Below are 52,066 nucleotides of genomic sequence, written 5' to 3' on the forward strand. Positions count from 1 at the left end.
TCTACATCATGCACATGTAATACCAATATCAGGAAAATCATACAGGTTAAAAGATCACTTAAAACAGACAGACTAATTGTACATTTTTATATCATATTTTTTGTACATTAGGTCTTGACATTTTATAAATGCCGTCCAGTGTGGCTTCAATGGCTCTTGCCTGCCGGGAGAGGGAAACCGCCTGTTTGAAAAGCCGGGTGGGGATATGCTTCCGGCCTGTCCTGCTGGCGCTCTCCCCACGCTCCAAGTCAGGATATTTCTCCACCATATAGGCGTGAAAATCGTCCTGCCACTTCGTCAGGTTTGCCCGGTTGCCGATAATCTCCTTTGCACACAGGCGGTTGTCCTTTGTCAGCGGAACAAAGGTCAAATGCAGGTGGGGCGTTTTCTCGTCCATGTGTACCACCGCCGACACGATATTTTCCCGTCCTACCCGGCCAATGAGGAAGTCCGCCGCCCTCTGGAAAAACGCCTGTATCTCCTTTGGGGATTTCCCCTTGAAAAACTCCGGGCTGGCAGTTACCAGCGTATCGACAAACCGTGTGCTGTCCTTGCGGGTTCGGCACCCGGCCTGTTCAATGCGGTTTTGAATGAAATGATAGTACCTGCCCTCTGGCTTGACGATATGAAAGTTGTACTTGCTCCGGCTTGTGTCAATGTCGGGGTTGCTGGCGTATTGTTCTTTCTGTCTTTCGTGATGGGCTTCCAGCGGCCTTGCCGGGTTGCCCTTGTGCTTCTCAAACCGCAAAATTGCGTGTTGTGCCATTCTGCTCCTTTCCCCATTCCTTTCCTATCCGGGGTTTTCCACAGGGAAAATCCCGCAGAAATTAGCTCGGATAGGATTGGAATGGATAGAATATAAATAAATCTTTTTAATCTTTGTATTTCTATATACCGTCCGGTTTTCGTACTTCCGGGGAGTGATTTCCTCACTTCATAAGTACGGTTTTCAGCCCTCCGGCGTACCAGAACCGGATTTCTTGAAGTCGGTGTTTGGAACCGCTTCATAGGATTTTGGGAAAATGCGGTTGGGTTTTCCACAGCCCTGCTTCTGGATCTCCACCAGCCCGGCGTATTGCAGTTCCCGCAGGGTGTTTACCGCTTTCTGCCGCCCACAGTGGAGCAGGTCAACCACCTCGCAGATGGGATAGTACAGATAAATCCGTCCGCAATCATCCGCCCACCCATTCTTGCGGGATAACTCTGTCCGGCGCAGGATAAAGGCGTACAGAACCTTTGCCTCGTTGGACAAGGGCTTGAATGTGGGGGCTTCAAAGAGGAAATTCGGGAGCCGGGTGAAGCTGAACGCCTTTTCCGGCTGATGGATATAGATGGTATTTGTCATAGTGCGTTTTGTGGACGGTTAGAAGCCCGTTTTCCGGGGCGGGCGATACTTTATACCACCAGCCCCGGTTTGGGGCTTGCGAAGCCTGATAAATCAAGGCTTTTTTCGCTCCTAACTGTCCACAGCAGACCTCCTTTTCCGTTCACTTTCTGTTTTCTGCCGCCTGTGAACTCTGGCGGCACAGCCGGGGCAGTATTTTGCCCGGTTGGATTTGGGGACGAACACACCGCCGCAGACCTCACAGCGTTTCAAGTCCTTATCCCGGAAAATCTCCGCTTCCAGCGTCCCGTCCAGCGGCAAGACCGCCCAGCGGAACCACTTACAGCAGACCGAGAAAGAAATCGTCTGCGGACAGGTGCAGGTGTCCCCATCGTCAAGGACAATGCAGTTGCCGTCCTCACAGCAACAGCACTCCCGGCGTATCAGGCTGGCCGCCTGTTTTCTCTGCGCCGGGGTCATGCGGTAAAGGGAACCGTCCGGCCTGCGTTCCAGCGGCGGCAAGTCTTTATAGGGGTTATCTCTCATGCGTTCCCTCCATTTTGCTTTCCGTTGCCGTTCTCCCCGAAAAGGTTTCCTGCCCCATTCCTGCGGCGTGTTCCGGCGTTGGCACGCTCCTCGCAACTTCGGGACATTTTGTCCCGAAGTCCGACTCCTTGCGGTGCTTCCCCAGCCGGGGTATTCCTTTTCGGACGGTCATTCTGTTTTCAAGGTGCCGTCCATCGATGAACTACCCTAAGTCTACACGAAAAAAATGCAATTCCCGGAATATTGCGAGAATTGCATTTTGATGAAGTTTACACTTTGGAAATTGCATTTTTGCAATCATTCTGTATAATGGAAGTATGCGGAGGAGGTGCGTATCTATGGCTTTACCCGGAACGCCCGGACAGCGGATTTCCGATTTATGCAACGGGAACCACATCACACAAAAGGAACTTGCGGAGAAGATAGGCGTTTCCGCTTCCCAGTTGAGCCGCATTGTCAGCGGCGAAACAAGAACGGTCAGCAGTGATATTCTCATAGGTGTGGCAAAGGAATTTAAGGTATCGACAGACTACATACTGGGCTTGTCTACCGTGAGCGTTCGTAAAAGCTACGATATTTCTGAATTAGGCTTGTCCGAGGGAGCCGTGAGGGGGCTTGTGACGGGTGCTGTTGATGTGCAAATCCTCAACCGCCTGTTGGAACACAGGAATTTTCCTAAGCTGATAGATTTGATACGGATTTATTTTCAGGATACGGCGGCAAAGGGCATAACAGCAAGAAACCAGCTTATCGAGATGGCAACGGCTTCCCTGTCCGACCTGATGAAAGAACACCCGGAACACCGGGCAGAAGCGAAGCAGGATTTACAGCTTTTGAACGCCCAAAAGATAGGGGAACATGAAGCGGAGATTGAAAAAATCAAAAATGTGTTCCTGGCTATCCTGCGGGACATTAAGAAAGACATTGACAACGGGGAACAGCCGGGAGAAGCTGTGACCGCCGCTATGTTCCAAGCCATGCGGGACGCACTGGCGGAACAGAAACAAAAACCACTTTCCATTGACGATGTAACGGCGATGATAGCTGGACAGATCGGACAGCTTACACCGATGGATAAAGAAACTGTTGAAATGTTCCAGCAGTTTGCGAAGAAGATGATTGAGCAGGCAGGAACAAAGTGATAAATTTGAATTGTGAGGGAAAATACAGATGAATCAAGGAAGAATTATTGTGATTACAGGCTCACCGGGGACAGGAAAAACAACAACTGCGTCAATTGTCGCAAAGGAATCAGATATGGATAAATCAGTGCATATGCACACCGATGACTTTTTTCATTACTTAAGCAAAGGCGCAATACCACCACATTTGCCAGAATCCAACGAGCAAAATCTGGTTGTCATTGAAGCCTTTTTAGAAGCTGCAAAGCGATATGCTCGTGGCGGATATGATGTAATTGTAGATGGGATTGTCGGGCCATGGTTTTTGGAGCCATGGAAAGCTCTTGCCCAAGAAGATTACGAGGTACACTATATTGTATTAAGAGCGAGTAAAAAAGAAACTATGAAGCGAGCTGTGGAACGCTCAAAATTAGATAGAAAAACAAATATTGAATTAGTGGAAACAATGTGGGAGCAATTTTCCGGTTTGGGAGTATATGAATCAAATGTCATAGACACAACTACATTCACAATTAAAGATACGGTTTCCGCAATAAAAGAAAGAGTTGCATGTGGGACGTCTTTACTATCTTAGACATTCCCATTTGTCAGGAAGATAGCAAAGCCAGCCGAGCCAGTCAACGGTCAAGATGAACGGCGCATTTCATGCGCCGCCGTTGACAGTCCCGCCCGTCTTTGCTAAAGGGTAATCAAGGCGGGAAAGCCCTAAAATGGCTTCACACCTATTTCAATAATTGGAGGAGATAAAAATGAGATCAGAAAAGGAAGTTTATGATATTGTTTTGAATTTTGCAAAAACAGACAAACGCATTCGCATGGTTACTTTGGAAGGATCTAGAACAAATACAAATATTCCGCCTGATGATTTTCAGGATTTTGATATTACTTTTTTTGTTACGGATATGGACAGCTTCACAAGTGATGATAAATGGCTAGATATATTTGGTGAAAGGTTGATTCTGCAAAAGCCGGAAGATATGGAATTATTTCCAGCTGTAGAAAAGGGATTTTCATATTTAATGCTGTTTACTGATGATGTTAAGATAGATTTAACTTTGCTGCCGCTGGAACTGATAGACGAGTATTTTACATGGGATAAACTGGTAAAGTTACTGTTGGATAAAGACAACCGTATCGTAAAGCCGCCAATACCAACGGATATAGACTACCACTTGCAGAAGCCTACTCAAAGAATGTTTGACGATTGCTGTAATGAATTTTGGAATACTACAACATATGTAGTAAAGGGCTTATGCCGCAAAGAAATTCTTTTTGCTATTGACCATATGAATGATATAGTACGAAAAGAATTGCTTCGCATGATTTCCTGGCTGATTGGTATCAAACAGGGATTTCATTTCAGTTTGGGAAAAAACTATAAATTTATGAAGCAATATGTCCCAGAGGAATTGTGGGAACGACTTATGTCCACTTATAATATGGATTCCTATCCCCATATGTGGGAATCCTTTGAACAATGTATGGCATTGTTCCGGGAGGTTTCGTCAGAAGTGGCATGCCAGTTGGATTACCAGTATCCACTATATGATGAAAAAATCAGTAATTATGTGATTCGGCAAAAGAAAAAATATGGCATTGAAGATGATAACAAATAAAATTTTTTCAATCGAAAAAATTTATTTTGATTATTCAATTTTGAAAAACTGAATACCTCAAAATCAGAAAGAGAGCGGCCAAGCACTTTGAGGGATTGGCCGCCTTGTCCACCCATCCAGCGGGACAGCGGGCGGAGGTCAAGGCCGGGTGTAAACCCGTTCATTTCAGCCTTGACGGTTGCCCGTTGTCCTGCTACTTTTCCGGGAGTGTGGCCACAACTTCGGGACACTTTGTCCACAAGTTGGAGCGTAGGACGAGGAACTGGGGCTTTCATATACGCCCTGTCTGCTGATGAGTCCAGACCTGCGCTTGCGGCTCCACGCCACGCAAGCACAGCCCTGTTTTCCTGCCGCTTCAAATGCCCTTGCCCTCCCCGGCGGCAACGGCATTTTCACGGCAACGCCGGCAGAGCGTATAACACACTACACTTTGCTTCGCAAAGTCGTGTGCCAAATGGGGGCGTTGCCCCCTTTGGAAACCCCCACAAGAAAAGGCGGTACGCTACCCCTCCACGGGGCGCATACCGCCTTTTCTTGTTATCCAGCCCTCCGGCTGTATCGGTTGAGCAAAAGTCCGCGTGGGATTGATGTGGTATCTTTAACTTTGGGAAACTCCATTCTCCCACTTATTAACAGCAGGCGTGGTCACACCTAATCTATTTGCCATTTCTTCCTGAGTTATTCCTGCTTCTTTTCTGTATTTTTTAATCACTGCACCAATATTCATTTACATCATCTCCTAAATCAAATTCAAAAGCTTTTGTAAATAAATCATAACAACAATCCGTCATAAAAACAATTGAGCGGTTGTTAAATAATATTCAATTTTATTAACCTGTAGGAAATAAAAACACGCCCGGAAGTGGTATCATGCCACCCCGGACGCTTGGTATAAATACTAATAATTGTATTTATTCAATAATTCATCCCACTTCTCCTGAAAATATTCCACACTCTTATTTCCAAGAATATCATCCTCACTAATTACCTCTTTAAGCTTTGCCCAACGGAATCTTGTCTGTTCTCTCTGATATCTCACAACTGTACCTCCAACAAACTTAACATCCTTAAGTTCAATATCTCTATCTGTATATGAATGACGATCTGGTCTTTTAATAACTACATCTCCCATTTTAATATTCTTTGCATATCTTGAATCTGCCTCTACTATATTTATAAACACTGGATCTACACTAAATTGCGATACTGTCATAGATGCATACTTTTCAGAACAGCCAATCTCGATTAATGCAAAGAACTTTTCAATATCACTCATTCTATCAAGAAACAAATCAAATAATTTTTGAACATTAATGTCCATGACCTCATTTTTAAGTTCCGGACCTTCATTGTTCTTATCTTCAAACGCTTCCCCTTCAATACCATCTTCTTCCATCATCTGATCAATTGACATTCTGCCATCCAAAAAATCCAATGCAGCCTTTATATCTTTAACCGTCAACTCTTGTCTTTCTTCATGAATCATTTCCGCTGTCACGTCATAAACATCAATATGATATCTGGCTGCCAATCTATTTCTAATACCAAGAATAAGATGAAATTTCTTTTCAACATCTCTTGTAACCCCATGAATACCTGCATATGTCAGGACAAGTGCCTCTGATGAAAGATGCTTAAGAAATGTAGAAAACTGATACTGTTTCTCCTCATCCTCTAAATGCGCCGAATCATTAAAACTAAGAAGATTATCAGATATCACAATCTTAAAATTACTAATAAAGTCCTCTTCATCCTGTCCGAATTTGTGTCTCTTAAGACAATGTTTTCCTGTTGTCTTCTCCATCTCATCAATCGCCATTGTAAGTAAGTTCAATACTATAATCAATACCATCAGCTGCTGGAACATGATCTCTGATTGCTCTTAAAATAGCAATTACCCTTGTCATGTAATCTGAAAAAGACTCTAAGTTACTGTTAAATGTGAATGTTGTACGCATAATTTTTTCCTCCTGCGACTTAAAAATTTGTCTTGGGAGGAAGCGCACACATCCTCTGGTATTTAATTGGCTAAAAGAAAAATGGCCTCCCTCCCGGTTACATACCAGGAAGAAAGCCTCCGTATTCCATATTCAAAAAATAAGACGTGAAAAACGCCCAGTCTTCGCTGGTATAGTTTTTCACGCCTCTCTTGGGTCATGCCCGTGTATCGTGATGAGCACTAATTCAATTGTGTTCTTATTGCTGCCTAGATATAGAATCTATCATGAACAGCATGTTCTAATAATTTCTTTTCAGTGTACTTTTTTAACTGAAGCACTCGCTTACAGCATGTACACTTAATCGCTACGCTCGGTAAAACCGGCGCATCATCTTCTCCTGTAAGAAAATAAGACATATGCAAGCTTTTCTTACAATTCTTGCAATAAAAAACGATCTCTTGCAACAGAATTCACCTCCAAAAAGATAAAATAACGTTCATCTCATCGAGAAAAAAGGGAATTGTCATTCTCGTGCAAATGTAGCCATAGCCGTTGATCTAGCGGCTAATGAAGTGGGTTTTCCGATAACACCGAGCCCGTGTCCCCACTGCAGAGTACTCTAGCTGATCCCATATGCCTCCAAAAGCAAACATATGTTCTATTTGTATAATACCCTACATTTCGGAGATTTGCAATAGCTACATTTTAGAATTCAAAAATTAGATCCCTCTTTGTTCCTCATTGGTAACACTTACTGCAAAATAAAAAGAACTTCGAAGTCTGCTTTAGGAAATGCCTTCTTAAGCCCTTTTATAGTTTTTGCTCCAATTCCTCTTTCTCCAGAGAGAATTCTAGATAACTGAGATTTAGATATCCCTGTTCTAACTGATAACTGGCCTAAGGACATTCCATGTTCCATCATTAGTTCTTTAAGATACGAACTATTAAGCATGGCTGTATCCTCCTTCTGTTTATTTGTTACTCATTGGTAACATCTTTAATCTTATAATACCATCTTTTTCCAGCAAGTCAATATTTATGTTACCAATAAGTAAAAAAGTGTTGCCTTTAGGGAACAGTGATGATATAATCAAATCACAAAGGAGTGACACATATGAAGGTAGGAGAATTTATACAAAACAAACGGCGAGATTTAAAGCTCTCGCAAAGAGACCTCGCAATAAAATGTAATCTAAGTAATGCCGAAATATCACGAATCGAATCAGGACTTCGTAAACAACCGTCACCAGAGACATTAAAAGCTATCGCAGCTGTACTCAATGTTAACGTAAATGATTTATATGAAGCTGCAGGTTATCTAGAAAATCCATCAGAATCAAAATTTGATTCATCACAATATTTATATATTGGTGATTTATCCGAAACTGAAATTGATCAGCTCACTAAATATGTTTTATTTCTCAAATCTCAAAGATGATCATAATATATCTAAAACAGGCTACTTGCTTAATTGCAGGTAGCTTTTTCTTTATCTATCCAAAAAAAGAAAAGATTAGAAATATAGATTTGCAATTTTTCACGCACTAATACTGCTCCAATAATCTATACTCTAATCTTTTCCCATTTGCTTGAGATTTTTAAACTAAAACATCAATATTTTTCTAAAAACTATTCATCCCAATTTTTCAATTATATTTTTCGCATTCGTCTTATAAGCAAGACATTATATTTATCAATTCAAAATTTATCGCGGGACTTAACCCAATATCAACCAAAAAATAATATTAAAAATCATTTACATATTTGCTTAAACCCAAGACATATTTGATTCGCTCGTAATTTACTAAATAGATATTTGTTCATTTTTAATCACCTCTATTCACAAAACATATGTACAGTTTCCGTTTCTTAATTCTCGTTTTGCTACTCTACCATCCTTTCTATGTATTATAATCTGCTTTCTAGTAGTCTACCCCTTTTTCCCGAATACCTGGAAGCCACATAAAATGTGACTTCCCATTCCGGAAATTTGGATGCTACTAGATTAAATTAAAATCATCAAATTTTGTTGCACAAACTATCTTTTCCATCAGCATGTTATATACGGACAGATTTATTTCGTCCATAGAGTCAAATAGCAAATCAATTGCACTTCTCTCAGCTTCCGGAACTTGTGCTTTAATTTTACTTTTAATTTCCTCTAGCTGTCTCTTCGCATCCAAGAATTCTTTTGATTCCATTACGTGACTCTCAACTTCATTGATATCGTCAAGTTTATCCTGGAACCATTCTTCTTGGTATCTCTTCATCTTTAGATCCAGCCTTTCTTTTGAAATTTTACTCTATTCAATTGTCATCAACTAGCGAGATAAATTCGCTTTTTCCGTAATGATTTTCTTTAAGAATTTGCATTTTTTTTGCATCAAAATATGCAACCGATACGTTTGCCTTTACCATCTTCTCATCTACGCGCTTTAGCAATTCCTCATAAAGTTCATCATTACTTAAAATCATCGAATACTGCCTTCCTTTTTTGGCTTCAAAGGAAAGTAGCCTTCCCAAATAATAATAATATGAAACTCTTCTCGCCTGCTCTTGCATAGCCTGGCTCGATTTGTCTAAGACAACATGCCATGTAGAAACATCACCATCTGTAATCTGAACCTCAAAATCCAAATCCTCATGTTGATTAGAGGACTTGATTTGATATGTACATTGACTTTCCAATAATTTTTTAGATATTAAACCATAAGCTAAAGTATCCATTTGTTGAGCCAATATTTGTTCATAAGTAAATACGCTTTGAATCTCGTTCTCATCAGTATAACCAGCAGCCTCAAGGAAATCCCGGCTGGTCAATCCAAGTGATTTTACATACGGATCTGAACTAAACTTTAAGCATACTTTTTTTGATGGTTTGTACTTTCCAGACTTGATTCTCGAAACATGCATTGGAGATACACCGCAAGAATTAGCATACTCCGTCATGCTCCTTCCACCAATTGCCTTAGTCAGAAGCTCCTCCATAGCATTTGTTGCCATGGTATTTTCACTCACAATAAGTCCTCCTTTCCTACTTTAGTGGACATAGTTATCCCTTCAACTAGTATTATATCTGAAAAAACATCTAAGTCAAGATAATTCATAACATTTTCTCTAAAATGTTACAAAATGTTACAGCAAAAAGGACATAAGTTTTTATCCTACGCCCTTCTGCTACTATTATTCAGTTTTCAAATACATTTGCACTCCACCATATACCACGGCAAGATTTAAGCTTTCAACCTCTTCCGGTGTAACCCATACAGTAAATGCTGTTGCAATCCCATCAGGTTCTGTAATCTTATTACCAGAATTATCATATACCTCTGCAACATATACATTCTCTGCATATAACGTTAATAGCTCTGTCGCTGGATCAAGGGCATATACATCTACAATGTCACCTCGTCTAAGAGAACCATTTACACCATCGGCAAAATTCTGTGCATCAAATGATGTCACTTCGTACCCAGATAAATACTTATCCATAACTTCATCTTTAGAGGCAAGATTATCCGTTAATACCATCTGCGATTTCTTCATGGCATCCTCAATGTAAAAACCATCCTTTGAAAGCTCTCCTACTGACTTTATTGCATTTTCCGGAACCGCCTCTAGCTGAACCTTCACAGTCGTAAAATATTTATCAATATCATCCACGGAAACATAGGTATTAGCAGCAACATCTTCCTTCATACATACAACTGTGGTCTTAAGATCATCCTGAGCCTGTTTCTGCTGCATGGCAAGATAAATCGCACACACAACAATTCCAGCAAACAGTAACGGGAGCACAATCACCTTCAGTGTAGATACAATCTTTGAACTGTCACCCTCCGCCTTTCTCTCCCTCTTACTAGCCTGCTTTGCCTCTTTATTCATCTTTTTCTTCTGCTCTTCGCTTACTTTTTTCTCAAACATAACAAAAATCTCCTTTCTTAATTGTTAATTTCCAAGGTGCAATAGATATCCTTGGTTTTTGTTACCATATCTCCATTAATCACGCTCTTTATATCAAATCTGACTCTGCCATATGCCGATGTCTCTCTGACTATCTCTCCGGTCGGAGCCCTCTCACTTCCAACTCTTCCGGTTGTAACACGCTTATTTGCTGCGTTTCCCAAATACTCAGTAATGGTTATCCTACTGCCTTCTACTTCATAACACACAAAAGTATCAAAGCTGAAATTATAGTAAAAACCATCAGTTTCTCTCACTGCATCCATCATGCAGGCCCTGAATATTCTGCAAGACTCGTCCGTATTTTTAAACCTAACAATAGGAGTTCCTAATGTCTCATAGGTTTCAAAATAATACACATCATCCGCTACAAGACTTGCAAGCACTGCGTCTGCTAAAGAGTCATCCACATGATGCTGATGGGTCATAAGCTTACTTACCTGCGCCATATAAAGCGTAATAATCACAACAATCATTACAGTCATAAACATAAATAGATATCCAAAAGCTCCAGATGCTTTCTTTTTTTGTAAAGCCATACTCTTCATGACACACCCCCTACTGTTTTGCTGTGGTCTGACGATTAATCGTGATTCTGCTTGGATGTGTGGTATACTTTGATATCGCTCCTGCAAAAGAGAGGATATTATCATCATATGTACCACTAATACACAGATATATTCTCTCGCCATAATCCACTTCCCTGGTTGTTGTTCCGGAAAAACTGATATTATATAGCCCACAGCTTTCAAGTTCTGCTTTAAGAGCTGCCTGATCGGCTGGCTTTAAATATCCTTCTGTTTCCATAATAAGCATGTATTCTCTTGCTGCCTGACGCATTCCCCATTTGTCGCTTACTCCTGAAAATGCTCCAAAAACAATCACAAGAAAAGCACATACCAAAATCAGATTTACAAACATAACCAGTGTATTCTCAATGACGGAGGCTTTTTTCTTTTTCTTAATAATTTCCATCATAGCCACCTCCTAAAATCCTGCCGTAAGTTCTAAAAGCTTGATAACAATGCAGTAAAGAATCATCGCTAAAATATCCATAGCAATAAAAATCACATACATCATGGTCTTCTTCTCTAATATCATGCAACGTCTCTTATTGACACTTACCTGCTCTCTTTCAATATTACTCTCCAGTGTCCTAAGTGCTTCATCCACCTGACCGGTAGACTGTAATGATTTGATTACCGTACAAAAAGCACTGATTTCACCATTGGAAAAGCTCATTTCAAGCTCATCCAAACAGCTATCAAGACTTCTTCCAGAATCAAGCTCGCTTCTAAGCTTCATAAGAGCCGTCTTAAGTCGCTTGTTCTCTACTACGATTACGGAATCCTTTAATGCGTCTGCAATATACTGACCACCTCTTTTTCCGTACAATACAGATCTACTCATCTCCATGATATCCGGCATCATTTCATCATTTGATGATTTATTCTGCAGTCTTAAAATCAAATCAAGGAAAAACCATCCAGCAACCACTGCTATACCTGTGATATACTTTCCGACTTCCAAATCCATCAATCCACATAGTATAAAAAATGAAATAAATCCAAATGCCATTGCCATAAGAGCCTTATACATATACCACTGGCTGACAGTCATCTGATCCTTAAGGAGAACTCCGGCTCCAAGCTTTTTAAGCTCAATCTGTTTTTCTGCCACAAATCTTGTAACAAAAGATGAATTCTTCACCTTTGAAAGCTTCTTCTTTGCTTCCTTTGCAGAAGTTGTTCCTCTTATCAGATATACAATTCCTTGCGCTAAAGAAAATACAATGACAAACAAAAGCGCATATAAAATCTTAATCATCCCTCGTCCTCCTTTCCTACTTATCTGTCTTAAACATCTTGATTCCAACCATCAAATACAATAGCCCTGTAATAAGAAGCAATATCTGTCCAATCATTGTTCCTGTAAGACTTCCTGCAACATCAATGTCAAGGCCAGCTCCAATGATTAATACAATCACTACCGCCATAATACTGATTACAATCAGTGTCAGCTTCATGGAAAACAAAATATTCTTTCTGTCTTCTCTTGCCGATAATCCTGCAGCCACCTGACTCATCATCTGAGCTAATACTTCTTCATAATTTGCCTGATAATGCATACAGTTTTTTAAGTTCACAAAGATCGTCTGAAGCTGCCTGTTATCAACGGATTCTTTCATATAATCAAAGGCAATATCAACATTTCCCGTGCTTTCCGCATCTGCCACAAACTTCTCTGCTATTTTCTTTAAAGGACCCGATAACGAAGGAATTGTATTCTGAAAGATAGTTACAATATCACTACTGCCCTTAGCATGATTAGATAAGATGGATATAAAAATCGCTGTATTGTCTTCAATCTGGTTATAGGTCTTTCCTGCAAGCACCATAGCAATACCATATAGCACTACTGCCTGTGCAGAGGCCAAGAATATGCCTACTAAACCATTGCTCCATATGAGAGTTCCTTCGAAGAAACCTGCTATTGAAGCTAAAATGATAGCTCCTAGAAACACTTCTCCATTTATAAACTTGAAGCGATTCTTAATTCCGCTTAAAAGCATAAGCCTGTCAAGCTTATACAAAATGGAATTATTTTCAATGGAACCAAATCGGGTTACAAACGCTGCTTCCGATAATACCTTTGCATCCACATTGTCCTTGTATTTTTTGACTACTTTTCCCCAGACATTGTTCTCTACAAATCGTCTATGCAGTAAATACATAAACAAGAATGCAAAGATAAATATAAGCGCCCAGGGAAGTACTTTAACTACTGCCTCCACTCGTATCCTCCTCCTTTTCTTCAATATTTATAGGAACATTAATATCTACATCCCCTTCATCACCGGGATCTGACATATCGTCAATGTCCTTTTCAAATCTATCTGGATCACTTGGATCAAATAGAACCGTGCCATCTTCGTTATAAAGAATCATAGGCTCATTCCAATTGATATTTTCATCATATGCTTCGCCATTGTACTTACCTGCATCACTATCAGAGACATATCTGAAAAGCCCTACACCATTTACGAAATAATATCCGCTGACAAAATAATCTGGGATTTTTACTGCTATAAAGTTGCTATGCATAAATTCATAATCATAACTTACGAATCTTTCAAAGCTTCCAAAGCTGTGAATGTTGGCTTGCAGATTAAAATCCTGATAGAAAGTTCCTGTGTAAAACTCGCAGGTATACGTCTTATCCTTTTTCAGCTTAATGACTGTTCCACCATCTGATACTGTGTCCTTATTCACCCTCATACTTCCTACCTTATCTAAATACAGTCTGGATATTGCTCCAAGTTCCGTAAGGGCGGAAGCATCTGATTTCATGTCAATGTAATACTTGTAATCATCATCTTCTACATCAGCAAAAACCAGATAATAATGACCGCCCATATCCGCCTGCAGATTGGAAACACCAATGGTGTAACCATAATCTGCAAATCGTTCAAACACGATGGAATCCGGTACCGTTTCATCATGCACATAAATCAGATAATCCCCCGACTTTACTGTAGGAATCTTGGAATCTGTATCAGAATCAATCCATATGCTCCTTGGATACTCTGTTACTTCTTCAAGCTCCTTTTTCTTAAAGTTGTAATCTCCTGTAATACAGGTAAAAAATACATCCTTGCCAGCCGTTTTCTTTAAATCTTCTTCTAACTTTCCACCATCGTGATGCCATACATATGCCTTACCACTTTCAAGATCATTTACGCTACTAAAGCTTGTAGGCTTGTCATTAGATAAACCAAGCAACGTATCAAATACTCCGCAACCTGTTAATGATAAAGCCATTGCACATACCAGGCCCAAACTACAAACTCTCTTTAGGATCGTATTTGTACTTATCATTCTCATCGCAAACTCCTTTCACGGTAAATGGATATACCTTTTCAAAAATAAGGGCATCTCTTTCCTTGTCCCAACCTGCGATTCTAATTACCTCATCCACCCTGAAATTACGAAGATGCACTACATACTCAAAGCCCTGTAACTGCTTCAAAGAATCCTTTGTCGAATATCCAGTTGCCTGACTGATATAATCTGCCATCTTATCTACTGCCATCTCACAAGATTCACCGTGAACGGAAGTCCAGCATTTATGACCAGTCATAGATGCTTTTGATAATCCTGCAGCCTCAGAGCCTTCCTTTACCTCACCAACAATCACTCTGTCCAAGTCCACAAGAAGCGCGGCTCTAGTAAGATCTCCAAGCTCATAACTAATCTTTGAATCTCCCTGATTTGTCATTACATGGCAGCTAAATAAATCAGGATGTACCAAATCAAAAAGCTCCGCATTTTCCTGACAAATCATTACCGACTCGTCATATGGAATCTCAGCAATCATCGCATTCATAAGCGTTGTTTTACCACTTGCACCCTTACCGGTAAAAAGAATCCCCTTTGATGAAATCATACAATTCATAAGCTGATTAAAATCTTCATTATCATCAGAGAAATATTTCTTACATTTACTCTGGCTAATCTTGATTTTTTTACTAGAATCCTTATGCCGAAACATTCCAGCTTCCTCTAAGGTTCCAAGATTATACTTGTTCTTAGGAATCTTTCTGATTGCTACCACTGGCTTTCCACCATCTACCAAAAGCCCGGAAATAACTGTTATTCGAAGAATAAAGTCATCCTGGCTTGCATCCGTAAAAGTCTGAATAGCATTTGCCGTACCAAGATTTACCTTGTTTCTCTCAAGAAGCTTTGTCACAAAGACCTTATACGCCACCTCATCAGAAAAACTAATATCCGAACCGCTTCTTTTACCAGTCTTCTTAATACGAATACCTTCCGGTCCATACAGTTTAATATCAGAGATGGTTTCTTCATGAATTAAGTCATCAATGATTCCATAACCCCAAAGCTCCTTTTTAATAAGGTCAACAACAAAATCTTTCTCTTCTTCTGTAAGTTCCTTACCAGTCTCATCCTGATAATCCTTTAACTGTTCTCTCATGTCTTTTAATATTTTGTCTCTGGTGACATGAAGCCCTTCGACATTTTTCTTATTCAAATTGGCAAGAATCCCAGCGTCCTGTCTGGCATGAAATTCTGCTTCAATGAGTCTTGCCAATTCTACATATTCATTTTTTCTCTTATCCATCTTCTTCCTCCATTACCCTCTCAACTTCATGATGAAGGTTCTTATCTTCGTTGATTCCTTTGTATATAAATACCGAGCCAATTGCGATTGCGATAACAACCACAAATAAAACCAGCTTTATAAGAAGCTTTCTCTGTGCCACAGGATCTGCCTGTTGCTGACGTCTTAATTTCATATCTTCTTCTCGCTTCAAAACAATTGCCTTTTCTTTTATCTTTTCTACATCCTCAGTGGACTCATAAAAAAGCGTAATGGAAGGCTTAAAAAAGAAGCAGTATAAATATTTTCCATAGGTCATATCCTCTGTGTAATTACATCCAAAAGCCACTCCAATCAGTAACAACCCAAGAAACATGAGTATGCAAACAATTCTTGGGGTGTCACAGTAAAGCGGCAGTAACACATTGAGCAAAACTCCAGCAATTACACTTCCGAAAAATACGATTTTTTGAAAAATAGTCTGGTTCTTTAAAGCATCAATACCAAATAATGCATCAGAATCAATCTCTTCCAAATTTACGTTTCTGTTCATCTGCGCCATAAGCTATACTCTCCTTTCCTAGAACATTCTTGATGTTATTGCGTCACTACCCTTTACTAAACCACTGATTACAATTGGTGTAATTGCCATCTGCACGGTAATCAAAATGCACTTATATACATTCGATGCTCCAGCAAGATTGAAATTCACAAGATTAGTGCAAAGCGATACTCCGGTCTTTACCGCTACTACCATAAGCGCACCTGATATACAAAAACCAAAGAAGGTCTTTATATAAGTTAGCAATGACCTTGAAATATCATGCCCACCTGCTCCTAGTGCAATCGCAATTCCTGCAAATGGCAGTATCATAAGTGGCTTTAAAATTCGCTGAAATGCACTACTTATAATAGATAGGCAGCTTGCAACCATTATGAATAAAAGTACAATTCCTCCTATCAAAAACAGCAACGAGCAACCTATCGTACTCCAGAATTTTTCAAGCCATTCTCCCGACAACTCGAAGCTTGGTAACTCTAAACAGCTATCGATTATGGATTCCATATCTCCGCTAACGGATAATGTGTAACCACTTGTTGCCGAAATCTTTCCTGTAATTCCATCCGTAAAATCAATGATGTAGCCCATAATGCTCCACATGTTTGCAGCGATGTATAAAATAATGCAGTATCTTAGTGCATCCTGCAGAAACCTTTGAGCCTGCTGACCAGGTGGGGCTGATACCACAGTTTTATAAATTGCAATGATAAAAAATACTGTTGCAATCGGTACTGTAGCGTCTGCAATCGCATTGTAAAATGCATGTACCGTAGAATACGGGGTTCCACCACCTGCAAGCTTTGGGCTTGTTGTAAAGAGTGTCATGGCAATCTTCATAAGAGCATTCCAGACAGTAAAAGCACAGTTATATAACGCCTTTACAATATCCGCCATAACGTCTCCTTTCCTGAATTAAAAACCCCGACTCCTATAAATACCTTGGAGCCGGGTTACGTCTTAAGTAAGTGCTGTAATAAGAGCACTTAATCCAACAAGCACACCACCGGCCACTACTGAGTAAACAGCCTGATGTTCACCCTGCTGATCCATCTGACGGAATGCCATAGCAAACTTGATGCCGCCATAGACCAACATAACCGCTCCGATTGCACTACCAAGTGTAAGAAGTACAGACTTTAAACTTGTAATTGCCTTTGTGTAACTTGCTGCTGCTAAAACCATGTTTCCCATATTTTCGTTCTCCTTTCCTTCTTGATAAGGGGTAATTCCTTAACCCTTTCATTAAGTACTTGGAGCCTGAAAATCGTGATTACAGAAAAATAAGTAATTTTTTTATTTATCTGGCATATTTTTGCATAAAAAAAGCACCTATCATTTCTGATAGATGCCATATGTACTATTTTTCTATTTTAGGATGATTCTTCTCCCACTCATCACATTTTTGTTCAAGCAACTTAAAATCTGGTGTTGCAGCTCTAATATATCCTATATTCATACGATTATTTATACGATTATTATATACAGGATTAATATGCTTTTTTATAATTGTTGTTTCATTTTTTCTTACAAAATTAATTTCTTTTTGGAGCAATGCTTTATATGCTACATCTGATTCTGCATTGACATCAACCTTTATCAATTCAGATTCAGGAACTGGTATCATATTATTGCATTGTATTTTGCTATAAAAATCAATTCCATCTGTGTCCTTAGAGTACATAAACACAACAGGCTCTGTTGTATCCTTCAAAAGACAAATATCCTTTTTATACTTCTTGGTTGAGTAATCTGCTGGAAGCTTATCTCCCGTATATCCATTAATAGCAAAATCTTTTCCATACTTTGGTGAACTTAAAGGAACAACATAATTGTATTTTCCCTTCTTTACTATTAAACCTATGAACTTTCTTGTATTCTTTTGATCCGCATTTGATAATATCTTTTTAGGTTCAAATTTTCTCAAATACGATACATACGCTTCTGTAACTTCATATAATTCCATATCTTCTCCAAACAAATAAAAGGGCAAAGCAAAACACTTTACCCTTCATCTCACACTTAACGGTAGTGAATCTCCAAAATATTATCGCTCACACTTGACGGCAGTGAATCTCCAAAATATTATCGCTCACACTTAACGGTAGTGAATCTCCAAAAGACATTACTGTCTTTACATACATTATATGCAACAGCCAGCAAAAAATACAGTATTGACTTTTATAAATTTTATGGTATAATATATGCCCTTATTTGTTAATTTGATGCAATATAGTATATCATATTGTACTTGGTTTGTCATCAAATTTTATCTATAATATTTTTGCAAAATTTTTTATTTCATCGATGGTACAATCAGTCGGGAACATCTTCTGTATTCTGTCTGCACCATAGTCTGCCATAATAAGCTCATATAAAAACCTAATCTGCGCCTTTGTATATCCCGCCTGAATAAGGTTTTGAACCGTTTCTGCTCGTCTGACATATCTGTTTCTTGCCTCCATACTGTCATCATCTTTATCCTTGTAAATTGAAAAATCCACAGGAATGTTAGAATGCTCATCTACATATTTTTCATAATTTTCATGCAAGGTTTTCTGCATTGCTTCTGTAAGCTTTAATGTTGTTACCGGAGCATCCATCTTCCCTGCAAGAATAAGATTATTTACATCGGCTTCAGTAAGTCTGATAATTGGACTACCTGCTTCCCTTATCTTTTTTGCCTGAGCTTCAGCAACCTCCCCGCAAAGGAAAAAGGATGAGTTCTCCGCCTTAAACATTTCTCTTTTCTGTCTGGTCTTCTTTGGATCATACGGATTATGTTTTCTGCAAAGAAGCTTCACAAACGGTGTCTTTTCCATACGACACTTTGTTTCAAATAATGGATCAGCACCCTTTATAACAATGGCACACTCTCCATCCTTCTTCATTGCAAAGATATCTTCTGCAGATAACAGCGGCTTTTGCATAACATCTTCTGACCGTGAGCTACTTCCCTTATAATCCTTCGCATCTGAATCACTGGCTTTATGAATTGTCTGCGTTCCAAAATGCTTACTAAGATATTCGCAGGAATCCATATCGGGGGCACCTAAAATATCAATAATTGAACAGTTACCAATTAAGTCCTTGTCCATATCAAACTTAGGAAATTTTCGCTTAAGCTGAATCAAGTTCTGAACAATAATCACAGCCGACATATTTCTGCTTCGCATTGTTGAAAGCTTTTCTACAAAGGAATCCGGCAATGTAACATTGGCAAATTCGTCCATAAGAAAAGTCAGATGATGAGGCAACGTCTCATGCAGCTTGGGATCAATTGCTGTAAGGTGATATAGCTCATCAAAGAACAACGAATACACCATACTTGGAATCCAGTCATAGTATCGCTTATCTTCTGATGTAACGATGAATAATATTCTCTTACCAGTACTTGACTGCTCTGTCGGCTTTGAATAGCCAAAGCTTTCACTAATCTTAATTTCATCCTCAGATAACAAATCAATAACACACTGCAATTTCATATATCTGCAATGCGCATCAAGGCTGGCAACAATGGATGATGTTGTTTCCGCTGCACCGTTATAATACTTTTCAATTGCAACATAGCCAGGAAAATCCGAATCATGAGATTTCTTCCACTTAAGCTGAGCTTTCTTTGCAATATCTAAAATTCCACCAGGTCTGTTATCAATCGATCCATCCGCTTTTGTATATACTGTAGTTGCATTAAGGAGCTTTACAAAGGTTGCCCAGTTTCGCTCGTCTTCTACAATATATTCCTTCATGATATAGATAAGTGAAGTAAGAAGTACTTCCGCACTCTGCTCAAAGAACTGGTCATTTCCGCCACCAGCTTCATCCTGCGGAGTTGTTGCTTTCATAAGAATACCTGCAATGGACATAATATCTGACTCATTTCTGATATAACGGAATGGATTAAAATGGATACTCATAGGCATTCCTTCTTCCGACTCAACATTCATGACCATTACTTCATATCCGTTATCTTCAAAATACTGCCCTGTCTGCTTATAGAGCTCGCCCTTAGGATCCGTGACCAGAAAATTACCGCAGAGCTGACTAAGCATCGGACGTGCAAGTCGAAATGACTTACCTGAACCTGGAGGTCCTACCACAAGCATATTAAGATTTGATGTCTTAACATTATCGATTGATAAATACACTCCTTCCGCCAGCCAGTAATTCTTACAATTTACTGTAAGTTTTTCTGAAATACCCGCATCGCCTGTTACAACCTCAATCTCATTATCTGGGTCATGATTCGCAAACTGCCTTGTAAAGTCCTTTGCATTCCCCCACTTGGCAACACCATATTCCTGACCAGCAAATGGATGTTCAAATTTGGTTGCTATAATAATAAAAATCATGGAAAACATTACCCAAAAGACACCAATAAAGATAGGGGTCGCTTTCGTAACCCCTACCAAGAAATGGTGCTTAAGAATAATGAAATCATTAAAGTTTGCCATAAACTCCCACAAGTCATTTTCCGGCATCCATACAGCTCCACATAAAAATCCAAGATAAATACAAATAACCGTACCTATTCCATAGATAATCAATGTCTCCTTTAATGTTCTGGTATGCTTCTTAAGGGATGTTCCACTATTCTTACCCATAGACTATCTTCCCCTTCCTGCGACTTTCGAAATCGCTTCCTTTGCAGAATCTGTTACACTCTTTGCAATATCAGAACCCTTCATTTCTTTTGTGGTTCCATCATGCTTTGTCACAGAATATGTTGCGTCGTCCTTAATAAAAACCTTGGCTGTTTTAGAATCCATTGACTCAATCATTACACCCTTTACAAGACCTTCTGATATTTCCATGCACATCACTTCTTCTCCATCCGGCATAAGCTTTGCTACAGGAACTGCAACTGTAGAATATAAGGTTTCCTCATAATCCGTTTTATCTGAGACACTTCTGTTATGAGCATTAACAAATTCCTTCGCTTCTTCGCTACTACACTCACTTGCTTCTTTTGGTGTCTCACCCTCAGAAGCCTTTCTAAAATTTGCTTCTACATACTCCTGATACTTCTTGAAACGTTCTTCTGACTGAACAACAGCAGTCTTTTGACCATTTTCAAGACCAGCCTCTTTAAGCATTGCCGGAATCTGTTTCTTCCACTGTTCTTTACTAAGACCATAATCAGAGAAAATCTTAATTTCAGAGCTTCCAGGCATACGCACCTTGTACTCCGAATAAATATGACCTGTATCGTCTTTTCTAAACTCACGCTTAATCATATGGATTTTCTCATCGCTGGTAGTCTGACTGTAAAATACCTCGCCACTTTCCGGCACATGATCTTCATCCCTTACAGGCCACATACAATCATACGGCGTATACTCTCGAACGATGCCACACACCTCTTCCTGTGCTAAAGCCTTCTCAGGATCTTTTTCAAAAAGACTTCCTTCTCCCTGCTTTAAGTACTCTGCAAAATCGATTTCATTTTCATGCTCCATCTTTTCCTTGGATTCCTTAAGTAAATCTGCATTTTCGCTCTTAGCATCAAGTAACATCGCAAGCTCCTTTTCTGCAGCTTCACGCTCAACATCACTGGTTGCATTAGCAATCTTTTCTTTTGCCATAACAATCTTTGCGTCAAGAACCTTGTCCTTATCCTCTTCCCCACTAATTCGTCTCTCCATAACTGCTTTAATCTGCTCTTTATGGATTCCTACATCCTGAGCAGGTACCGCTACAGGAATATAATCATCATTAGGGTTAAGGTCTGGCATGATGCAGTATCTGAGATTATATTTCTCACAATACAAATCAAAATCGGACTTCATAATCTTGGTTCCGTCCGATTCGATACGGATAACTTTTTCCTCAAACATTTCCTTTGGAAATTCCAAAATAGGAGGAACTCCTTTGGAAATCTCCTGCATCTTCTTCCAATCGCAGTTTCCCGGTTTATTCAAATACTTAGTATGATGACGATCTGTAAGTGCTTTAATAGCCTTTGCCATAAGGGCAATCATCGCCTTGCTTCCCTTAAAAAGATAGTAAACTCCCTTATATTCCATCTCTACTACCTGTGAAATTTCATCTGCCATAAATTCATCTCTCCTTTCTACTTGTTCGGTCTTGCGACCATAATGGCATTCTTTGTACGAAGCTTTTGATATACAACTCCGTTACTTTCATTCAATGCTTCTACTGCATAACCATTTCCGATATAAATTGCCACATGATAAATGCCCATATATCTTCCATTACTGCTACCACCGTAATAAATCAGATCTCCGGGCTTTAAATCCATCGTGTCTAATGTTTTACCTTTTTCATTTAAAACTCTTGCTCCTTCAGCTGCTGTCGGAGGATAGCCTGAACCATAGCTTATATCTGTACCCGCATCATTCCATGCGTAGTACGCTAGCGAACTACAATCATACGCAGAACCACTTGTTCTATTTGCCTGACTGTACGGATATCCCACCTTACTCAATGCATATCTAACAACCTTTTCTTGTGTTTCATCACAAGTAATTGAATCCACAATGTCATTAATCTCATCATCCGTCATATAGCTATTGATAAATACATCTGGCTCCGACGAGAAGAAAGATAAAAATCCGGTAATCGCATCACTAACTGCTTTTAAAGGCTGTAATACCGAAAAGATAAACATCACAATAATCATGACCACAGTTGCTATTACCATAAAAATAGCAAGATATGGTGCAACTATCGCTGCAAGCTTTGCCATAAGTGATTTCACCCAGCGCATAGGATTAATAAAATCCACAAAGGTCTTTAAAAGACCAGACACTCCATCTGCAAATGCATTACCTGTAGACTTATCATTTACAAGATCATTAGACATGTCTTTTTTCGCTCTGAGTAATGTAGCAACAGACGTCTTTGATGCTGCCTTTTTCTGCTCCTTCGCCTTTTCTTTCTTGGCCAAATCCTGCTTTTTATCAAGATCCTTTTTCTTAGCTTCCTTATCAAATTTTGAATCATCTGAAAATCTATCTTCGCTATCTCTGCTAAAGGTTTTCTCAGACACTTCCTCTTTTTCCTCAAAGCTCACCTTATCAGGCTTTGTATTACTAGATTCAAGCCTTGCATTTTCATCTGATAAAGAACGAGAATGAGAAACATCCACCTTTTCCTGATAGTAAGACGGATTACCAGAAACCTCACCTTCTGATGGATGGATTGATTTTTCCTTAAGTTCTTTCTTCTTGTCCTTAATCTCAGCTATTATCTGTTTCTGTTCACTAACAGATCTCTTGTTCTTCTCAGCTGAGAATCGAACTGCTTTTTCTGCCATCTCGTCTAACGAAGCTGAGGCAGCTTCATTACTGTCAGTAGTAAATCTTGCTGCCTCATCAACCACAAATCTTTTCATATCATCCGTGAAATTATTCTTAGACGAGAAAGCTACTTTGGATTCTTTAAACCCCATAGCTTCCACCTCCATCCGTATTAACAATGCGGTAAATTTCACTGTTTTTATCCATTCTCATATCAAATGGCACCGTTATGGATCCCATCTTAAGAAGCCCTGTTCCGGATGATGCATTATCCACAAAATTAAACATTGCCGGACTAATGCTCGGTAAAAACTGCATCAGCTTATTCTTATCAAGCGTAGACTGACTAAGCAGTGCAAAGTACTCTGTATTTGACAAAATCGCTTGGAGCTTACCGCCGTTATCATTGTTTAATAAATCCGACATGTTCTGGGTAATACCATTTAAGATACCAGACATTTTTCTGATTTCCTTCCAGAGTTTAAGGACAAAACTTGCTACCTGCTCTACCGCAAGGAGCTCATGGAACTCATCAATATAAAGATGTGTCCATCTGCCAAGCTTGGCATTTTCTTTAATCTTGCTTCTTACTGTTTCCATCATGATAAGCATAGCTGTTATTCGAAGGTTATCCTTTAAGCCAGATAAATCAAAGACAATAAAACGGTTACTCAAATCTACATTTGTTCTATGATTAAAAAGATTCAAAGAACCATTAACAAAGATTTCCATTGCAGCTGCCAAATGCGTTGCCAAATTGCTTCCTTCATCTAAAAGTCCCTGATATACATCCTGCAATGTTGGCGAATACGCTCTAATCTGCTCTTCATTGGACATATCAGTTTCTGCAGCAAGTGTTACTGCATCACTTCTCATATATCCCGGCACACTAAATTCTGATTCTTCCTCAGAGATACCATTAAGTCTTTTTCTCATGGAATAATTCTCTGAATATACCTTTTCAATTACGCTATCTACAATTCCCTGCTCTTCCGGCAACATATCCCTTTTCAAGCAACTGGATAACAGCGACAATATGAAATCCGCTTTGTCAGATATGATTTCTCTAAGCCTTCCATAATCAACACCTTCAAAATCAACATCCATAGGATTTACATATGCTTCCTTATTGCTGTCAAAGGAAATAACAGTTCCATCCACCTCATCCGCAAGATCGTTATATTCAAGCTGTGGTGCTATGATAATCAGCTGGTCTTCTTCAAAATTTGCAAAAGTACAAATAATCTCCGATTTTGCAAATACAGATTTTCCCGAGCCAGACTGACCAAGTATCAACCCATTATGGTTTTTAAGCTTCTTCTTGTCCGCAAAAATCACATTCTGAGACAGCTGATTTACTCCATAATAGATACCACCCTCATCATTTAACTCCTGCGTCTTATATGGCATAAGCATCGCAAGACAACTTGATGACAAATTCACCACTCTCTTAAATTCCTGAATTCCCAAAGGAAGAACTGAGTTAAGTCCTTCTCTCTGCTTTCCAAAACAGCTTTTTAACTTCACTGACTTAAGCGATGCAGCATTCATAAGCTTTTCCTCGATTCTTGATAGCTCATCCTGGCTTTCAGCTAGGATAAGTATCATCATCGTTGTATTAAAATAGTGATCATCATTGGTATCCAGTTCCTTCGAAAACTGATCTAACTTTTCCTTTTCGTTAAGTAGCTTCTGGCTGGCATCTGCAAGATAATCATTGTTGTTACGATTTCTCTGCTTCTCATTTTCAATCTTCATACCGACAGCCATATACTTTCTTCCAATCTCCTGCTTAAAACCAGAGATATCAAGAAGCTCGTTATTTACGGATATATAGCTTGTACAGTTCATCTTACTAAGAGCGGAAATAATATCACTCTCCAAGCTCTTAGGATATTCATGAATATAGAAAACCTTTCCGACCTGACCATTCATTACAAAATGCTCATTTTCAAAACGGATACTTGCCGGTGATAAGATATTTACCCAATCATGCTTCGCAGCCACTTCACTTTCAAAATCAAATTCATACTCTGAATCAATTCCTACATGAGTAAGATTGAATAAAAGCTGCATTCTCTCATTAATACCAACGGTTCTCATAACAGATCCCTGAATACCATTTACACCAATTCCAACAAAGGCGCTTCTTACAGCACTTTCAATAGAACCGAAGCTTCCCTTGGCATCCACCATATCCTCTGCTTTAATCGTAAGCGTCAAATATATGGTCTGATATAATCCCTGCTTTGCATCACTAACCTTATCCTTAATAATTTTGTTGTAGCTCTTTCTTAAGGAATCATATTCATCGTGTTTCATACGATATAGAATCTTCTCATGGAATTTCTTTTCATCCACATGCTCATTTGCTACAGAATAAGAAAATCGGCATGGTATGGTTTTAAGTACCTTAGAGAAGTTTATGATAATTGCTTTCTGCTCCTCATCGGTAACTCCGGCAAAGTTGATATCACTAAGCACATAAAGCTTGGAAAACTTTCTCTCCGGCAATTCAAAAATTCCTGATTCATCAATGCTAATAATGGAGAAAATATCCTGAACTGAAGTCATTTCCTTTACAAGTGGTTCATCTGGAACCTTTGTCTGTTCATACTTCGACTTAGGCATTTTCATCATCTTCACCTCCAAACATTGCCTCTAATACATTTACATTGACGTTTCTCATTACCTTGGCATCTTTTATCCCAAATCCAAGAAGACTGTGATACACAAGTCCTTGCATTCCATAAGCTGATGCTGGCATCAAGTCGTGCCCCTCAAGTATTGAAGAAACTGTCTGCTTTACAATCTTTCTTGCATCATCTGAATCACAGATAATAACAAGCATTACGGATCCATTCACATAATCGTCCGTATCTCCACCAGATAATCTCTGGTTATATTTCTTCTCAAGATTTCTGTTAAAATCGCTTTGCTCTTCTACAGATAATGCGTTCATATCAACCCCAAGAAATATTTCACATCCTAATTTTTTTAATTTGGTTACAAGTCCTGCCCTTGCTTTTGTTGGTAACGAAAGCGTAATAAAGCTTTCCCCATAATTTCTTCCAGAAATAAAAAAGGAAGTATTTTCTGTTACTTTCGCGAAGCATTCCTTCTCCCAATCCTTGTTGCCACGCACATATGATGCATATGAAAACCTGATATCAAGAAGGAAGTTTGCTGCGATTTCACTCATAATTTCATCCACAGATAACTGCTTCATATTGCAAATACATCTAAGAACGTCCTCATCCTTCTTAAAATCTTGTCTGACTTCCTCATAAATTTCTCCGGTTTCCATAAGGGAAATGTGGCAGGTTGCCCTGCCACTCATTTCGCTCATGTGCATGGTAATTCGCATTCTTCCGCTTAATTTGATGCTTGCTTTTGCCATCTGACATAAGGTGTCTTCCGTTGCCTCAAACACTCGAAGCCAGCGATTATTTTGAAGCCTTAAGGTTCCTTCTGGATCAAATGAAATGATTCCCAATGACTGATTTGTCTTCTTGCTCACTGGAATGAGCATTTTGTTAGCCTGTTCTATTTGGCGCTTTTTCTCTTTTGCAAGTCTTTTTTCTTCGCGGAGAATTGCTCTTTCACCTGCGTTCTTTCCCATGAGTCCTCCTTATGCGTGGTTAAACCACTGATTGATCAAAGTTGTAAGTTTGTTCTGAATGTTTGGAAGTAATGTGTCCTTACCAAAGATATAAAGAAGTCCTGCGATACCTGCTGCTACTGCGATAATGATGAACATTACGATAAGCTGGTCGCTTCCTTCTCTCTTTTCCATAAGACGGCACTTTGCTCCGATGATTGCAGAATCAATCTTGTTTCTAAGCTTTTTCATACGACTTTTTCTCCTTTCCTACGTATTTGCAGGCGACTTCTTTGAAGTTTTTAAGTTCATTTCTCATCGCTTACATTAAGTACTTGGAGCCTGAAAATCGTGATTACAGAAAAAACATAAAAAAATCTCCAAGAATTTTTACATTCCTGGAGACCTTTACCTCATAAGCATTGATTTTTCGCCACTTTCAAGGTTCATTATTATTTTTTAATCTTACAAATTTTGTTCTGTTTTCTTTTGGTACCATTCCGAACCACCCTAGCCCTCCTTGCCCGAACTCCCAGGAGGGGACTCTACAATTTGGGTCTTATTCATAAGTGCTTCTATCAATACTGGTATGGAACCAGCTAAGAAGACTATACTGACTAGTAAGCTTCTTCTTAACCCTGTTACCTGCAAAATCGGTAACAATAATCTCATAATAGCTCACTGTCTTTTCATCAGAAGTAATCTCGTAATACATATCAAAATATGAATGCGTATCAGATGCTGCAAATGTTTTCTGCGTCCTGTCCGTTCGAATTACCTCTCTGTTGCTGCCAGTTACTCTATAAAGTATCACACTCTTAACCCCAGAGCTTAAGTTTGCACCATTTGAACTACGACTAATTTCATCATCAATATGCTGCTCTATAATATTGTCCTGACAATACCCAGAAACAGTAACTCCATCCGGTTTTACAAAAGTAATCTCAGTACCATCAATACCCGGTGGCGTACAGTCATACTTTGTTGTCACGGTTTTAGTTGTCGTATGATTTACATTATCCGTAGCAACAATTGTCCATGTATGCTTTCCTTCATACTTCTTTTCTAACGTATAACTAGCACTTGCAATTCCCGATGCAACCGTTACTCCTGCATCATCCTTAATGACAATACTCTTAAGACCAGAACCATTATAAGTTGTTCCAGTTAAATAATCAGTTGACGATACACTGATTGTCGGTGCCACATTCGTCCAATCAGTTACTGTGTTTTCTACACCATAAATCACTGGGTTGCTATGATCCAAATATATCGTAGCTGATGTATGTGATGACGTGTTCCCTAAGGCATCTGTAAGTACAAGTTTATAGTAAAATACACCTTCTGAGGTTTCCGTATAAGTTCTTGATACATAACTTGTCGTATTTCCAAATGTCCAGCTAGCAACATTAGACCAAGTCCCTGTCACATAGGAATATCTTTGTAATACAGCTGATGCCAATCCAGACCACTGATCCCTTGCGGTAAAACTGACCGTTCCATTTCCCGCACTCCAATTATTTGGAACCGCTACAAGGCTACTGCACTCAGGTCCAGTTTTATCAAATCTCGTTGTGACAGTTTTACTACTAGTATGTCCTACATTATCCGTTGCTACAATAGTCCAAGTATAAGTTCCCTGGTAAGCATCACTAAGTGTATAACTGGCACTATTGACTCCTGACGCCATTACACTTCCTGATGAATTCTTTATTACAAGAGTTTTTAGGCCTGACCCATTGTATGTTGTGCCTGACAAATAATCTGTTGCAGTTACACTAATAACAGGTGCTGTCTTCGTCCAACTAGTTACCGTATTTTCTGTTCCATGAATTACAGGGTTGCTATGATCAAGATAGATATAATTTGATGTCTTAGTAGTAGTATTTCCAGCCTTATCTTTTATTGTAATCTTATAATAAAATACACCTTCTGAGGTTTCCGTATAACTTCCACTTTGGGCATCAGTCGTGCCATTATAGCTCCAGGTCTTTATATCAGACCATGACTTGCTGACATCCGAATAGCGTTGTAATTTCACTGATGCCAAGCCGGTTCCTTGATCTCTTGCCGTAAAGCTTACCGTACCATTTCCTGCGCTCCAGTAATTAGGAACTGCTGTAAAAGAACTGCAATTTGGAGCTATATCATCCTTCCAGTTCGCATACATGGTAACAGTTCCACCATCCTGATCATGAGTATAGGAACCACTTGGATAATAAGTGCCACCAATACTCGCTGTCCAATACTGAAAACTATATCCTGTTCTTGTTGGCTTTTTTGATGACAACGTCAAAGTAACATTTTCTATTTTAGTCTGATTCCCTGGGGAACCAGTTCCACCATTTGCATTATATGCAACTGTATGTTTCTTAGGCTCTGGTCTAATCTTCGTTGCAGATATATACGTTAAGTATCCACCACTATATTTCCATACCCCATTACCCTTATCATAATAACCAAGGTCATTCAATTTTGACTTTACCTCTGCTACCGTAAAGTTATATCCGCCTTGAGAAATCATACTAGAGATAGCACCATCAAGGGAACTTCCCAGTTGAGGATACTGTGTATACAAGGTGATATTATCCGAAGGACTTGTATACGTATGAGTTGTCGAATTTCCAAATGATTTTAAAGGATATTTTGTATCAACTCGAAGCTGTATCGAATCACTCCCCGCATCATACAAATATGAAAATGTGTATACATTACTTCCGCCTGATCCATCGCCTTCTCCTGTTCCTCCAGCTCCAATATCATCTGCATATGCAACTGTGCTTACAGACAGGAGCAGTGCCAAACTGCACACTGCCCCTGCTATAATTTTCATAAACTTATTCATCATACCACCTCCCATTTATTGGCAGATATCTGAAGATAAATGCTTTTCTCGATAATCTGATCTCCTTCACGATATTTGATTACAGCTACAAAAAATTCCGGAATCTCCATGTTTCCTTCCTTAATGGTCTGAAAATATGCCTTTTTCTCAATAACGTCTTTACTCTCATAATCAGGTAAAAGTTTCTCGATAATGTGGCTATCATCGTTAATAATATAATTATTTTGACCGGTTAATTTTGTTCTGTCTTCGTCCAAAAAAACATCATTTACATTTACAGCAAAACCTTCAATATCTATCAAAGTTTCATAGATACCAACCGCATTAAGACCCTGATAAGAAAATCCAAAGCCATCACTAAAGCTTACCTGCTTAATCAATTCATCATCATACTCCTTGGCAGAAACTGCTTCTGTAAAATCTTCTGTGTCATCACTTCTCTTAACTAAATCAACATTAGACACTACATACACTTCATAATTTGTACTATAATTACCATCAGCTTCTTCCACTGAAGTTCTAATAACTTTTTCCACAAGAACATTAGATGCTTCATTTAAGTTTTTTTCATAATTAGCAAATACCTTCTCCGGAGTATCCTTAATTTCCTCTCGATATACGAGATCATCAATGATTACATCATCTGGCCCACTAACCTCTGTCTTCTTCTTATTATCATACGAAGTTGCCATAAGAATGGCGGTTATAAATACGATTGCAATTGCTATCATCATAATTACTATCTTTCCTTTCTTCATCTAAACCATCTCCTTTTCTTCTTTGCAAAATATGTCCTGACCATTGTTTCTAAAGCCAAGACGTTTAATACATCCACTCTTACTCTGGTAATCATAAAGAGCTTGTCCTATGTTACTTCCTGCATAAAGGGCTTCATCTACCACTTCTCTGTCCTTATTCAGTATCTGAATCACAATCTGCATCACACCCTGATTGACACCCATTGGCATCATAGGCATACCGTACATCCGCGGCATCTGAGCAAATTGTGTCAAGTGATACATATCCATTGTCTGCAACGGAAGTACTTCTGCTTCACTATTTTTTTCTACAGGAAAATCCTCCGTGCATTCAGGCAGATTGAACTCAGAGATTTTCCTTTTTAGTTCTGCTAAATCAGCCCTCGCATCTTCATCACAAATATGATTGTCCATAATAAGATTAAGGTCATCGATATAATTTCCATGCTTCTCCTTTACTATATTGGCGATAATTGTCTCTTCATCATCCACACATTTCAGGTCATATCCATCCATGTAGGACATATAGCAATCTGCCAATATTAATGCTTTGTAATAGTCTTCCTTCTGCTTCTTCTCTAACTCGAACATACGTAAAATCAGCTTGTTGTAATATCTCTTAAATTCCAGATACTCCTGCACGGTAAGCGTTACACCTATATGTTTCTTGAAGCATCCAGAAACAAAATTGAAATACATCTTCAAAGCTTCCTTTTCAGATTCATTAAAAACAGAAAGCTCATATTCCTCAGACAATAGATTCTCTGTCATAAACTGTAAAAACTCTTCATTCGCTTTCGTCAGCTCAATCAGAGATGCATCCTCATTGTCATAGGTGGTTTTACTAATGTTTCTCGTGAGCCCAAAATAATAATTATTTCTCCGCTTTAAAATGCTGTATGCCGGAATATCTTTACACTCAAATCTTTCCGTGAATGTGAGGCTCCTATCATAAAAAGGTATTTCCTCACATCTTGTTTCCGACTGTTCCTTCTCAACTTCTTTAAGTTGTTCATCAATAATCTGCTTGTCCTTAGCGTCATGAATCTTTTTTGTAATGACACTAAGCGGATTGCTCCTCGTCAATTTATGCGAATTATTGACACTTTCCTTTGGTTGCTTTTTTTCACTAGTTCCTGCTGACTCTGCTTCATCTTCTTCAACAGGCATACGTTCAAATCTGCTTTCTAATGAATCAATTTCAATCTTCAAAGCATCCAACAATGCCTTATGCTTTTCCAGGGTAAGTTCTATTTTTTCCTTCTGATAATCACTAGCCATCATTGCATTAACCTCAGAAAGATGAATAATATTTTCAATCTTTGTGTACTGAACCTTGAGCTCCTTGAACAATAATCTGTGGCTCTTCTTATCAAAATTTACCTGTTTCTGCTCAACAAGAAGTCTGATTTTGACATATGCAATTGCAGCCACACGTATTCTATGAAGAGTACAACCTCCTTTTTCTGTAAAAAGCTCATTGAATGCACAAAGCTCCATACAAAGATCACTTTTTTCCATACGCCTTTGAAGAATCAAAAGCGTATCACTATCCTTCATGCGAAATTCTTCTCCCGGCAGAATATTCATAACCTCTGCCATCTGTGGGAGTAGTTTTTCTATAAGCTGTATTTCATCCATTACATTACCCTCCAAATAAACCCTTTCATTAAAAGAACACACATAATAAGTGCAATTCCTGGCACAACTGCCACCTCACGTTTCAGTTTTATATCTTCTTTTTTGATTCCGGCCTCAATTCGACTGATACCAATTGACACACCAAGACCTGCACATAGATACAAGCATTCAGTTATTGCAGCTACATATCCGTTTGTCATCAGACCAGACGCAAGACATATATTTCCAAAAAGCAAAAACATATCGCTATCTCCAGCTCCCCAGATTTTAAATTTGTTCAAAATCAGATATACAATCAAATTTATAAGCCAAAATATGCTTATAAAATCTGCACTGTATTCACTCGCAAACAGCAAATAAAAACTCCACGCAATATGCAACACCATCGCCGGAAACACATATATCATTCGTTCCTTTATATCCATAACCGATGCCACAATCAAATAAGCAATGGTAACTATTGCTAGCACCGCAAAAATCACTACATTCATAACTGTTCCTTTCTATAAACCTGTGCGAATTTTAATTTACGATTAGTTCCATCCCATCCATCAATCTCAACAATCTCATCTATGGAAAAATGGCTCATGTGAATTAATACAAATGGCATACAGGTAAGCATCTCTTCCAATGTTTCCATAGGATAATCCGACACATACCTTGCACATTGCGCCAGTCTCGTTACAGAACTTCTTGCATCATTGGAATGAATTGTTCCAAAAAATCTTGCACCGGTACTCATGGCTGTAGTAAACACATGAAGTGCTTCTCCGCCTTTAATCTCCCCGATAATGAAATTATCAATATCCTGCAAAAGTCCTAACCTAAGCTCATCCTCCAGAGTGAAATCTGTAACCACATCATTTTTTCTGACAGTCATGGTATGCTCAAACTGAATCTGAGGGTGAACATTGCTGTAAAGCTCGTCTGATTCCTGAGAAACAAGAATGGATTGATTGAACGGAATCCAGTCAACCATATTGTTAAGCAATGTGGATTTTCCTGAACCACCTCGTCCTGAAATCAGAAAACCATATCCTGCATTAATTCTGTCAGCCAGATACTCCATCATTTCATCATCCAGCATTCCATTTTCCTTAAGATAATCCCAAGTCAGCTTTTCCTTTGGCATTTTACGAATATGAATGTTATTCTTCTCCGTAGAAGTAATACAGGAATGCTGCACATCGATTCTAAGATAAAATGCATCTACACCTTTTCTATCAGTACAATGCCCAAGCGCAAATTCCTCTGCTCGTCCTAGCCTGTGAATTCTATGGATTCTCTCATACCAAGATCTATAGTCATCCTCGCTAAAAAAACTAACATCGGTCACATATCTTTCACCATTAGCCTTTACTACAACGTGGTCAAACCCTAGCACCTTAATATCCGAAACATCCTTAGCGATAATTAACGGTGTCAGTACATAATAACCAAATACACACTGCTGAAACATTTCTAGCAATTGCCTCTTTACCTCAGGACCTGCTCTTTCAAAATTGAATTCAATAAATTCCTTAGCACGATTCATGAGCATAATAAAATCCTGCTCAGTACCGGTAATACACTTCGTTACTAAAGCAGGATTCAAATCACATACGTTTGCCTTCAGCTTTAGAAACATATCAGTAAGCTCATCTTTTCGGAATAAAGAATCAACATTATAAATGTTGGACTTCAAAACCGGAGCCCCTAATGCCTTTTTCTTGTAATCTAATTTCTGCATTCTTTTCTCGCCTCCTACAATGTACTTGGAGCCTGAAAATCGTGATTACAGAATTAAAGAGCATTTTTTCTGATATTTTTTCTGTGCGTCTGGCACTCCCTTAAATCATATTCAGTTGATAATTCAAACAAGGCATCATTAAAAGCCTTTGCATCAAGGTATTTTGAAGATATTTCTTTTACTACTTTTTCATCATTTGTAAGAACCGTCACTGTAGTTGTTACTGTATTTTTCCCATCAATTACATCAGGGGTTGTAACAACTCGGACAATAATATCCTCTACATCCTTAGCGGTAATATATTTCATATCACTTGCAAAGATTCCATATTCTCTCGCTTCACGCTTTGCTTCGCTATGACCAACCGCCTTAAAGAAAGATAAACCTCTCTCGTCAACCTCAAACTTCTTATTATCTAAATAATTCTTGATAATCTTATATTGGTCATTTAGCTCAGTATCCTGCGCTTTTGCGTAAATTAACTGTGCCTTTTGATCAGCAATATAATCTGCTACTTCCTCTACACTTTTTCCATAAATATTCATCAGCCTATCAGACAGCTCCTGATATCTTTTGAAGTCTTCAATGTACTCAGTCCTTCCATAAGCATCATATAAATATGCCCGAATCATATACTTTTTCATTTCCTCGTAAATAGAAATAATAGGCTTATATGCTTTTAAGTTTTCACGGATTTCTTTTCTTTCTTCTGATAAATTTTTTCTTCTACTTATGATATCTGAAAGAGCAAGCTCCGCATTATCTACACCTCTTGAATAATAATGGACCAGCTCATAAACATAACCTATCTCATTTAGTTGCTTACTCATTCTTTGAATCTGCCAGTTATCATTCCTTGTTTCTTCCCACGGATTTCTACCAAGACGAAGCATACGCACAGCTTCTTTCTTCTCGTCCTGATTCATATCCGAATAGTTTTTCATTTTACTTGGAGTAAATAACAACATCTCTTTTTCAGAAATATAATGGGCTTCCTCAGATATAGACTTCCATACCAATGGATCCATTTTCGTAGATAATCTTTGACATATACCTTCTATCGTATAATTCTTACCAAGCTGTCCTGTTCGCATTGCCCTTTGCATTCCATCCATCTGTAGTGACAGATTCTTACCTACATTAACCGTAAGACCATCCGCTCTAAGATATGCAATAAAAGCAGCAAAATCATCTGTCTGCTCAATGGCATTATCTATAAGCCCTCTAAGAATCATCTTTCTTTGTGGAAGCGGAATATCCTCTAGCCTCTTCTTCCTATTCCACTTTTCATTAGGAGTAAATCCATATTTCTCTGCCAATTCATTAACCGCTGGTTCCAATACCTTACTCATAAAATCATTGTCCATATGAATTTTCTTTCCATACAGCCCTACAGTATTCAAAATAAAATGAATATGAAGATTCTCTGTATTGGTATGAACCGCGTACACCACCTGGTTATCCGGAAATACTTTCTGCATCAGCTCATCAAGTAATAACATCAGCTTCCCTGCATTTTTCGGATCAGACTCTGTAACATCAAGTGAAATAACACCATGAGTTGCAACTCGCCCATCTAACTTTCCATAAAACTCCTTAATCTGCATCATCTCTTCTGTCGCATTTTTAATGTCTGTAATATGTCTTGCTCCAACATATAGACCATCCACCGTTTTAATATCATTCATCACATAAGTAAGCTCATTTCCCATTTGAAATTGAGATGAGTCTGCTATCCTGATGCAAACCTTTTCCGGGTTTTCAATATAATCAATAGAACTTTGAATTTGTGACGCTCCTGACCTTGTACTGCTACTTGCTTTAACATTCCAAATTTTAATTACTATACCTTCTGCCATGTCGCCCCCTTTCTTTTTCCCCATATACAACAGCAGCCGCCCATTACTGGACGGCTACCTGATAGAGGAAAATACATATGACAAATCATAAAACAATAACCTAATTTAAAGTTTCTCATACTCTTCAAGAACCCTTACGGAAATGTCCTCTCTAAGTGATCTCGCCATAGGAAAACACACATCTTTATATTCACCACGGCTATTTTGTTTGGAAGGATAACCCACAAAGAGGTTTCCATCCTTTGTTTTTAACACCCTAATTCCACAGACCACAAAATCACCATCCAACGTGAAGCTCCCGTAAGCTAAGCAACTATCTTCACTCGGTGCTTTTGTAAGTCTAACCTCTGTTACCTGCATAAAACACTCTCCTTATCTGCTTTTTCCTTTCTTCGGAGCAGGTGCGGCTGCGCTCTCTGCCTCTGTCTGGGTCTGTTCCTGTGAAGCCTCCTGATTCTGCGCCTGCTCCTGCTTTTCCACCTGCTGTTTATACTCGTCAATAATCGCACCGGTAATGGATGCATATAATTCCTTACTTAATGGAAATGCAATATCCTCATAGGAACCGTCCTGCTTTTCCCTGGAAGGGAAGGCCACAAAATTATGACCATTCTTATCCTCCATAACACGAACACCTCTAACCGCAAATGCTCCATCAAGAGCAAAACTTCCAATTGCCTTTACGGCAGTATCTGTCTTTAACAGATTTAATCTAACTTCTGATACCTGCATAATTAAAATCTCCTTTCTATCTATGGTGGCGAGGACGTGCTGCCTCTGCCTGTGACTGTGTTGCTTCATAGCTCTGAGTATTCTCAGATACCTTAGCTTCAAGCTGTTCAATAGTTGTATCTGCAAGGGAAATTGTCTTTGCCTTTGCATCATATCTATAAACATGATCTGAAAGCTGTTCCTCAGTAGCTACCTGAGTACCATTTACCTCCTGAACCATCTCAGCTAAAGATTCCGGTGTTCCCATATCTGTAGATACTGCAATGCACTCATGCACAGATGATGGAAGAATAAAAAGATCCGTTCCTACCTTTTCAGCAAGTCCAGATAATGCATCCTCATAAAACATGGAAGCTGCACCATTAACCTTTGCTGTATTCGAGATTACATACATCTGCTGGTTTGCCGGCATATCTGCAAACATCGCCTCTGCAATCTCGTCTGGCATTCCATCCTTGGAAAACATCTCTCTCATAACTTCATTCATCGACTGAACCGTAATAGGAAGAATTTCCTTAGTATTCTTCATTGCAAGCTCATGAATGGTTTCTGCAGTAACTCCCCACATAGCCATATGCTCATTTTTGATGGTGACTGTAGCCATTCCATCAAGATTATTACCAAGCATCACCTTATAAATGAGAGCCAAATCTTCTCTGTTCATATGAGGCGCGCTAGCAAGAAGATCTCTATTTCTTTCAGCATTTACCGCTACCATGATGATCTTATCCTGCACAAAATCAAAGTTCTGAAAATCCTTTCCAATAGAAGCAAATTCATCTGGAGCATTGATATGTTCCATTGCCACTCTTCCGACTTCACCCAGTACAATATCAAGATCTGCACCCTCTTCGTACTTCTTGAAAAATCCCTCAAGATAAATATTTGGTGCAATGTTTGACCCCTCCGGTCTGACTGTTACCGCGTGAAGGACTGTACCATTGTTCTTTGATACTTCATTAAGTGCTACTACCACATTCTTGTACTCATCGGATAAAACCTCGTGAAGGTTCATCTGAACGTACTCCTGAAATTCCTGAAAATTAAGCATGTTTCTCTTTCTCCTTTCTCTTACCGCTTTTTCTGTTCTTTGCAAGATACATGTCATAAGCCAGAATTGTACCTGCCTTATCTGATCTGCTTTCTTTTGCAATGATTACATTGCCGTTAGTTACATAATCCATAATCGCTTTCTCCTTTCATTTATTTGTTGGATTTGTTCCTTACATTTAGTACTTGGAGCCTGAAAATCGTGATTACAGAAAATAATGAAAAATTTATCTCACTTTTTTTCTTTTATTTTCTGTCATCGTTTCAACTGACTCTTCGCTCTTCGCTTCCGTCTCTTGCTTTTCCTGCAATTTAACAAGAGCATTTTCAAGATTGCTTGAAATACTATCTGCTGTTTCCTTAATCAAATCCAAGCTTTCCTTGAGTTCTGTCACTTCCTTATCCTTGCTCCATCCCGAAATATAACCAAAGGAATAATCAGACGTATCAAGTCCGCCATCCTCACCAATCATGGCCGCCACCCAAAAAGCTACCGACTCTGCCTGGACCTCTTTAGTCTTTCGATCAAACTTATCTTCTTCGCTTCCATGCCCTAATTCCGCATGAGCAATTTCATGAATCAATGTCTTAATAGTCTGTAACTCTGGCAAATCTTCTTTCACTACAATCCGCTTTTCCCTAGGACTATAAAATCCATTGGCACCGCTATTAATAGGTTCAAATGTTACAGGCACAGGACTTATCTCAATCAGCGCAGACTTAATCACCTCAAAATCATCTACCCCGCCTTGAAGCAAATGCACCAGACTTGGCAGTGGCTCTCCACTTGTCTGTGCCACATCAAATACGTAAGCCGGTCTGAATCCCTGAAACTCCTTAGTAACCTTTTCCGTTTTCTGCTTTCCGTCTTCTCCAAGCACCGGATGCGAATTTTCATCATATACAGGCTCATCCACATCTGCCTTGTATTTCACCGGGGCAATAATCACAATTCCAGATTCATTCCTATTAACAGTTCGATTAAATTCCGTCTGCCAGGTCTTGTACCCGCATACATAAGAAGCATCAGGTCTCTGCGATGCAATCAAAATACAGTTATTGATGCTATAATTTGGAAACTTCGCCATCGTCCTTATGTAGTCCTTGTAATTTTCAGATTCAAATATGGCCCGAACACCGTTCTCCAACTTTTCCTGAATCATGCTCATTTTTTCTTCCCTACTGACTTTTGGTTTACTCAAAGCAACTTCCTCCTTTCCTAGACTTGTAGAAATTATCTACATCATGTACTTGGAGCCCAAAAATCGTGATTACAGAAAAAGCTCGAAGATTTCTCTCCGAGCTTCATGTCTATCTACTTCTTTTTCTTCTTACAGGGGTTATTGCTTCATCAGCTGATTGCTCCGCTACTGCAAATCTATCACGATCTATGTTCTGATAATTTTCCTCCAACTTGGCATGTTCAAATTCCATCAACCCTTTTTCTCTAAAGCTAAAATAAGAACGATTGTCTCCACCCACAATAATATGATCTCTGAGTGGTATTCCTATCAGTTCACCCACCTTAAGCATTCTATCTGTAATCATGGAATCCCATTTACTCGGACTCAAATTACCCGATGGATGATTATGCAGTAAAATCATAGAATTGGCATTTGATAAAATAGCACTCTTTAATATCTCTCTTGGATGCGCCACACATTCATCTACAGCCCCCATACTGACAAAATTACAATTAACCGGTATACCGTCTGAACGCAAATTAATAACACAAACAACTTCCCTATCTAATTCACACATATTTTGCCCAAGCAACTCCACCACGTCCATAGGCATCGTAATCGGTTTCTTGCTCATAAGCGTCGCATCCTTCACTAACCTCACTGATACCACATCTATCTGACTCTCCACGAATATCTCCTTCCTCTGTAAAATCTACTCGTATAAAAAACTCCTCCGTATGATTATTCATAAAGCGGAATAAGTCCCTTACATTTATTTCTTGTTCCACCATCTATTCCTCCTTCGACAACTTCTGGTCAACTTGACCAAAAGTGTCCCTCGAACTTAAAATCTTCTTTATTTCCTGTAACTCACTGTATATTGCAAGCTTATCTTCTTCTGAAACTGAATCCTTAAGTACAATTGTCCGAAGCGACAAGTCAATACTTGAAAGCCTCTTTACCGCATCCATATATTTAATAGAAGGGCAAATTAACTTTTGCTGGCCAGACAGAACATAACGGATATACTGCGACCTATTCATTCCAAGCTCTTCCCTTAAACAATCAAGCCTTAACACATCGTCTTCAGAAAGTGACAAAAACAATCTCTTATTTGCTGCCATCCTTACCCTCCTCGTATTCTTTGAAATCATCAGATGTACTGTCATCTTCAATAGGCACATTGGCATTTATTCCAGTAAGCGCCTCATACTGATGAATCATCTCCGAGGCATCTGCATAATAATCATCATTTACCTCATGAAAACCTGCACTTTTTACCACAAGCTTCTTTTCAGGATCATCATCTAAAAAAGCAGACTTTCTATAAGTACCAAGTAACTTATCAAGTTCTGCCACTGCTTCAGAATACAATCCCTGCTTTAAATACCTCTCAAATGAAATCAGCTCATCCATTGGCAGCATCTGAAAACGACATGGCCTATCGTTATACTCAGCAACCACAAACCATTCCCCAGCTATCAATTCCTTTGCAGCCTCTCGCTTCATTCTTGCTTCACTTGCCTTACAAATCTGACGCAAAAAGCCTCTAACATTTTCATAATTATTTGCAACATTTGGCATTTCCAAGAGCCTAATAACATACTCTGCATTAAGTCCATGATCACCGGCATAATTCAAAAGATCTTCAAGCTCAGTTCCATGATATTCATGCCATCCGGCATACAGTGCTAACTTTGCTTGATTACAAAGTGTTTTATCAGCCAACAACAACTCTATGGATTTTTTTCTATTTGCACTTATTCTCTCTGACGTAATCTCTCCCTTAACGGATTTCTTTTTCTCAAGATTCTCACAATCACCCAAAAGCTTTTCAAAAAACTTGCACCTGCACAAAAGACCAGCAATTCTACTCTTCGCATTTTCTACTGAAAGCAGATGGTTCTTATCATCATCTTTCCGATAAAAGCTTTCTCTACGTCCACCAGTTTTACTACAATCCCTCTCTCCCGGAAAAATATCACTCACGTTATGAAGAAAAATATCTTCCTTTACATCCTTCCCCACTACACAAGCAGTATCTATTCGAACTACCGGTTCCGTCATAACAGCAAGAATATTCTCTGACTTAATCTTTAGAAGTTGTTTTTGTAGTTCTTCCTTTTCAGTCTTAAGTGCTGCCACTTCATTTTTAAGTTCAGTGTTTCGCTTCTTATATTCTGCAAACTGAGGATTTTCTACTTTATTAGGCACTTTCACCGCCAAAGGATCTTCGCCTTTCCTTCCTTTAGGCGCAGGAGCTGGGCCAGTAAATAGAACAGCTGCATCTGTTCCAACATACTTGCACAGGTCCTCAATAAAGGTTCGAAATGATGCAATATCCAAAGATGTCTTATTGTCCTTTACTTCAAGCATCGGGCATTCACCCTTAAATGGAGCTTCAGCTTTACTCTTGTTTGTGTTATAGGATTTTGCCAAATTAGCATCCTTTACCTTCTGAAATAGGGAATCAAAATCTATTGGATCTGTCCCAACTAAGTGATATACCTCAATATATTTTTCCAAGGCCGTTAATTTATCTTTCATTTCTTTCTCACTCCTTTCCTTGACCTCTAATAATTACTTGGAGCCTGAAAATCGTGATTACAGAAAAGTCAAACAAAAAAGCATTTCAAACTACTTGAAAATTTTTCAAACACCTTGAAATGCCTACTTTTAGACTAACTATTTAATTTTTCCTTATTTCAGTTCTCTTGAAACCTCCACCCCCAGTAAACAAGCCACTTCACAGGAATTGAAACTTTTTCAAAAGCGTTGAAATGCTCTACTAATAAAACAAATAACAGGATACGCCTATAGTTGCATAAACTACAGGCAGAAAATCCTGTACTCCTATGTCGTACACTATAGGGTATCCCTATGACCCAATCCAAACCTTTGGTCAACTTGACCAGAAGTTGTCACTCATATGTTGACTGCATGAACCCACGGTTGCGCTTGAAGGCATAAAGAAAGGCTCCCACCCTCAGACATAATAAATCTGACAATCAGAGCCTTCCGCATAGAGACAGCTTAGCACAACCGTCCCTACAGTAAACATATGTTATAACAAATGTGATGGCAACGAATTTTCTCTTTCCTCTATCCTCGTAACCTTAAATACCTCTCTCTCTGCATCCTCGTTATAATCCTGTATAAAATGATTATTTTTCATAGCTTCTAGAATTTTCCTGTTTTCTGGAGTTATAGAAATCTTAGGTCTACGGTTTGATTCAAATATTTTAGCAATTTCATCAAATCCCAAAATAGTCAAGTATTCCTTGCAACGAATCTGAGAAATTCTGTCCATGACTAATAGCATCAATTCTTTTCTTGAGGCCATCGCTATTTCATCACTTCTTAATATCAAATCAAGCAAATTGAAATCAACCTTTTCATGTGCAGTTTTTATAGCTGCAAAATCTGATAATGCAATCTTTAATATGCATTTTTTTACTTCATTATCATATCTTGAATAATCTTCAAATAAAGCTGGACTATCAGAACTATCATAATTATTCTCAATAATATATCTAAACACCTGTGAACTTATATTTTTATTTACTACCGAAACAGATTCACCAGGTATTGTATTTAATAATTCTATTTTTTTCTGATCTTCAATTGGTAATTCTAACATTTCCGATATTTCATTAACATCAGCCAATCCATTTGAAGAAAGTTCAATATATTCAGAAAGATATGTCTGTGCATATTTTATGGTTGCTTCAGGATATGTCTGTCTAATGAAAATAAGATTTTCTTCATTCATCAAAATCCATTTTCTTCCAATCAGACTATCGACTTTAGAAACAGATAATTCAGCTTCAGTAAACACATCACATTCATATCCTATTGCATCTAATATTTCCAAATATTTCTCATCAGTCAAATCGTTACAAGACAATATATCTTGCCAAAATTTACCCAACAGTTCTGATTCAGTTTCATTATAAACTAATACTTCTTCATTGTTATTAATAAATTCTATCAGTACACCATCTAATCCATTGTCTCTATAATATGAAAGCAAATTGTCTAATGAAAAAATCATTTTTCTCAGCTTTACAATATCAATTCTCAACTCAACTGAATCAATTTTATTTAGCTCAGATAACTTATAAGTCATTCTCTCTATATAACTCTGTTTATGCTCAATTTCAACTTCTTCATTTAAGACATAAAGAACTACATCCTCATCATCACTGTTTGGAATATCTTCATTTGCAATAATTTCTAAATATCCATCTAAATTTTCCTTTACATAACGCGATAGCGGTTCTTCCTCTTTATTAAATACAATAGAAAGTATTTTCCCCTCTGTTTCAGGTATTATACTTATCATATAGTAAAGCTGAAGCCACATTTTTATATTCTGCAAATTTATAACATACATATTATGTATATACACTTGTCTTAATAACTCGGTATCAGCCTGTTGCGGATTTATTCCAACAAATTTAACATTGAGCATTTCGAAATTTCTTACAATACTTTCTACATCCGGGTTTTCTATATCTAAAAAGCTTGCTGTATTCGAAATATAATTAAGTAGACAACTATCTAAATTAATTTCTGCCATCATCTCATTTGATAAATAGCTCACAAAGCAAACACAGAACTGATGTATTTGCTGCTCTGTATATTTTTCATTTTTCAAAATGACACTAACAAACTCCGGCCATCCGGTTGCCAGCTTATTTATGTACTCATCTGTATTTTTCCCTGTTTCAAGATATTGATATAGGAAATCAAAACAATCACTGGATTTTAACTGGGATACAAATTTCTCTAAATAATTACTTCTTCCTGTGTTATTAAGAATTTCATAAAATAACGCAAAATTCTTCGTTTCTTCCTGTGTAAAATCTACTGGATTCAAATTAGAAAATACCAACGCAACATTATCAATTGGATAATCATATTTCTTTGCTTTTCTATCAGTAATCGAACGCAGAAACATTTTATCATTCACAGTCAAACTGTTATCATAGAAAAATGACATATAATCATTATAGGATTCATCTATATAACCGTTTCTCAACAAATATTTTAGCAAATCAAAATACTCATTACCCTTGACGTCATTAAAACATATTTCTTTACCCAACTCGTCCGTGTCCGTCGTATGAAAAATAACATCTATATTATCTCTCGTAATAATTTCACATAATGCGCTCTCTGATAGTTGATCTCTTTTGGTTTTCAGATTTTGGATAATTTTATGGAACTCAGCAACTCTATTATTTTTCTTATCTTCAATGGCTTGTTTGCGCTCTCTGATTTCATCTTGTATCTTTTGAACTTCTTGTTCCCTTCTGCTGTAGTACGTATTTCTAGCAGCACTTAACTTTTGAGAATAAGCAAGATCGACTTCATCGTTTGAATTAAGATGCTCTTTTTCACATAACTCAATCTGATGTTCATAAGATTCAATTTCTTCGGTAACAGCCTTTATCTCTTCTTCTATAAACATATTTTTTTTCGAGAAAAGAGTCCATACAAATCCTTTATTCAGCTGTAGCTCAGAAAAGTCCCTTGGAAAAATATTCTTATATACAATGATGCCCATCATCTTGTTTGGACTTAATTCAATCTTATTCAGTTTCTTAAAATAAATCATAAACTCATTGCATATATTTTTTAAAATTCTTAGGTCATCAATATATAATGAAATTCCTCTTAAAAAACGTTCATCAAACAAATTATAGACATTGCCTTCTTCCAGATAACTTTTTAGTTTGTTGAATGCATTAGAACTGTCCACTACAGGAATAACAGGCATAATAAAGTCAAAGAACTTTGTCCTATCTTTATTGATAAAGATATCATCCCTCAATAAATAAAAGAATCTAAGTGTTTTACCATCCTTTTTCATGCGCGCATTTGCTAACCGATTAACTTCATGCAGTCTTTCAAAAACAGTACCTATATCAAATCTATCTATATCTTCAAATACTATGACATCTGCATTTGTATTTTCAAACAGATAAAGCACTTCGTTTAGATATTTATCAAAATATGAATCTTCTGCATCTGAAAATATCTCTATCTCATTCCCCTGAACACTCAGTTTTCTAAATATGCCCTTATTTTTCTGTGTTTTAATCAATTCAAAAATTCCAAATATTGATATTCCTACTACGCCTACTGCATAAACAAATCTCGCAATTGGATCAATTAGATATTTAAGGAAATTATATATATTATAATTATGGAATTCTTCTATCCAGCTAGAAAAAGTAGCAAATTTAGCAGTAGCCAAAAAGCAAACAGCAAAAACTACAATCAGTAATGCCGCTCCAAAACACTTAAAAGCACTCACTTTTCTTTTAACATGAAAATTTGTTTGAGGTATATTGTTTGCATCAATTTGCTGAATCAGCTGATTTAAAATCTTTCCTTCTAATACTGCCTCTATATTTTTATCTTCACCGTTTTCTTCTATACTTTTTTCTTTTTCTGGCTCCACCCTAAAATGCGCCAATGAAATATGAAGAAATTTCTTATCTTTACAATTTTTCTTATAGCTTTCCAATAAACTACTTTTTCCAGCACTATACGGTCCTGATATTGCCACATTTTTTATATCATCATTTTCAAAAATATATTTGAACGCATCCTCATACACCAAAAGATCAACCTTATCCGTCGGTGTAAGCTTCTGAAATGTATTATTCATATTTTCTCACTTCCTTCAATAATCTTCTGAAAAAACTAATTGCATTCATCCATTTTTTCGCCTTCAACATTATTTTCTTTAATAATCCTCGATGCCTCAATCAAGGCGGTTCTTCTCACAAATTCACTGTATGATGCATATGCCTCAAGCTTTGCAGCTTGCTTAAATTTATCCAATTCTTCCTCACTTACTCTTATACTTATTGATATCGACTTTTTCATTTTCCGTTTCCTCCATTATTAAAAATTATACATCGCTTAGTGTGACATTGTCCATACTTTGTTGCACAAACAAACGTTTTGTATACAACAAAAAAGGAACCTATCAGAGCTCCTTGCCCATCCTGGTTCCCAATTTGATTATATCCTAGAATATAGATGTTCTTTATTTCTCCACCCTAATCCGCGGCTTATTTGCTTCTCTACCTTCTAACCAAGGCACTGTTGCATTTGCAAATATCGCCAGTTCCATAAATCCAAAAATAGCTACTATAACCACCTTTACAATAATTCTTACCACTTGATTACCTATATAATCAGCAAACACCCAGAACAATCCAGAAAAAATAATAACACTTGCAACCGCTGGTACAACAACAATAATCGGAAGATAACTGAGTATCACATAGGCAATTACAAACAAGGCACACAATCCAAATGTCACCCACCATCCCGCATCAGGGAAAAGCTTCTGATGAACCGGAATGCTCCATACCACTGCAGGAATAATATTGATTAATGGAAACTTATAATTCTTTTCATATGAGGCCTTGTAACTGTCCTCAACAATATACTTTGCCATAATCCAAACCTTCTTTCTCTCATAAATATCTTACCGATAAAATACAATATCGACAACCATTATTTACTTCTGGTCAACTTGACCAAAAGTTCTAATCAATGCCATAAAGGTCATGTCGCACCTCTGCATTATAGTAATGGCTCATGGTATTTGGTGCATTATAAAGTGCTGTAATCAAATAAGCTTTTATATTAGCAACCTTAGTAGTATTGTTCTGCATACATCCAATTACATACTGCAAGTGGCTACTGTTAAGCTTCAAGAACTTGCTCTTTACCAAGCTATATGGATATTCTTCTCCTGCAATTCTAATAGTCTTACGAGGAACACATACCACATCACAGATAATTTGATAAAGCTCATCATACATTTCTGCATCATTCCAATTCTTGTTAGACATCATAATGTCATATTCAATATTCTCTCTGATAATTTCCATATAGGCTGTTGCCTCATCCATCGGATCCACCTGCTGATAAGATAGACTGATAAGATTATTCTTAATCATATTATTATCAGATTCTATATTATTCGTGTGTAGATTTTCCCCTAGTACCGGTTCACTTTCTACACTGGTTGCTGTGTTAAAGTTACGCTGGTGTAAGTTTTGAACTGGTGTGAAATCTTCACTGGTGTAATCATTGCACTGGTGTACTTTCTCTACCGGTGTAAAATCTTCACTGGTATCATTGTTACACTGGTGCATATTTTCTACTAGTGACATTTCTTCACCGGTTGCTATTTTACACTTGTCCTTTGGAACCCTTGATTTTCCAGTGCTTTCATGAGATTCAGACACAAAATTTTTTACATAAATTATATTGGCAATACCGTTCTGCTGAACCATCTCTATAAGTCCAATGCTTTCTAACTCTTTTAAAATGTTTCCTGCAGTTTTACGACTTACATTCAAATCTTCTTCAATATTATTAAGGGAATACTTGATGAAGACCTTATTGTCCTCATCAAGCCAACCTCTTTTCTTGGAAAGTGACATACGATCAAGCATTAGTCCATAGAGAAGCTTCGCATTATTCGAGACTGCCTTAAAACGCTCATCTGTGATAAGCGCCTTAGGTAATCTGTAAAATGTAAACTGTTCTGATTCTTTTCCATAATAAAAATCTAAATCTAGCTTCTCCACTAACCTCTACCCCCTTTCGCTTTCCATTCATCAAGTAACTTCACAATAATTCCTTCAATATCTTCATTTGTCATATTAGGTTCAAAATAAGAATCCAAACGACTCTGATTAAATACAACCTTTCTTACAACAGGCTTCTTATAATTTAAGATTTCTCTGAGCCACTGTTCACTGAAAAGTCCTTCCTTTGAAGCATTCTTTATTCTTGCAGACTGCTCCATATTTATAATTAAACCCATATCCTTCATAACCTTTAGAACAACCTCTCTATGTTCCTCCGGTATATGAGAAAGATCTATTCCTTGGGCTATACCAAGCTTCTTACTATCAATAAGTTCCAAATATTCATCTGATAAATTCGATAAACAGATAAGTCTCTGAATCGTCTTACTGCTTTCTCCAGCTGTTTCACTCATTTCATCAAGCGTAACACCACCAGCCATTCCCTGATGCTTCATGGCATCATATTTCATTCTATATGCTTTTGCTTTTTCGCTAATACTGATATCCTCTCTTTGAATATTAGCATCTACCATAATCACAGTGGCTTCATCATCACTACAATCCTTGATCATAACCGGCATAGTTTCAAGCCCTGCAAGGGTAGCAGCATGATGTCTTCTATGTCCTGATATAAGCTCGTATCCACCTTCTACGCGTTCCCTTGCAATAGCAGGAACTAAAATGCCATACTGTTTTACACTTTCAACCATTTCTTCCATTTTGGCATCATCACTTACCTTAAATGGATGATTCTTAAAGGTATATAGCTCAGAAAGAGCCACATCCTTTATCTGTTCCTGTACAACAATCTCTGTATTTTCATCTTCTCCAAACATGTCGTTATATGACTGCAATTTAATCTTTTCACTTAAATTTCTTTTACTCATGACTGATAACCTCCTTTGTTAACTCTTCATACGCAATAGCAACTTTTCCTTTTGCATCATGCTTATAAATACTTACACCTTCCGCAGGAGTTTCTGCAGCTCTTACAGACATCGGAATCACATTTTCAAAAATATGAATACTACTTCCATATACCTGATATAAAACTTCTGTGATTTCATTAGCATAATTAGTTCTGTAATCCACCATAGTCAGCAAGATACCCATAATATGAAGCTTTGGATTCATCTTTCTTTTTACCCTGCTAATGGTCTTAAGCAACTGCTCCAAGCCCTTAATAGGAAGATACGCAGCCTGTACCGGAATAATAATCTCATCCGCAGCAACAAGTGCATTTAATGTAAGTTGACCTAAGTTAGGTGAGCAATCTACAATGATGTAGTCGTACTTATTACCAAGCATATCAATGTATTCCTTTAATACAGTTTCACTGCTCATAATACCCACTAAAGACGTCTCAACTCCGGATAACTCGATATTCGCTGGCATAAGGTCAATTCCTTCCTCATGGTGAAGAATACCCGCCGTAATATCAAAAGGTTCCTCATTCAATACCCAGTCCATAATCTGAGCCAATGTTATCTCCAGACTATCCGGTTCCTGATAACCTAATGCCTCTGTAAGAGATCCCTGCGGATCGTTATCAATCACTAATACCTTTTTGCCTTCTCTGGCAAGTCCAATGCCAAGATTGACTGTTGTGGTGGTCTTGGCAACTCCACCTTTCTGATTTGCGCAAATAATTACTTTACTCATATGGTCTAATCTCCTTTACTGTTTTTCTTTCTTTTTGCTGATTTCTAAGTATTTTCTAAAATATTTATTGGTTCCTTTGTTCTGATACATATCTGAGGATTCTGTAATTTTGACTTGTGAACATGACTTTAATTGTTTCTCCAGCCAATCCATATCCTCTTTGGTGCCTTGCAATCTCACTTTGATCATCTCTCCACCTCCAGGGTCTCTCAATGAAATGTCCACCATATGAGCTGCACTTAACGCTGTGTGATTCATATTGTTTTAATCTCCTTTCAAAATTCGTAACTTTTTCGTATACCATATCGCAGAAATTCGTATACCAAACTGAATATACGAAAACGAAAAAAGGACCCTTCCTCAGATTAAAATCTGAAGAAAAGTCCTCATTTTTCATAAAATATCAATCTATAGTTTTTAAAGCTATTCGTCAGTTGACATCATAATTCTTCATATCAACTTAGAAATTTGTTGTAGTAAGCGTTGTAGTAAGCGTAATTTTTACGTCCTACAAAGCCCTGAAACCCTTGATTTTACGGCATTCTTACTTATCGATGCTTTTCATTGTCGGGAACAACAACACATCCCTTATTGCCGGTGAGTTTGTCAAAAGCATTACTAATCGATCAATTCCATAGCCGATACCACCTGTTGGAGGCATACCGATTTCAAGTGCATTTAGGAAGTCTTCGTCTGTTGTCTGTGCTTCATCATCACCTGCTGCCAATGCGATTTCCTGTGCTTTGAATCGTTCTCTTTGGTCGATTGGGTCATTTAATTCAGAATAAGCATTTGCCATTTCACGTCCATAGATAAATAACTCAAAACGCTCTGTCAATTCCGGATTATCCGGTTTTTTCTTTGTAAGAGGGGAAATCTCAATTGGGTGGTCTGTTACAAATGTAGGCTGAATTAACTTGTCTTCTACGAATTCTTCGAAGAACAATGCTAAAATATCACCTTTTCCATGTCTTTCCTCATAATGTACATTGTGTTCATCTGCAAGTTTTCTTGCTTCTTCTAACGTTGCTACTTCTGAGAAATCTACGTTTGCATATTTCTTAACAGCATCTGTCATACTGATACGTTCGAAAGGTTTTCCTAAATCAATCATTGCATCTGCATATGGAATTAACGTTGTTCCACAAACTTCCTGTGCAACATGGCGATACATTTCTTCTGTCAAATCCATCATGCCATTATAATCCGTGTATGCCTGATAAAGTTCCATTAATGTGAACTCTGGATTATGTCTTGTATCAAGACCTTCGTTACGAAATACACGACCAATTTCGTATACACGCTCTAATCCACCTACAATTAATCTCTTCAGATAAAGTTCAAGAGAAATTCTTAATTTTACATCTTCATCTAAAGCATTATAATGTGTTTCAAATGGTCTGGCTGCTGCACCACCTGCATTAGCTACTAACATTGGAGTTTCTACTTCCATAAAACCTTTTTTATCTAAAAATCTACGAATTGAACTGATAATCTGGGAACGTTTAATAAATGTTTCCTTTACTTCGTCATTCATGATAAGGTCTGTATATCTTTGACGGTAACGGATGTCTGTATCCTTTAAGCCGTGATATTTTTCAGGAAGAATCTGAAGACTTTTGGATAATAAAACAACATCAGATGCATGAATTGAAATCTCACCTGTCTTTGTCTTAAATACTTCACCTTTGATACCAACGATATCACCAACATCATATTTTTTGAAGTCTTTATAAGATCCTTCTCCAATAGAATCTCTTGCCACATAGCTCTGTATATTACCAAGCTTATCCGCTACATTACAAAAAGACGCCTTACCCATAACACGTTTAGACATAATACGTCCTGCTACAGATACGGATTTTCCTTCTAATTCATCAAAGTGTTCTTTTATCTCTTTAGAATGGTGAGTTACATCATATTTTGTAATTTGAAATGGGTCTTTCCCATTTTCTTGCAGCTCCGCTAATTTTGCACGGCGCACCTTCAATAATTCGCTCAAATCTTTTTCTTGTTGTTGATTATTCTCTGCCAAGTCTTACACTCCTTTTCCATTTTGTTCTTTTATTCTCTTTTTCTCTTCCTAAATATTATTTGATTCAGGTGCCTATAACTCGAATACTAAATCAGACTAATGTTTATCATCTATTTTATCCTTTTCAAAAGCCATCCATTCTTTTATTTAAGTTAATTTGATTTCTGAATCTCAAGAATTTTATACTGAATGTCACCAGCTTGTGTTTCTACCGTGATTGTTTCACCAACCTTTGCACCAATTAAAGCTCTTCCTACCGGTGATTCATTGGAAATCTTTCCTTTTAAGCTATTTGCTTCTGTAGAACCAACGATTTTGTATTCTAATTCTTCATCGTATTCTAAATCCATGATTCTTACTTTACAGCCGATGCTGATTTTGTCTACGTCTACATCTTCTTCTACAACGACTTCTGCATTACGTAAAATCTTATCAATTTCTTCAATTCTTGCTTCAATATCACGCTGTTCATCTTTCGCTGCATCGTATTCTGCATTTTCAGATAAATCACCTTGTTCTCTTGCTTCTTTGATTTTCTGAGCAACTTCTCTTCGTTTATTAACTTTTAAATCCTGTAATTCTTCTTCTAATTGTCTTAAACCTTCATATGTTAAAATATTTTTCTTCTCAGCCATCAAGTTTTCCTCCATATATCATAATCAATTATCGTACAATTTCACATTCACAAAATTATAACGTAGAACCTTGAAAATGTCAATGGGTTCGGCTGGTTTTCCCACGACAAACGCATGAATGAGTATCCTTTACCAATTTTGTTTTTCACTATTTTTTAAGCTTCTAAGATTTCTTCCAAGTATTGAATTGGGCGCAAGCTAATAACAAACCTTTTCTTTCTCATTGACA

General features: G+C 37.9%; 53 protein-coding genes and 3 pseudogenes. 4 read left to right on the top strand and 52 right to left on the bottom strand.

Translation table 11 applies throughout. The features are described 5' to 3' along the window. Positions 1–127: 127 nt before the first annotated feature. From mobV to FYJ58_RS10490, 3 genes and pseudogenes are all read right to left on the bottom strand, one after another. Positions 128–766, bottom strand: a pseudogene (gene mobV / locus FYJ58_RS10475) (MobV family relaxase); the annotation flags it as partial. Between the two features lie 183 nt (positions 767–949). Further along, entirely contained in the window at positions 950–1,345 is a 396-nt protein-coding gene (locus FYJ58_RS10485; RefSeq protein ID WP_002588752.1) for a replication initiator protein A, read from the bottom strand. Between the two features lie 111 nt (positions 1,346–1,456). Further along, positions 1,457–1,870 carry a cysteine-rich VLP domain-containing protein gene (locus FYJ58_RS10490; protein WP_002588751.1) on the bottom strand — a complete coding sequence of 138 codons (414 nt, stop codon included), beginning with the start codon at positions 1,868–1,870 and terminating at the stop codon, positions 1,457–1,459. Between the two features lie 338 nt (positions 1,871–2,208). On the opposite strand from FYJ58_RS10490, the gene FYJ58_RS10495 reads away from it, so the two are divergent. The 3 genes from FYJ58_RS10495 to FYJ58_RS10505 all read left to right on the top strand — a co-directional run bounded on the left by FYJ58_RS10495 (position 2,209) and on the right by FYJ58_RS10505 (position 4,628). Then, a complete protein-coding gene (locus FYJ58_RS10495; protein WP_002334816.1) occupies positions 2,209–3,012 on the top strand; it encodes a helix-turn-helix domain-containing protein in 804 nt (267 codons plus the stop codon). A gap of 28 nt (positions 3,013–3,040) precedes the next feature. After that, positions 3,041–3,586, top strand: a complete 546-nt coding sequence (locus FYJ58_RS10500; RefSeq protein ID WP_001071501.1) for an AAA family ATPase — start codon at positions 3,041–3,043, stop codon at positions 3,584–3,586. 175 nt (positions 3,587–3,761) lie between these two features. Then, positions 3,762–4,628: an aminoglycoside 6-adenylyltransferase AadE gene (locus FYJ58_RS10505; RefSeq protein ID WP_001255868.1), complete on the top strand. Its 867-nt coding sequence runs from the start codon at positions 3,762–3,764 to the stop codon at positions 4,626–4,628. Here FYJ58_RS10505 and FYJ58_RS10510 read toward each other — a convergent pair. The 6 genes and pseudogenes from FYJ58_RS10510 to FYJ58_RS10540 all read right to left on the bottom strand — a co-directional run bounded on the left by FYJ58_RS10510 (position 4,577) and on the right by FYJ58_RS10540 (position 7,520). Next, entirely contained in the window at positions 4,577–4,987 is a 411-nt protein-coding gene (locus FYJ58_RS10510) for a hypothetical protein (RefSeq protein ID WP_002334817.1), read from the bottom strand. The two genes, FYJ58_RS10505 and FYJ58_RS10510, sit on opposite strands and share 52 nt — an antisense overlap. Positions 4,988–5,235: 248 nt before the next feature. Beyond that, positions 5,236–5,355 (bottom strand): annotated as a pseudogene (locus FYJ58_RS10520) (helix-turn-helix domain-containing protein); the annotation flags it as partial. A gap of 171 nt (positions 5,356–5,526) precedes the next feature. Further along, positions 5,527–6,474: a hypothetical protein gene (locus FYJ58_RS10525; RefSeq protein ID WP_205839234.1), complete on the bottom strand. Its 948-nt coding sequence runs from the start codon at positions 6,472–6,474 to the stop codon at positions 5,527–5,529. Continuing rightward, positions 6,437–6,586 (bottom strand): hypothetical protein, encoded by a 150-nt coding sequence (locus FYJ58_RS10530; protein WP_154519684.1) that lies wholly within the window; start codon positions 6,584–6,586, stop codon positions 6,437–6,439. Before FYJ58_RS10530 ends, FYJ58_RS10525 begins: the two co-directional genes overlap by 38 nt. Positions 6,587–6,834: 248 nt before the next feature. Further along, a complete protein-coding gene (locus FYJ58_RS10535) occupies positions 6,835–7,032 on the bottom strand; it encodes a hypothetical protein (protein ID WP_235912625.1) in 198 nt (65 codons plus the stop codon). Between the two features lie 287 nt (positions 7,033–7,319). After that, on the bottom strand, positions 7,320–7,520 hold the full coding sequence (locus FYJ58_RS10540; RefSeq protein WP_154519686.1) for a helix-turn-helix domain-containing protein: 201 nt from the start codon (positions 7,518–7,520) through the stop codon (positions 7,320–7,322). A 162-nt stretch (positions 7,521–7,682) separates the two neighbouring features. On the opposite strand from FYJ58_RS10540, the gene FYJ58_RS10545 reads away from it, so the two are divergent. Continuing rightward, complete coding sequence (locus FYJ58_RS10545) at positions 7,683–8,006, top strand: helix-turn-helix domain-containing protein (RefSeq protein ID WP_154519687.1); 324 nt, start codon at positions 7,683–7,685, stop codon at positions 8,004–8,006. A 562-nt stretch (positions 8,007–8,568) separates the two neighbouring features. On the opposite strand, the gene FYJ58_RS10550 is transcribed toward FYJ58_RS10545, so the two are convergent. The 43 genes and pseudogenes from FYJ58_RS10550 to greA all read right to left on the bottom strand — a co-directional run bounded on the left by FYJ58_RS10550 (position 8,569) and on the right by greA (position 51,837). Next, positions 8,569–8,838 (bottom strand): hypothetical protein, encoded by a 270-nt coding sequence (locus FYJ58_RS10550; RefSeq protein ID WP_154519688.1) that lies wholly within the window; start codon positions 8,836–8,838, stop codon positions 8,569–8,571. Between the two features lie 37 nt (positions 8,839–8,875). After that, on the bottom strand, positions 8,876–9,586 hold the full coding sequence (locus FYJ58_RS10555; protein WP_154519689.1) for a hypothetical protein: 711 nt from the start codon (positions 9,584–9,586) through the stop codon (positions 8,876–8,878). A 165-nt stretch (positions 9,587–9,751) separates the two neighbouring features. Next, complete coding sequence (locus FYJ58_RS10560) at positions 9,752–10,492, bottom strand: CpaB family protein (protein WP_154519690.1); 741 nt, start codon at positions 10,490–10,492, stop codon at positions 9,752–9,754. 17 nt (positions 10,493–10,509) lie between these two features. After that, entirely contained in the window at positions 10,510–11,079 is a 570-nt protein-coding gene (locus tag FYJ58_RS10565; RefSeq protein ID WP_154519691.1) for a hypothetical protein, read from the bottom strand. 10 nt (positions 11,080–11,089) lie between these two features. Beyond that, entirely contained in the window at positions 11,090–11,509 is a 420-nt protein-coding gene (locus FYJ58_RS10570; RefSeq protein WP_154519692.1) for a hypothetical protein, read from the bottom strand. Between the two features lie 9 nt (positions 11,510–11,518). Continuing rightward, positions 11,519–12,358: a type II secretion system F family protein gene (locus tag FYJ58_RS10575; protein WP_154519693.1), complete on the bottom strand. Its 840-nt coding sequence runs from the start codon at positions 12,356–12,358 to the stop codon at positions 11,519–11,521. 16 nt (positions 12,359–12,374) lie between these two features. Continuing rightward, positions 12,375–13,325: a hypothetical protein gene (locus FYJ58_RS10580; protein ID WP_154519694.1), complete on the bottom strand. Its 951-nt coding sequence runs from the start codon at positions 13,323–13,325 to the stop codon at positions 12,375–12,377. Next, a complete protein-coding gene (locus FYJ58_RS10585) occupies positions 13,309–14,415 on the bottom strand; it encodes a hypothetical protein (protein ID WP_154519695.1) in 1,107 nt (368 codons plus the stop codon). Before FYJ58_RS10585 ends, FYJ58_RS10580 begins: the two co-directional genes overlap by 17 nt. After that, positions 14,372–15,676 carry an ATPase, T2SS/T4P/T4SS family gene (locus tag FYJ58_RS10590; RefSeq protein ID WP_154519696.1) on the bottom strand — a complete coding sequence of 435 codons (1,305 nt, stop codon included), beginning with the start codon at positions 15,674–15,676 and terminating at the stop codon, positions 14,372–14,374. Before FYJ58_RS10590 ends, FYJ58_RS10585 begins: the two co-directional genes overlap by 44 nt. Further along, positions 15,669–16,217, bottom strand: a complete 549-nt coding sequence (locus tag FYJ58_RS10595; protein WP_154519697.1) for a hypothetical protein — start codon at positions 16,215–16,217, stop codon at positions 15,669–15,671. The genes FYJ58_RS10590 and FYJ58_RS10595 overlap by 8 nt, the downstream gene beginning before the upstream one ends. An 18-nt stretch (positions 16,218–16,235) precedes the next feature. Next, on the bottom strand, positions 16,236–17,111 hold the full coding sequence (locus FYJ58_RS10600) for a type IV secretion system protein (protein WP_154519698.1): 876 nt from the start codon (positions 17,109–17,111) through the stop codon (positions 16,236–16,238). A gap of 63 nt (positions 17,112–17,174) precedes the next feature. After that, the gene (locus FYJ58_RS10605; RefSeq protein ID WP_154519699.1) at positions 17,175–17,408 is read right to left on the bottom strand and encodes a hypothetical protein; all 234 of its coding nucleotides are present in this window, start codon (positions 17,406–17,408) and stop codon (positions 17,175–17,177) included. Between the two features lie 166 nt (positions 17,409–17,574). Further along, on the bottom strand, positions 17,575–18,180 hold the full coding sequence (locus FYJ58_RS10610) for a type III toxin-antitoxin system ToxN/AbiQ family toxin (RefSeq protein WP_154519700.1): 606 nt from the start codon (positions 18,178–18,180) through the stop codon (positions 17,575–17,577). Positions 18,181–18,487: 307 nt separating this feature from the next. Next, positions 18,488–20,818, bottom strand: coding sequence for a VirD4-like conjugal transfer protein, CD1115 family (locus FYJ58_RS10615; RefSeq protein WP_154519701.1), 2,331 nt, complete (start codon positions 20,816–20,818; stop codon positions 18,488–18,490). 3 nt (positions 20,819–20,821) lie between these two features. Then, positions 20,822–22,270 (bottom strand): hypothetical protein, encoded by a 1,449-nt coding sequence (locus tag FYJ58_RS10620; RefSeq protein WP_154519702.1) that lies wholly within the window; start codon positions 22,268–22,270, stop codon positions 20,822–20,824. 17 nt (positions 22,271–22,287) lie between these two features. After that, entirely contained in the window at positions 22,288–23,628 is a 1,341-nt protein-coding gene (locus FYJ58_RS10625) for a C40 family peptidase (protein WP_205839235.1), read from the bottom strand. Further along, positions 23,618–26,116, bottom strand: a complete 2,499-nt coding sequence (locus tag FYJ58_RS10630; protein ID WP_154519704.1) for a VirB4-like conjugal transfer ATPase, CD1110 family — start codon at positions 26,114–26,116, stop codon at positions 23,618–23,620. Before FYJ58_RS10630 ends, FYJ58_RS10625 begins: the two co-directional genes overlap by 11 nt. Then, on the bottom strand, positions 26,100–27,098 hold the full coding sequence (locus tag FYJ58_RS10635; RefSeq protein WP_154519705.1) for a hypothetical protein: 999 nt from the start codon (positions 27,096–27,098) through the stop codon (positions 26,100–26,102). Before FYJ58_RS10635 ends, FYJ58_RS10630 begins: the two co-directional genes overlap by 17 nt. A gap of 9 nt (positions 27,099–27,107) precedes the next feature. After that, the gene (locus FYJ58_RS10640; protein ID WP_154519706.1) at positions 27,108–27,329 is read right to left on the bottom strand and encodes a hypothetical protein; all 222 of its coding nucleotides are present in this window, start codon (positions 27,327–27,329) and stop codon (positions 27,108–27,110) included. Between the two features lie 307 nt (positions 27,330–27,636). Further along, positions 27,637–29,925: an InlB B-repeat-containing protein gene (locus FYJ58_RS10645; protein WP_205839236.1), complete on the bottom strand. Its 2,289-nt coding sequence runs from the start codon at positions 29,923–29,925 to the stop codon at positions 27,637–27,639. Further along, complete coding sequence (locus FYJ58_RS10650; protein ID WP_154519708.1) at positions 29,922–30,680, bottom strand: hypothetical protein; 759 nt, start codon at positions 30,678–30,680, stop codon at positions 29,922–29,924. Before FYJ58_RS10650 ends, FYJ58_RS10645 begins: the two co-directional genes overlap by 4 nt. After that, positions 30,681–32,321, bottom strand: coding sequence for a hypothetical protein (locus tag FYJ58_RS10655; protein WP_154519709.1), 1,641 nt, complete (start codon positions 32,319–32,321; stop codon positions 30,681–30,683). It abuts the gene before it with no gap. Continuing rightward, positions 32,321–32,812 (bottom strand): hypothetical protein, encoded by a 492-nt coding sequence (locus FYJ58_RS10660; protein ID WP_154519710.1) that lies wholly within the window; start codon positions 32,810–32,812, stop codon positions 32,321–32,323. Before FYJ58_RS10660 ends, FYJ58_RS10655 begins: the two co-directional genes overlap by 1 nt. Next, positions 32,809–34,050, bottom strand: coding sequence for an ATPase, T2SS/T4P/T4SS family (locus tag FYJ58_RS10665; RefSeq protein WP_154519711.1), 1,242 nt, complete (start codon positions 34,048–34,050; stop codon positions 32,809–32,811). The genes FYJ58_RS10660 and FYJ58_RS10665 overlap by 4 nt, the downstream gene beginning before the upstream one ends. Positions 34,051–34,103: 53 nt before the next feature. Continuing rightward, the gene (locus FYJ58_RS10670; RefSeq protein WP_205839237.1) at positions 34,104–35,909 is read right to left on the bottom strand and encodes a relaxase/mobilization nuclease domain-containing protein; all 1,806 of its coding nucleotides are present in this window, start codon (positions 35,907–35,909) and stop codon (positions 34,104–34,106) included. A gap of 105 nt (positions 35,910–36,014) precedes the next feature. Next, positions 36,015–36,269, bottom strand: coding sequence for a SpoVG family protein (locus tag FYJ58_RS10675; protein ID WP_154519713.1), 255 nt, complete (start codon positions 36,267–36,269; stop codon positions 36,015–36,017). A 12-nt stretch (positions 36,270–36,281) separates the two neighbouring features. Beyond that, positions 36,282–36,641, bottom strand: a complete 360-nt coding sequence (locus FYJ58_RS10680; RefSeq protein WP_205839238.1) for a SpoVG family protein — start codon at positions 36,639–36,641, stop codon at positions 36,282–36,284. 16 nt (positions 36,642–36,657) lie between these two features. Beyond that, positions 36,658–37,692: a DUF5688 family protein gene (locus FYJ58_RS14775; RefSeq protein ID WP_205839239.1), complete on the bottom strand. Its 1,035-nt coding sequence runs from the start codon at positions 37,690–37,692 to the stop codon at positions 36,658–36,660. Beyond that, on the bottom strand, positions 37,685–37,825 hold the full coding sequence (locus FYJ58_RS10685) for a hypothetical protein (protein WP_154519715.1): 141 nt from the start codon (positions 37,823–37,825) through the stop codon (positions 37,685–37,687). The genes FYJ58_RS14775 and FYJ58_RS10685 overlap by 8 nt, the downstream gene beginning before the upstream one ends. Positions 37,826–37,918: 93 nt before the next feature. Continuing rightward, complete coding sequence (locus tag FYJ58_RS10690) at positions 37,919–38,893, bottom strand: ImmA/IrrE family metallo-endopeptidase (protein ID WP_154519716.1); 975 nt, start codon at positions 38,891–38,893, stop codon at positions 37,919–37,921. Between the two features lie 109 nt (positions 38,894–39,002). After that, entirely contained in the window at positions 39,003–39,509 is a 507-nt protein-coding gene (locus FYJ58_RS10695) for a JAB domain-containing protein (RefSeq protein ID WP_154519717.1), read from the bottom strand. Continuing rightward, on the bottom strand, positions 39,445–39,666 hold the full coding sequence (locus tag FYJ58_RS10700) for a hypothetical protein (RefSeq protein WP_154519718.1): 222 nt from the start codon (positions 39,664–39,666) through the stop codon (positions 39,445–39,447). The genes FYJ58_RS10695 and FYJ58_RS10700 overlap by 65 nt, the downstream gene beginning before the upstream one ends. Next, positions 39,667–39,999 (bottom strand): hypothetical protein, encoded by a 333-nt coding sequence (locus tag FYJ58_RS10705; protein ID WP_154519719.1) that lies wholly within the window; start codon positions 39,997–39,999, stop codon positions 39,667–39,669. It abuts the gene before it with no gap. Beyond that, the gene (locus FYJ58_RS10710) at positions 39,986–41,422 is read right to left on the bottom strand and encodes a hypothetical protein (RefSeq protein ID WP_154519720.1); all 1,437 of its coding nucleotides are present in this window, start codon (positions 41,420–41,422) and stop codon (positions 39,986–39,988) included. The genes FYJ58_RS10705 and FYJ58_RS10710 overlap by 14 nt, the downstream gene beginning before the upstream one ends. 517 nt (positions 41,423–41,939) lie before the next feature. Further along, positions 41,940–45,557 (bottom strand): YobI family P-loop NTPase, encoded by a 3,618-nt coding sequence (locus FYJ58_RS10715; RefSeq protein ID WP_154519721.1) that lies wholly within the window; start codon positions 45,555–45,557, stop codon positions 41,940–41,942. 35 nt (positions 45,558–45,592) lie between these two features. Further along, positions 45,593–45,778: a type II toxin -antitoxin system TacA 1-like antitoxin gene (locus FYJ58_RS10720; protein ID WP_154519722.1), complete on the bottom strand. Its 186-nt coding sequence runs from the start codon at positions 45,776–45,778 to the stop codon at positions 45,593–45,595. A 163-nt stretch (positions 45,779–45,941) separates the two neighbouring features. Then, a complete protein-coding gene (locus FYJ58_RS10725) occupies positions 45,942–46,358 on the bottom strand; it encodes a hypothetical protein (protein ID WP_154519723.1) in 417 nt (138 codons plus the stop codon). A 91-nt stretch (positions 46,359–46,449) separates the two neighbouring features. Beyond that, positions 46,450–47,502, bottom strand: coding sequence for a DUF6017 domain-containing protein (locus tag FYJ58_RS15165; RefSeq protein ID WP_328597844.1), 1,053 nt, complete (start codon positions 47,500–47,502; stop codon positions 46,450–46,452). Beyond that, the gene (locus FYJ58_RS10735) at positions 47,502–48,392 is read right to left on the bottom strand and encodes a ParB/RepB/Spo0J family partition protein (protein WP_154519724.1); all 891 of its coding nucleotides are present in this window, start codon (positions 48,390–48,392) and stop codon (positions 47,502–47,504) included. The genes FYJ58_RS15165 and FYJ58_RS10735 overlap by 1 nt, the downstream gene beginning before the upstream one ends. Next, positions 48,385–49,167 carry a ParA family protein gene (locus FYJ58_RS10740; protein WP_154519725.1) on the bottom strand — a complete coding sequence of 261 codons (783 nt, stop codon included), beginning with the start codon at positions 49,165–49,167 and terminating at the stop codon, positions 48,385–48,387. Before FYJ58_RS10740 ends, FYJ58_RS10735 begins: the two co-directional genes overlap by 8 nt. Before the next feature lie 15 nt (positions 49,168–49,182). Next, positions 49,183–49,425 (bottom strand): hypothetical protein, encoded by a 243-nt coding sequence (locus tag FYJ58_RS10745; RefSeq protein WP_154519726.1) that lies wholly within the window; start codon positions 49,423–49,425, stop codon positions 49,183–49,185. A gap of 298 nt (positions 49,426–49,723) precedes the next feature. Then, positions 49,724–51,202, bottom strand: a pseudogene (gene lysS / locus FYJ58_RS10750) (lysine--tRNA ligase); the annotation flags it as partial. 152 nt (positions 51,203–51,354) lie between these two features. Further along, positions 51,355–51,837 (bottom strand): transcription elongation factor GreA, encoded by a 483-nt coding sequence (gene greA, locus FYJ58_RS10755; protein ID WP_154519728.1) that lies wholly within the window; start codon positions 51,835–51,837, stop codon positions 51,355–51,357. Positions 51,838–52,066 lie beyond the last annotated feature (229 nt).

Origin of the sequence: Velocimicrobium porci, from assembly GCF_009696045.1 — a bacterium.
In the GTDB taxonomy this organism is placed as follows: Bacteria; Bacillota; Clostridia; order Lachnospirales; family Lachnospiraceae; genus Velocimicrobium; species Velocimicrobium porci.

Bases quoted from the DNA above. Each gene is read 5' to 3' on its own strand.
- FYJ58_RS10485 (WP_002588752.1), bottom strand. From the start codon at position 1,345: ATGACAAATACCATCTATATCCATCAGCCGGAAAAGGCGTTCAGCTTC.
- FYJ58_RS10490 (WP_002588751.1), bottom strand. From the start codon at position 1,870: ATGAGAGATAACCCCTATAAAGACTTGCCGCCGCTGGAACGCAGGCCG.
- FYJ58_RS10495 (WP_002334816.1), top strand. From the start codon at position 2,209: ATGGCTTTACCCGGAACGCCCGGACAGCGGATTTCCGATTTATGCAAC.
- FYJ58_RS10500 (WP_001071501.1), top strand. From the start codon at position 3,041: ATGAATCAAGGAAGAATTATTGTGATTACAGGCTCACCGGGGACAGGA.
- FYJ58_RS10505 (WP_001255868.1), top strand. From the start codon at position 3,762: ATGAGATCAGAAAAGGAAGTTTATGATATTGTTTTGAATTTTGCAAAA.
- FYJ58_RS10530 (WP_154519684.1), bottom strand. From the start codon at position 6,586: ATGCGTACAACATTCACATTTAACAGTAACTTAGAGTCTTTTTCAGAT.
- FYJ58_RS10540 (WP_154519686.1), bottom strand. From the start codon at position 7,520: ATGCTTAATAGTTCGTATCTTAAAGAACTAATGATGGAACATGGAATG.
- FYJ58_RS10545 (WP_154519687.1), top strand. From the start codon at position 7,683: ATGAAGGTAGGAGAATTTATACAAAACAAACGGCGAGATTTAAAGCTC.
- FYJ58_RS10550 (WP_154519688.1), bottom strand. From the start codon at position 8,838: ATGAAGAGATACCAAGAAGAATGGTTCCAGGATAAACTTGACGATATC.
- FYJ58_RS10560 (WP_154519690.1), bottom strand. From the start codon at position 10,492: ATGTTTGAGAAAAAAGTAAGCGAAGAGCAGAAGAAAAAGATGAATAAA.
- FYJ58_RS10565 (WP_154519691.1), bottom strand. From the start codon at position 11,079: ATGAAGAGTATGGCTTTACAAAAAAAGAAAGCATCTGGAGCTTTTGGA.
- FYJ58_RS10570 (WP_154519692.1), bottom strand. From the start codon at position 11,509: ATGATGGAAATTATTAAGAAAAAGAAAAAAGCCTCCGTCATTGAGAAT.
- FYJ58_RS10575 (WP_154519693.1), bottom strand. From the start codon at position 12,358: ATGATTAAGATTTTATATGCGCTTTTGTTTGTCATTGTATTTTCTTTA.
- FYJ58_RS10585 (WP_154519695.1), bottom strand. From the start codon at position 14,415: ATGAGAATGATAAGTACAAATACGATCCTAAAGAGAGTTTGTAGTTTG.
- FYJ58_RS10590 (WP_154519696.1), bottom strand. From the start codon at position 15,676: ATGGATAAGAGAAAAAATGAATATGTAGAATTGGCAAGACTCATTGAA.
- FYJ58_RS10595 (WP_154519697.1), bottom strand. From the start codon at position 16,217: ATGGCGCAGATGAACAGAAACGTAAATTTGGAAGAGATTGATTCTGAT.
- FYJ58_RS10600 (WP_154519698.1), bottom strand. From the start codon at position 17,111: ATGGCGGATATTGTAAAGGCGTTATATAACTGTGCTTTTACTGTCTGG.
- FYJ58_RS10605 (WP_154519699.1), bottom strand. From the start codon at position 17,408: ATGGGAAACATGGTTTTAGCAGCAGCAAGTTACACAAAGGCAATTACA.
- FYJ58_RS10610 (WP_154519700.1), bottom strand. From the start codon at position 18,180: ATGGAATTATATGAAGTTACAGAAGCGTATGTATCGTATTTGAGAAAA.
- FYJ58_RS10615 (WP_154519701.1), bottom strand. From the start codon at position 20,818: ATGGGTAAGAATAGTGGAACATCCCTTAAGAAGCATACCAGAACATTA.
- FYJ58_RS10620 (WP_154519702.1), bottom strand. From the start codon at position 22,270: ATGGCAGATGAAATTTCACAGGTAGTAGAGATGGAATATAAGGGAGTT.
- FYJ58_RS10625 (WP_205839235.1), bottom strand. From the start codon at position 23,628: ATGGGGTTTAAAGAATCCAAAGTAGCTTTCTCGTCTAAGAATAATTTC.
- FYJ58_RS10630 (WP_154519704.1), bottom strand. From the start codon at position 26,116: ATGATGAAAATGCCTAAGTCGAAGTATGAACAGACAAAGGTTCCAGAT.
- FYJ58_RS10635 (WP_154519705.1), bottom strand. From the start codon at position 27,098: ATGGGAAAGAACGCAGGTGAAAGAGCAATTCTCCGCGAAGAAAAAAGA.
- FYJ58_RS10640 (WP_154519706.1), bottom strand. From the start codon at position 27,329: ATGAAAAAGCTTAGAAACAAGATTGATTCTGCAATCATCGGAGCAAAG.
- FYJ58_RS10645 (WP_205839236.1), bottom strand. From the start codon at position 29,925: ATGATGAATAAGTTTATGAAAATTATAGCAGGGGCAGTGTGCAGTTTG.
- FYJ58_RS10650 (WP_154519708.1), bottom strand. From the start codon at position 30,680: ATGAAGAAAGGAAAGATAGTAATTATGATGATAGCAATTGCAATCGTA.
- FYJ58_RS10655 (WP_154519709.1), bottom strand. From the start codon at position 32,321: ATGGATGAAATACAGCTTATAGAAAAACTACTCCCACAGATGGCAGAG.
- FYJ58_RS10660 (WP_154519710.1), bottom strand. From the start codon at position 32,812: ATGAATGTAGTGATTTTTGCGGTGCTAGCAATAGTTACCATTGCTTAT.
- FYJ58_RS10665 (WP_154519711.1), bottom strand. From the start codon at position 34,050: ATGCAGAAATTAGATTACAAGAAAAAGGCATTAGGGGCTCCGGTTTTG.
- FYJ58_RS10670 (WP_205839237.1), bottom strand. From the start codon at position 35,909: ATGGCAGAAGGTATAGTAATTAAAATTTGGAATGTTAAAGCAAGTAGC.
- FYJ58_RS10675 (WP_154519713.1), bottom strand. From the start codon at position 36,269: ATGCAGGTAACAGAGGTTAGACTTACAAAAGCACCGAGTGAAGATAGT.
- FYJ58_RS10680 (WP_205839238.1), bottom strand. From the start codon at position 36,641: ATGCAGGTATCAGAAGTTAGATTAAATCTGTTAAAGACAGATACTGCC.
- FYJ58_RS14775 (WP_205839239.1), bottom strand. From the start codon at position 37,692: ATGCTTAATTTTCAGGAATTTCAGGAGTACGTTCAGATGAACCTTCAC.
- FYJ58_RS10685 (WP_154519715.1), bottom strand. From the start codon at position 37,825: ATGGATTATGTAACTAACGGCAATGTAATCATTGCAAAAGAAAGCAGA.
- FYJ58_RS10695 (WP_154519717.1), bottom strand. From the start codon at position 39,509: ATGAGCAAGAAACCGATTACGATGCCTATGGACGTGGTGGAGTTGCTT.
- FYJ58_RS10700 (WP_154519718.1), bottom strand. From the start codon at position 39,666: ATGGTGGAACAAGAAATAAATGTAAGGGACTTATTCCGCTTTATGAAT.
- FYJ58_RS10705 (WP_154519719.1), bottom strand. From the start codon at position 39,999: ATGGCAGCAAATAAGAGATTGTTTTTGTCACTTTCTGAAGACGATGTG.
- FYJ58_RS10710 (WP_154519720.1), bottom strand. From the start codon at position 41,422: ATGAAAGATAAATTAACGGCCTTGGAAAAATATATTGAGGTATATCAC.
- FYJ58_RS10715 (WP_154519721.1), bottom strand. From the start codon at position 45,557: ATGAATAATACATTTCAGAAGCTTACACCGACGGATAAGGTTGATCTT.
- FYJ58_RS10720 (WP_154519722.1), bottom strand. From the start codon at position 45,778: ATGAAAAAGTCGATATCAATAAGTATAAGAGTAAGTGAGGAAGAATTG.
- FYJ58_RS10725 (WP_154519723.1), bottom strand. From the start codon at position 46,358: ATGGCAAAGTATATTGTTGAGGACAGTTACAAGGCCTCATATGAAAAG.
- FYJ58_RS10735 (WP_154519724.1), bottom strand. From the start codon at position 48,392: ATGAGTAAAAGAAATTTAAGTGAAAAGATTAAATTGCAGTCATATAAC.
- FYJ58_RS10740 (WP_154519725.1), bottom strand. From the start codon at position 49,167: ATGAGTAAAGTAATTATTTGCGCAAATCAGAAAGGTGGAGTTGCCAAG.
- FYJ58_RS10745 (WP_154519726.1), bottom strand. From the start codon at position 49,425: ATGAATCACACAGCGTTAAGTGCAGCTCATATGGTGGACATTTCATTG.
- greA (WP_154519728.1), bottom strand. From the start codon at position 51,837: ATGGCTGAGAAGAAAAATATTTTAACATATGAAGGTTTAAGACAATTA.